The organism is Pseudomonas marginalis (assembly GCF_900105325.1).
Classification (GTDB): Bacteria; Pseudomonadota; Gammaproteobacteria; order Pseudomonadales; family Pseudomonadaceae; genus Aquipseudomonas; species Aquipseudomonas marginalis.
This window is the reverse complement of record NZ_FNSU01000003.1, coordinates 691,067-748,210: the sequence shown is the minus strand read 5'-3', so window position 1 is coordinate 748,210 and position 57,144 is coordinate 691,067. Positions and strand designations below refer to the sequence as shown.

Sequence of the window (57,144 nt, the reverse complement as noted above, 5' to 3'; positions counted from 1 at the left end):
AAGGCCTGGTTCGGCTCGGCGGATTTTCGCGGTTGCGCCTTTATCAACACCAGTGGCGAAACCGGCGACCCGCACGACCCGGTCCGCCTGCTGGCCAAGGCCCATAAACAGAAACTGTTCGAGTACGCATTCGAACTGTGCCAAGCACATGGTACCCCCGCCCCCGAACGGCAGGCCGCGCAACTGCTGATCCTGATCGATGGCGCCATTACCGTTGCCCTGGTCATGGGTGATTCAACAGCTGCCGATAATGCGCAATGCATGGCGCGAACGTTATTGGGACTGTGAACGCACCCGCCTGGCAACTTTCGATAACGCTGTATGGTTTTAAGGAGCCGCCTGATGTCATCTACCGCAGAAACACGTCCGCCCTTGCCGCCGTTTACCCGTGAATCGGCGATTGAAAAAGTGCGCCTGGCCGAAGACGGCTGGAATTCCCGCGACCCGCACCGGGTGTCGCTGGCTTACACCCTGGACACGCAATGGCGTAACCGTGCCGAATTCGCCCATGACCGCGAAGAGGCCAAGGGTTTTCTCACGCGCAAATGGGCCAGGGAGCTGGATTATCGGCTGATCAAGGAGCTATGGGCCTTTACCGACAACCGCATCGCCGTGCGCTATGCCTACGAATGGCACGACGACTCGGGTAACTGGTTCCGCTCCTATGGCAATGAGAACTGGGAATTCGACGAGAACGGCCTGATGGCCAATCGTTTCGCGTGCATCAACGACCTGCCGATCAAGGAGAGCGAACGCAAGTTCCACTGGCCGCTGGGACGGCGCCCGGATGATCATCCGGGGTTGTCCGAACTCGGGCTTTGACTGAAGCCGCAAGCTTGAAACTTCAAGCTTGCGGCTCATTGCTCAATCCTGATTGAGGCCCACCCGATACAGCACGCCATCGTCCTCATCCGTCAGCACATACAGAAAGCCATCCGGCCCCTGCCGCACATCGCGAATGCGTGCCTTCAAGCCGCCCAGCAAGCGCTCCTCATGGATAACCTTGTCGCCATCGAACTGCAGACGAATCAGTTCCTGGCTGGCCAGCGCACCGATGAACACGTTGTGCTGCCACGCCTTGAACCGGTCGGCGTCGTAGAAGGCCATGCCACTGATGGCCGGTGATTTCTCCCACACATGGTGGGGCGCTACGGTGCCTTCTGCGGTCTTGCCCTTGGCCTCGGGAATCGGTGTCAGCGAATAGTTGATGCCGTGAGTCGCCAGCGGCCAGCCGTAGTTCTTGCCGCGCTCGATAATGTTGATTTCATCACCGCCGCGCGGCCCGTGTTCGTTTTCCCAGAGCGTGCCACTCCATGGGTTCAGCGCCAGCCCTTGCGGATTGCGCTGGCCGTAGGACCAGATCTCGGAACGTACCCCGGCTTGACCGACAAACGGGTTGTCATCGGGCACGCGGCCATCCGGGTAGATCCGTACGACTTTGCCCTGCAGCTTGTCCAGGTCCTGGGCGGTCGGGCGGTCGTTGTTTTCCCCCAGGGTCACGAACAGGTAGCCATCGCGGTCGAAGGCCAGGCGCGAACCGAAGTGGTTGCCGGTGGAGAGTTTCGGCTCCTGGCGCAGGATCACGTTGAAATCGGTCAAGCCACTCATGTCCTTAGCCAGGCGCCCGCGCCCCACTGCGGTGCCGGCCGTACCGCCCTTGCCACCGCCTTCGGCGTACGTCAGGTAGACCATGCGGTCCTGCTTGAAGTCCGGCGACAGCACCACATCGAGCAAACCGCCCTGCCCCTTGGCCCACACCTCAGGCACGCCGGTCAACGGCGCAGACAGCTTGCCGTCCGGACTGACAAGGCGCAGGCGCCCCGGACGCTCGGTCACCAGGAACCCTTGCTGGTCGGGTAGAAACGCCACGGCCCACGGGTGATCGAGGCCTTTGGCGATCGGGGTCGCGGTGATGCTGCCTTGTTCACTGGGGAACTGCTGCCCATCGGCGGCATAAACGGCCGTCTGCGCAAGCAGGGTGGTGGCGCACAGGGTGGCGAGCAGGGTTTTGCGTATAAACATAAGACAGCGTCCTTACCGGCGATTGCCGTTGGCATCATAGGTGGGGGCTTTGGAGTCGGTGGCTGGGCGGCTGGGGGCCGCATCGCGTTGCGGGTAGCGATTGCCGATACCACCGTTTTCCAGGGTCGGTGCGCGCGGCGTCGGCACGGTCTGAATACCACGCACCGCCGGCGTATTGGGCTGGGTGCCCTGCATGCTGTTGGGATTGGCCCGGTGGATCGGGCCGGTATTGGAATCGCTTCTGCCGGGCAGGTTTTGCGCGAGGGCAACTGGCCCAAGTGCCAGGCCCAACACCAGCACCGCGAGATGACGCACACAGCTGTTCATGACAAAGCCTCTCTGGGGCGAGGAGTACGTGCTTTCGATACCACGCTACGCCCTGGGTTCGGCTTTCGTAACTAAATAGTTTCTGATCAGGTGTAACGAGATCTGTCCGCGCATCTGCCCGGCGAAACTTTTCACGCAGCCTTCGAGTCACCAGAACACAGCTTCTTGTTAAGGAATCGCACGTATGCCACGGGCAATCTGGAAAGGCGCCATCAGTTTCGGCCTGGTTCATATTCCGGTATCGCTGGTCTCGGCCACGTCCGCCCAGGGCGTGGATTTCGACTGGCTGGACAAGCGCAGCATGGACCCGGTGGGCTACAAACGCATCAACAAGGCCACAGGCAAGGAGGTCTCCAAGGAGAATATCGTCAAGGGCGTGGCGTTTGAGAAGGGTCGCTATGTGGTGCTCAGTGAAGAGGAAATTCGCTCGGCCCACCCTAAATCGACCCAGACCATCGAGATCATCGCCTTCGTCGACAGTGACCAGATCCCGCTGCCGAACATCGACACCCCCTACTTCCTGGCCCCGGACAAACGCGGTGGCAAGGTCTACGCGCTGCTGCGCGAAACCCTGAACAAAACCCGCAAGGTCGCCCTGGCCAACGTGGTGCTGCATACCAAGCAGCACCTGGCGGCAGTGATGCCCCTGGAGTCGGCGCTGGTGCTGGTGATGCTGCGCTGGCCCGCCGAGGTGCGCGGCCTGGATGAACTGGAACTCCCCAACGACGTGACCAAACCGAGCCTGGCCAAGGGCGAGCTGGACATGGCCAAGCGTCTGGTGCAAGACATGAGTGCAGACTGGCAGCCCGAGGACTATCGCGACAGTTTTCAGGAAAAAATCATGGCGCTGGTGGCGAAGAAGGCCAAGGCCGGCAAGATCGAAGACGTCGAATCCCAGGAAGGCAGTGAGGAGCGCAAGTCGGCCGATGTGATCGATTTGACCGAGCTGCTCAAACGCAGCCTGGCCGGCAAACCGACGACGAAAAAACCGGCGGCAAAAAAAGCCGGCAAAAAGGCCTCTTGAGCCTGCCATCTACAGGAGAACCCCATGGCAAAGCCCCTGAGCGAATACAACCGTAAACGCGATTTCGAGGTCACCGCCGAGCCATCAGGCAGCTCACCGGGCCGTAAACGCAAGGCATCGGCACTGAGCTTCGTGATCCAGAAGCACGATGCGCGCAACCTGCATTATGACTTCCGCCTGGAACTGGACGGCGTGCTGCTTAGTTGGGCGGTGCCCAAAGGCCCGAGTCTGGACCCGAGCCAGAAACGCTTGGCTGTCCATGTTGAAGATCATCCCATCAGCTATGGCGGATTCGAGGGCAGTATCCCGGCCGGCCAATACGGCGCCGGCGACGTGATCGTGTGGGACCGCGGTGTGTGGAAGCCCCACGACGACCCGCACAAGGCCTATGCCGCCGGCAAACTCAAATTCACCCTGGTCGGTGAGAAGCTCTCGGGTGACTGGGCGCTGGTGCGTACGCGCCTCAAGGGCAGCGGCGACAAGGAGCAGTGGCTGCTGATCAAGGAAAAAGACCAACAGGCGCGCCCCGCCGCCGACTACGACATTGTCCAGGCCCAACCCAAAAGCGTGCTCAGCGGCGCATCCGTGGGCAAAACCAAGCCCAAACCACGCGCAAAAACACAGAAAGCCACAGCCGCCTTACCCGATCAATTCGCGCCGCAATTGGCAACCCTGGTTGACCGCGCGCCCGAGGGCGATTGGCACTACGAAATCAAGTTCGACGGTTACCGCATGCTCGCCCGCATACGCGACGGCGAGGTTCGCCTGTTCACGCGTAACGGCCACGACTGGACCGAACGCCTGCCACGCCAGGCCAAGGCCTTGCACGCCCTCAAGCTCAAGGACAGCTGGCTCGATGGCGAGGTGGTCAGCCTCAATGGTGATGGCCTGCCGGACTTTCAGGCGCTGCAAAATGCCTTTGATATCGGCCGCAGCCTGGACATTGTCTACTACCTGTTCGACGCGCCGTTTTTAAACGGCAGCGATCAGCGCCAGGCGCCGCTGGAGGAGCGTCGCGCCGCGCTCAAAGACGCCTTGTCCGGCAGCCGCAGCAAACTGCTGCGCTTCTCCGAAGCGTTTGCCGCCAACCAGCAGGATATTTTCGAAAGCGCCTGCGACCTGGCCTTGGAAGGCGTGATCGGCAAGCGCAAGGGCAGCCCCTACGTCTCCACTCGAAATACCGATTGGATCAAGCTCAAATGCCGCCTGCGCCAGGAGTTCGTGATTGTCGGCTACACCCGCCCCCAGGGTTCGCGCAGTGGTTTCGGCGCGCTGCTGCTGGCAGTCAATGACGATGGCGGGCTGGTCTACGCCGGGCGGGTGGGCACCGGGTTCGACCAGGCCTCATTGAAAAACATCTACGCCCAACTCACCCCTCTGGAGCGCAAGGCATCGCCTCTGGAAAAACCCCTCACCGCCGCCCAGGCACGGGGTGTGCACTGGGTGGAACCGCGCCTGGTCGGCGAAGTGCAATTTGCCGAGTGGACCCGCGAAGGCGTGGTGCGCCAGGCGGTCTTCGTGGGGTTGCGCACCGACAAGCCCGCAGGGCAGATCATCCATGAACAGCCGCGCACGGCAAAATCCCTCAAAGCGCTGAAAAGCCAGAAGCCCAGCAGCGGCGTGAACATCACTCACCCCGAGCGCGTCATCGACCCGCAAAGCGGCACACAAAAACAGCAATTGGCGCAGTTCTACGAAGGCATCAGCGAATGGATCCTGCCCTTCCTGCGCCATCGCCCCGTGTCCCTGCTCAGGGCTCCGGAAGGCATCGAGGGCGAGCAGTTCTTCCAGAAGCACGCGGAGCGCCTGGCGATTCCGAACATCAAGCAACTGGACCCGGCACTGGATCCAGGCCATGCGCGCCTGATGGAGATCGACACGACGAAAGCGCTGATTGGGGCCGTGCAAATGGGCACCCTCGAACTGCATACCTGGGGCGCCACCTCGGACAAGATCGAAACCCCGGACCTGTTTGTGCTGGACCTTGACCCGGACCCGGCGCTGCCCTGGAAAACCATGCTGGAAGCCGCTCAGCTCACCTTGTCGGTACTCGACGAGCTGGGGTTGGAAGCCTTCGTCAAGACCAGCGGCGGCAAAGGCTTGCACCTGGTCATACCGTTGGCGCGGCGGGATGGCTGGGACAGCGTAAAGGCCTTTGCCAAGGCCATTGCCCATTTCATGACCGAGCAACTGCCCGAGCGCTTCACCGCCACCTCCGGGCCGAAAAACCGTGTAGGCAAGATCTTTATCGATTACCTGCGCAATGCACGAGGCGCGAGCACCGTGGCGGCTTATTCGGTGCGCGCACGCCCTGGGCTGCCGGTGTCGGTGCCGGTCAGTCGCGAGGAATTGAAGGGCTTGCGCGGCGCTCAGCAATGGACGGTGGCCAACCTGCACCAACGCTTGCACGGGCTGAAGGTTGATCCTTGGGCCGGCTACGCCAATCGGCAGAAGATCAATAAAAAAATGTGGGAAAAGTTGGGCGCAAAGCCACCGGAGTGACTAACGCCCGGGTCGACTTCAAATCAGTATGAAGATGAGTGCCAGTGCCGCGAAGATCGCCCATTTTTCCAGGTAGTAACGTGTGCGGTTGCGTTTTTTCAGCTCTTTACCACGCAAGCGAATCTTGTACAGCCGGTTAAACGCGCGATTGAGCCCGCCGGTCTTGTCGCCTGCATCGTTGGGCGAGCCTGCAGCGGCCATGACGTTACGACTGAACCAACGGTTGAACGTGGCAGCCCAGCGATATTTCATCGGCCGCTCGATATCGCAAAACAGGATGATGCGGTTCTGCTGCGTGGTGTTTTCGGCGTAGTGGATGTAGGTCTCGTCAAACATCACTGCCTCACCGTCACGCCAGTAATAGTTCTCGCCGTCCACATTGATATAGCAGCCCGGATCATTCGGGGTCACCAGACCCAAGTGATAACGGTACGAACCGGCGTAGGGGTCACGGTGGCGCACCAGCTTGGAACCCGGTGGCAACTCGGCGAACATTGCCGCCTTGATCGAGCCGATGCCCTGCAACAGCTCGGTGGTACGCGGGCATAGTTTCATCGCCGAAGGATGGCTTTCGCCGTACCATTTCAGGTAAAAGCGCTTCCAGCCAGACTTGAAGAACGAGTTGAAACCTACATCGTTGTACTGGTCCGAGCGCTTGATTTCACCCATCTGCATGAGGTTCAGGCCCTCCTCGCGAATCTCCTTCCAATGCGCCTCAAGGGGGCTCAAGTCAGGAAAGTCACTGGGTGACAGGTAGGGGCGGCCGGGTAGCCTGGAGCACAGGTACAGCAAGCAGTTGATCGGGGCCAGGAAGGTCGAATGATCACTGAGTTGGCGGCCCAGCTTATGCCGCACCCGACCACGCAGGTGTACATACGCAATGGAGGCAACGTAGAGAACAACAATGATGAGTTTCAAGGAATTTCGTCACATGTCAGAAGAAAACAGGCTGCTCCTGCGCGCCCACAACGGCTGAGGATGGATAGCAGCGTCTGAAATCACAATTCACACAATTGGCACGACCGGCTGAGTAATGTCCCGATACGTGGTCCGTGGCAGTTATTTAGCCACAGTTTGTAACCAAAAGTTAATCAAGAATTGTGAAAACCTGTCTAGTGAATGTGCCAGGCAGACGCCTTGACGGGCAGGCCTTGGGGCACGGCAACCACCGATCATCGAACGGCGAAAGATGGTAAAAGGCTGCACCGCCGGCAACGTCCGGCAATTACCCCTCAGCAAAAAGGAATTTGTATGTCAGCCCTTTCAGATCCGGATAGTCAAGCCCTTCAAGGCGCCTGGGAGCAAACCTCACTCGAAGACAGTGGCGTACTCAATCCCATCGATGCCCACAGCGCTCCGGGTGCTTTAACCACCATCAGCGGCGACCGCTTCGAAGTGAAGACCGTCAGTGGCGAGGTGTTGTTGGCGGGCCGGTTTTTCCTCGACAGCAGCACGGTTCCCAAAAGCATTACCTGGGTGGACGCCCTGGGCGATGACGCCGGTAAGCACCTGCCCGCCAGTTATCGCCTTGAGGGGGATTCATTTGTGTTCATTGCTGCGGATGAAGGTATGCCCAGGCCCATCGTGTTCAGTACCGGCCCAGGCCAAACCATGCGCACTTTCGTGCGCCGCGCTTGATGCTGTGCGCCATCCGAACGCGCGACAGCATTTTCACAAAGCCTTCACTTTCAGCCCTATAGGGTGAAGCCTACCTACTCCAGTAAATCCCTTGGCCCGCCAGTGCGCGGTTTTTTTTTGCCTGGTGCGAATCGGCTCAGGCGGGACGCCTGGTGGCGGCCAGCGTGAAGCACAGGGGCAACTGGGCAGGCTGGTGCTCGTACTGGTCGTAAAGTTCTTCGCGATTGGAGTGGGCATATTCCTGCAGATGGTCGATCTGCAATTGCGCAGCAATCGCCGCGCTCACCACATCCCCCAGGGTGTGCACATACCAATAGGAGGTCGGCCCCGCCACTTCGCCCTGCCCCTCATAGACAATCGACTCCTGCAGCACAAAAGGCTCACGCTGGAAGTAGGAACTGGCCGGCAACAGTGGGTCTGGCGCGCGCGGGTCGAACATTTCCAGAAACGGGTGGGTTTCATACATCACCAGCGTGCCACCGGGTTTCAAGGTCCTCGCAACATGGCGCATGAACAGCGCCACATCCGGCATCCAGCCCAGCACGCCGATGGTCACCAAGGCAATGTCGAAGCGCTCGTGCAAGCGGGATGGCAACTGGTGGATATCGCTTTCGATGAATTCCGGGTTGTGGGGCGAAACGTCGGCAAGCTCACGGGCCTGCTGCAGGAACGCCCGGGATTGATCCACACCGACCACCGAGCACGCGCCCAGGCCAAACAGCGACAGGCTTTCGCGACCGTTATTGCAGCACACCTGCACTACCTCTTTGCCGGCAACGCCGATGTCTTGCAACAGCCCGGTAAGGGTGGGGTCCAGGCACGAAAACCCAGGGTCGCGGACCCCGTTAAGCAGGGCGCTCCAGGTCTCGGTGGTTTTATGCAGGTCGGCGGATTGATCCCAGGCGTCCTTGTTGCAGGCAATCGCCTGTTGAGCTGAGGGCATGTCCATTGCGTCTCCAGATAAGTCATACGGCGAGGCAAAGAAAATAAGCCACAAGCCCGCAGATTAAAACCCCAGCAGCAGGCGAAACTAAATGAACTGCGCGCAGGTCACTAGCGCAATGAGTGTTCAGCCTTTGAACGCCCCCTGCGAAGTCCTGATCGTGGCCAAACACGCCGACCTGCGTAATACCCTGTCCCTGGACAGCCTGAATTTTTTCCTGGCGGATGTGCGCGACGGCCTCGGTCCATACCTGGCCATCTATCTGCTGGCGGTGCACAAGTGGGATCCGGCCAGTATCGGCGTAGTCATGACCCTGGCAGGTATCGCCGCGCTGATCACCCAGGGCCCGGCGGGTGCCCTGATCGACCGCACACGCAGCAAACGCGCTGTGATTGCCGTTGCCGCCCTGCTGGTGACCGGCAGTTGCCTGCTGCTGCCCTTCGTCAGTTCATTCAGCCTGGTTGCCTTGACCCAGGCGGCCAGTGCCATCGCTGCCTCGGTGTTCGCCCCGGCGATCTCCGCAATTTCCCTGGGCATTACCGGGCCACGTGCGTTCACCCGGCGCACCGGGCGCAACGAAACCTTCAACCATGCCGGCAACGCTGTGGCGGCGCTGTTGGCCGGCGGCCTGGCGTACCTGTTCGGACCCGTGGTGGTGTTCTACCTGATGGCCTTTATGGCAGTGGCCAGTGTCGTCGCGGTCAGTTGCGTCTCCGCCAAGGCGATCGACCATGAGGTGGCCCGGGGCTTCGACCCTGCCCACCACAGCGACCATGAGCAGCCGTCCGGCATTGCGGTCTTGCTGGCCAACCGGCCGTTATTGCTGTTTGCCGTCTGCTGCGCCCTCTTCCACCTGGCCAATGCGGCGATGCTGCCACTGGTCAGCCAGAAGCTCTCGCAGATCAACCTGCAGATGGCCACGCCGCTGACCTCGGCCTGTATTGTCGCCGCACAATTGGTGATGGTGCCGATGGCCTGGCTGGTGGGCAGCAAGGCCGACGTGTGGGGGCGCAAGCCGCTGTTGCTGTTCGGCTTCATGATCCTGCCGCTGCGTGGCGTGCTCTATACCCTGTCCAGCGATCCCTACTGGCTGGTGGCCGTGCAGATGCTCGACGGTATCGGCGCGGGGATCTTCGGTGCGCTGTTCCCGGTGATCGTCAAGGACCTGACCCAGGGCACCGGGCGTTTCAACGTCAGCCTGGGGGCGCTGTCCACCGTATTTGGGCTGGGCGCGGCCTTGAGCAGCAGCCTGGCCGGTTTTGTGGTGCAGCAGGCCGGCTACAATGCGGCCTTCCTCACCCTGGCCGGGGTGGCGGGCGTCGCGTTGGCGCTGTTATGGCTGGCGATGCCGGAGCCCCTGGCAAAACCCATCTTCGCGCCTCACGCATCTGCGGCCTGATATAAGCGACACTGTGCGCCGAACCCAAACAGCAAATGGAGTTGCCCCTATGAAGAAATACTTCCTGTATCCGCTACTGCTTCTGCTCGCAGGATGCAGCACGGGGCCCTATCTGCATCCGGAGTCGACGGTGGGCAGCAACGCCCTACTTTCGCGCACCTGCCCCGGCCCGAAAGCGGCGATGAGCTATGCCCCACTGGCAGAAGAACTCAACTGGGTTCATGTGCTGGTCTATGTTGCGCCACCCGGCACATCCAGCTGGCCGGGTAACCAGCGCTCAACCGCTGCTGAACTGCGCCTGTTCGGACGGCTCTACCCATCCAATAACACAGCAGCCGTCAAACAGGCCGACCCGACGCTTTGGGTCAGTGCAGCGTCGCCCGTTGTCACGGTCACCCTGGCGAATGGGCAAAGCTATCCTGTCACCATTGAACAACTCAAAACCGGTTTCGACCCCAGGAAAACATTCCACAGCGGGTTCAAAGGGACAGCGTTGGGCCAAGGCGACATGGATGATTTCACGCTTACCTTCCCGGACATATTCGTCAACGGTGAAAAAGTCCCTATGGCCCCGATTCACTTCAAGAAACGCGAAGAGCGTTATGCGCCTGTGTTTAATTGCTGACGGGCCGGGTTTCTGGCGCTCAGCCGACTCTGTTATCGTGCGTCCTTCGACCGCAATGGAAGCATCGAAGAATGAATTCCTGGAAGACGCTGGCAATCGCCCTCATGGCATCGATCAGCACCAACGCTATGGCATGGTATGTGGAGAACCCGGTCGAGAGAGCGCTGAGCGCCACCACCCTGTTCCCGACCATTGTCCTCGGCGGGACCACGGCATTTACGGTCTACTCGCCCTCAGTAATGAAAAAAGCGAAGGATGATGCCCTTGCATTCATTGGCTCCGAGGGCGAAATTCGCGGCGCTCAGTTTGAGCAGGCATCACTACACTACCGCTCGGCCCCTCACACGCGCCCCATGACCGACATGCAGCTCGCGCAGGCAATCGCAACAACTTACTGAGCGCGGCTTCGTCGAGAATGGCTTGCCACATTCAAAGCGCTGAACATCCGTCGTCGGCCGCCATACAACTGTCGCCTGACATATGCGACAATGCGCGCCAAATTCCAACACACATCCCCCATTTTTTGCTCAGCGACCGGGTTTCGCGCCTTGATGTCGCTGTTGATGCATGCCTGAAGGCTCCTGCCGCCACGCTCGCAACCCATTGATAGGTAAAGTAATTGATCTCCACAGCTAACATCACCATGCAGTTCGGCGCCAAGCCGCTCTTTGAGAACGTCTCGGTCAAGTTCGGCGCCGGCAACCGGTATGGTCTGATCGGTGCCAACGGTTGCGGCAAGTCGACCTTCATGAAAATCCTCGGCGGCGACCTCGATCCGTCCGGCGGACAGGTCATGCTGGAGCCGAATGTGCGCCTGGGCAAGCTGCGCCAGGACCAGTTCGCCTACGAAGAATTCACCGTGCTCGACACCGTGATCATGGGGCACGAGGAGCTGTGGAAGGTCAAGGCCGAGCGCGACCGTATCTACTCGCTGCCGGAAATGAGCGAAGACGACGGCATGGCCGTGGCCGAGCTGGAAACCGAATTCGCCGAGATGGACGGCTACACCGCCGAATCCCGTGCCGGTGAACTGCTGCTGGGCCTGGGTATTCCCCTGGAACAGCATTTCGGCCCGATGAGCGAAGTGTCCCCCGGCTGGAAACTGCGTGTGTTGCTGGCCCAGGCGCTGTTCTCGGACCCGGAAGTGCTGTTGCTCGACGAACCGACCAACCACTTGGACATCAACACCATCCGCTGGCTGGAAAACATCCTGACCCAGCGCTCCAGCCTGATGATCATCATCTCTCACGACCGTCACTTCCTGAACAGCGTGTGCACCCACATGGCTGACCTGGACTACGGCGAGCTGCGCCTGTTCCCGGGCAACTACGACGAGTACATGACCGTGGCGACCCAGTCCCGCGAGCAACTGCTGTCGGACAACGCCAAGAAGAAAGCGCAGATCTCCGAGCTGCAGTCCTTCGTCAGCCGCTTCTCGGCCAACGCCTCGAAAGCCAAGCAGGCGACGTCCCGTGCCAAGGCGATCGACAAGATCCAGCTGGCCGAGGTCAAGCCTTCGAGCCGCGTGAGCCCGTTTATCCGTTTCGAACAAACCAAAAAGCTGCACCGCCAGGCGGTCATCGTCGAGCGCATGGCCAAAGGTTTCGACGGCAAGCCGCTGTTCAAGGACTTCAGCTTCCAGGTTGAAGCCGGCGAGCGCGTGGCGATCATCGGCCCGAACGGTATCGGCAAGACCACCCTGCTGCGCACCCTGGTCAACGAACTGACCCCGGATGCCGGCAGCATCAAGTGGACCGACGCCGCGGAACTGGGCTACTACGCCCAGGACCACGCCAGCGACTTCGAAAACGACATGAGCCTGTTCGACTGGATGGGCCAGTGGACTCAAGGCGAGCAAGTGATCCGTGGCACCCTGGGGCGCATGCTGTTCTCCAACGACGAGATCCTCAAGTCGGTCAAGGTGATCTCCGGTGGTGAGCAAGGCCGCATGCTGTTCGGCAAGCTGATCCTGCAAAAGCCGAACGTGCTGATCATGGACGAACCGACCAACCACTTGGACATGGAATCCATCGAGGCGCTGAACCTGGCGCTCGAGAACTACCCGGGCACGCTGATCTTCGTCAGCCACGACCGTGAGTTCGTATCGTCCCTGGCCACCCGCATCATCGAGTTGAGCGCCAACGGCGTGATCGACTTCAGCGGCACTTACGACGATTACCTGCGCAGCCAAGGCGTGGTGTTCTAACAGTAGCGACCTGAAACCCTGGGAGCATGCTTGTTGTGGCGAGGGAGCTTGTTGTGGTGAGCAGGCTTGCCCCGCTCACCACAACAAGCCCGCTCGCCACAGTAAGCCGGTTTCTCAGCCAAAGTAGTTAGCCTGCTTCCTTTTCCCCCAAGCCCTTGCCATGATGCGTTCACCGCCCGCCCGCGAACGAGTGCCCATGTCCAACGCCTCCTCCTCCCTGTCGATCACCCTGCAGATCGTCTCCATCGTCTTCTACACCTTCATCGCCTTTATCTGCATCGGCCTGCCGATTGCGGTAATCCCGGGCTATGTCCATGAGCAACTGGGCTTCAGCGCGGTGGTGGCCGGGATTACCATCGGCTCGCAGTACCTGGCAACTCTGCTCAGCCGTCCCATGGCCGGGCGCATGTCCGACAACGTCGGCACCAAGCGCGCGATTGTGCTGGGGCTGGCGGGCATCCTGGTCAGCGGTGTGTTGACGTTCTTCGCCACCCTGGTGGACAGCCTGCCCAGCCTGAGCCTGGGGATTCTGATACTCGGCCGGCTGTTGCTGGGCGTGGCCCAAGGCCTGATCGGCGTGGGCACCATCAGTTGGTGCATGGGCCAGGTCGGGGCGGAGCACACGGCGCGGTCGATTTCGTGGAATGGCATTGCCTCCTACGGCGCCATCGCCATCGGCGCGCCACTCGGAGTGGTGATGGTCGCCGAATATGGCTACACCAGCCTGGGTATCGCGCTGTCGGTATTGGCGGCGCTGGGCCTGGTGCTGATCCGCAATAAACCCTCGGTGCCGGTGGTACGCGGCGAGCGCCTGCCGTTCTGGGCGGTGTTCGGGCGCATTGCACCCTTTGGTGCCAGCCTGTGCCTGGCGTCCATCGGCTACGGCACCCTGACCACCTTTATCACCCTGTATTACCTCAATCGCGGCTGGGCCGGCGCGGCGTACTGCCTCACGGTGTTTGGCGTGTGTTTTATCCTCTCGCGGCTGCTGTTCATCTCCGCGATCAGCCGGTTTGGCGGCTTCAGGGCGGCGATTGCCTGCATGATCATCGAGACCCTGGGCCTGACGCTGCTGTGGCTGGCACCCTCCACCGGCGTAGCCTTGATCGGTGCAGGGCTGACCGGCTTTGGCTTGTCGCTGGTGTACCCGGCGCTGGGCGTGGAGGCCATCAAGCAGGTGCCCAACAGCAGCCGCGGTGCGGGCCTGAGTGCTTATGCGGTGTTTTTCGACCTGGCCCTGGCGATTGCCGGGCCGTTGATGGGCGCCGTGGCGTTGAACCTGGGTTACAGCTGGATCTTCTTCTGCGCAGCGCTGTTATCGGTCACGGCGCTGGGCGTGACCTTGCTGCTCAAGCGCCGCGCTTACTGATCGGCGGTCTGCAAACCGGCGCGGGTAGCCTGGCCGAGGGTGTGGGTGAAAAAACGCCCGGCCTCGGAGATCAGGTCGCGGTGGATGCCTTCGCGGTCGACGCCATCGGCATCGGTGCAGATCGCCGGCATCGCGGCCAGTTGGTCGCTGTCACACGGCGCCATGAACACGAAGTGCCCTGCCCCCGCCAGCAGCTTGAAGTCCGGTGGCTCCGGCAGTTTGCGTGCCAGGGCGGCGGCGTTCTTGTCGACCGCCACCAGCTTGTCGCCGTCGCCGCTGTAGAGCAGCACCGGCACATGCACATCGGCCAGGGTGTGGCGGCCGAACATCAGGCTCAACGGCGCCATCAACATCAAGGCATGAATGCGCGGGTCGGATTGCGGTTGCAGGTCGTCACGGTCCACCACCAGTTCGCCCTTGGTGGTACAGGCATCACGATCTTCGGGGCGTTCCTGGCAATAGCGACGCAGGCGGTCGAAGTCCGGCTTGGCCCCCGCCAGGATCAACGCGGTTTCGCCACCGGCCGAATAGCCGATAACGCCCACCTGATCGACGTTGACGAACGGCGACAGCATCGGGTCGCCCAGGGTCGCGGTGATCGCTTCGGAAATCTGGATCGGCCGGCCGTACAGGTTACTCACCGTGCCCAGGCGGCTGTGGTCCTTGTAGTTATCGCCGGGATGCAACACCGCGACCACCACAAAGCCTTTGCGCGCCAGGGAAGTGGCCAGGTCATGCAGGGCCAGCGGCGTACCGGTGTTGCCATGGGACAGCATCAGCATCGGAAAGCGGCCAATGGCGATCTTGGAATCTTCGCTGGCGGCGACGTGATAGGGACCCAGTTGCGTGCTGTGTTCATCGTCGGTGGACGGGTAGAAGGCCACGGCTTTCATCGGCTGCAGGTCCAGCGGGTCGAGAAAGGTCATGCGATGGAAGCCCACACTCCAATGGGGGTGCGGCGCGGGCGCGGCGTGCACTGAAATCAGGCCGCCGAGCAGGGAAAGAACCATAACGGCACAAAGACGCATCATGAGGATGTCCACCTTTGCTGCGTGACCACGTTCAACACCCGCGGCATGTCTATATGAAAAGTCCATGGTTCAAGGCACTCGCATCGGGTGATAAACCCATGCTTGCATAACCTGGGCCAACGTAATGACAGCGGGTAAACGAAAAAACTCCGTATTCCGGTCGTTTCAGGCGACAAGAATACAGAGTTTAGGCGCCCGGCTTCGGATTGAAACCGAGCAGAGGCGAAATTTACACAAGCCTTACGCAGCAGCGAACAATTGTTCGTTGATGAGCACGTTGGCGTCGCTCAAGGCCTTGCTGCGGAACTCATCGCCATAGGCCAGGCCATGGGCGCGGACGAATTCGATGTCGGTAATGCCGAGGAAGCCCAGCATCACTTTGAGGTATTCCTCGTGGGCCACACCGGTTGCCTGGCCAACATGCAGGCCGCCGGAGGTGGACACAATGATGACTTTCTTGTTACCGCACAGGCCTTCAGGGCCTGCTTCGGTGTAACGGAAGGTCTGTCCGGCAACGGCGATGCGGTCGATCCAGGCTTTCAACTGGGTTGGAATGGTGAAGTTGTACATCGGCGCACCGATCACCACGGCGTCGGCGGCAAGGAATTCGGCCAGGCTGTTGGCACTCAGGTCGGCCTCGTGCTGTTGTGCGGCGTCACGCAGCTCGGCGGCGGTGCCCAGGGCGCCCAGGGTCGCGCCGGAGAAGTGGTTGATGCCTTCGCTGGCGAGGTCACGGTAGGTCACTTCCACACCCGGCTCGGCCGCCTGCCAGGCCTTGACCACGCCAGTGCTGAGCTGACGGGAAGCCGAGTTGTCGCCGAGGATGCTGGAATCGATGTGCAACAGTTTCATGGTGGATCTCCGAGTGTGGGATCGACAGTGGCGATCAGATGGAGGGGATGCTACGCATGAAACCAATAGTCGATAAGACGCCTGAAATGCGATAGTTTGTCCCACTGACAGGACAATAGGCTGACCATGCAAGACCTCAACGACCTCTACTATTTTGCCAAAGTCGTCGAAGCCGGTGGCTTTGCGGCGGCCGGGCGGCTGTTGGGCATTCCCAAGTCGCGGCTGTCGCGGCGCATTGCCGAGCTGGAAGAGCGCCTCGGCGCGCGCCTGCTGCAACGCACCACGCGGCAACTGACCCTGACCGCCGTCGGCGAGCGCTACCTGCGCCATTGCCAGGCGATGCTGCTGGAAGCAGAGATGGCCGACGAGGCCGTCGCCAGCATGTCCAGTGAACCGCGCGGGCGGCTGAGGGTGACGTGCCCGGTGGGGCTGGCGCAAAACATAATGCCGGATGTGGTTGCGGGTTTTCTGGCTGCCCACCCCCAGGTGCAGCTGGAGATGACCCTGGTCAACCGCCGTGTCGACCTGGTAGCCGAAGGCATCGATGTGGCGCTGCGCGTGCGCGAACTGGGCGATGAAGACCCGCTGCTGGTCACCAAGCGCCTGCGCCCCGCCCAGACGGCCCTGGTCGCCAGCCCGAACTTTTTGCACGGTCGGCACATCAACACCCTCGACGACCTCAAGCAACTGCCGATACTCGGCGCGCTGGAAGCAGACCGCATGGTGCACCAACGCATCCTCGATCCTGAAGGCACCCCCCACGACCTGGTGATGGAAGCGCGCCTGGGCGTCGATGACTTCAACGTACGCAAGGCCAGCGCCATCATGGGCCTGGGCTTTACCGTGCTGCCGCTGATGTACTGCGAAGAAGAACTGGCCAGCGGCCGGCTCGTACAGTTGCTGCCGGAGTGGTCATTGCCGGGCGGCTGGCTGCAGGCCGTCTACCCGCATCGCCGCGGCGTGCTGCCGGCGATTCGCGCCTGGATCGATTACCTGGAAGAAGGCTTCAAAAGCTGCGGAGACCGCCTGCTATGAAAATGACCGAAGCACAGGTCGCGACGTTCTGCCTGAGCCTGCCCGGCGCGCGGGAAGACTACAAATGGGGCGGCGTGCGGGTGTTCTCGATCGCCGGCAACAAGATGTTCGCCCTGCAGAATCTGCGCGGCGACTCGCTGGCGTTCAAGGTCGACAAGGACTTGTTCCTCGGCCATGTGGACCGTCCCGGCATCCACCCGGCGCCGTACCTGGCACGCGCGCAGTGGATCATCATGAACACGCCCTACCCGCTGGGGGCCGAGGAACTGCGTAGCCTGTTGCAGCGCTCCCACCAGTTGGTGGTGAGCAAACTGCCCAAGCGCACACAGGTGGGGTTGCAGCTAGAGAACGGACAGTAGCGTGCCACCGAGGAACAACTGGTCCAGCCAGAACACCTGGTGCAACAGCACGATCACCCAGAACAGCACCTGGTAAGACACCTTGCGCGTCTTGTGCCGGAACACCTGCTGGGCAATCAGCGCCCCCGGCCAGCCGCCCGCCAGCTCCACGGCGTGGAGGATGTTCTCCGGGGTGCGCCAGCTGTCGGTGCGGGCCTTGCGCTTGTCGCTCCAATACAGGAAAAATGCGATGACGCTGACCACCCCATAGGCCACCAGCGGAATCACGGTTTCGCCGCGTTGCCACACCAATACTGCCCCCACCAGCGGCGCCGCGCACAGCAGCACAAAGATCGCCGCTTTCAGGCGCGGATGCTGAATCATCATGCCTTGGCCGCTGCCCAGTCGATCCAGCCGAATTGCCAGGTCGCCAGGATCAGCAGGCCGAACGCAATGCGGTACCAGGCGAACGCCGCGTAGCTATGGCTGGCGATGAACTTGAGCAGGCCCTTGACCGCGATCATCGCGAAGATGAACGAGGTGACGAAGCCGATGGCGAACACCGGCAGGTCCGCCGGCTGGAACAGGTCGCGGTATTTGTAGCCCGAGTACACCGCCGCACCGACCATGGTCGGCATGGCCAGGAAGAATGAAAACTCGGTGGCGGTCTTGCGCGACAGGCCGAACAGCAGGCCGCCGATGATAGTCGAGCCGGAGCGCGACGTACCCGGGATCATCGCCAGGCACTGGGCAAAACCGACCTTGAGCGCGTCTTTCCAGGTGATGTCGTCGACGCTTTCGGCGTGCACTTCATGCTCGCGGCGCTCGGCCCACAGCATGACGATGCCGCCGATCACCAACGCGGCGGCCACGGTGATCGGGTTGAATAGGTAATGGTGGATCAGGTCGGCAAAGATCACCCCCAGCACCACGGCCGGCAGGAACGCGATCAGCAGGTTGACCGTGAAGCGCTGGGCGTTGCGCTGGGTGGGCAAGCCGGTGACTACATCGAGGATCTTGCGCCGGAATTCCCAGACCACCGCGAGGATCGCACCCAGCTGGATGATGATGTTGAACGCCATGGCGCGTTCGCCGCCGAAGGCGAGCAAATCGGCGACAATAATCTGGTGTCCGGTGCTGGAGATCGGCAGGAACTCGGTAAGCCCCTCCACGACGCCAAGAATCAATGCCTGAATGGCGGTCCAAAAATCCATGCTTCCCCCAAAGGTCATGCGCTGTGGCATGCCTTATCAATCTTTTAATGGTTCACTGACGAGCGCACTCAAGTGCCCGGTGTTGACCATGGTCAATTCCGGCCTGCAAAAATTCTGTGAAAAATCAGGCAGTACTCAGGTTTTGCGATTTCAGGCCGAAAGCCTATCAGACGAGGCGTAAAAGTCGATGCGACGCCCACAATTATAAAAAGCCCGGAGTGACAGGACGATGAACAGTTTGCGCAATATGTCGATCAGCCGACGCCTCTGGATGATCCTGATCGTCGCCGTGCTGATGCTGATGGCCCTGGGTTTGCTGATGCTCAAGCAGATCCACGACGACCTGTACCAGGCTAAGCGCCAGCAGACCCAGCACGTGGTCCAGACCGCCAGCGGGATCCTGACGTTTTATCACAGCCTCGAAACCACCGGGGTGATGACCCGCGAAGCCGCGCAAAAACAAGCCCTGAGCGCGGTGCGCGGCTTGCGCTATGACCACGACGACTACTTCTGGATCAATGACCTCACCCCCGTGATGATCATGCACCCGGCCAACCCCAAGCTGGACGGCCAGAACCTCTCGGCCATCCGCGATCCCGACGGGTTTGCCGTGTTCAACGAGTTCGTGATCCTGGCCAAGGCCAAGGGTGCCGGCATCATCAACTACCGCTGGCCGAAACCGGGTGCGGAGGCGCCAGTGGCGAAAACCTCGTATATCCAGTTGTTCGAGCCGTGGGGCTGGATCATCGGCTCCGGCGTTTACGTGGACGATGTGCAGGCCGAGTTCAACAGCCAAGTGTGGAAGGCCTCGTTTATCGTCCTCGGCATCGCATTGGTGATGGCCCTGCTGGTCTCGCTGATTGCCCGCAGCATCGTGCGCCCCCTGCAGGATGCGGTGAACGCCATGGGCAACATCGCCAGCGGCGAAAGCGACCTGACCCGCAGCCTCGATACCCACGGCCGCGACGAAGTCACCCAACTGTCCCAGCACTTCAACACCTTCACGGCCAAGCTGCGCCAGGTCGTCAGCCAGTTGCAGGTGTGCGCCAACGCCCTGGGCCAGTCCTCCACGGAACTGGGCAACAACGCGACCCAAGCCCATGACCGCAGCCAGCAACAGTCCCAGCAGATGGAACTGGTGGCCACCGCCATCAATGAAGTCACCTACGGCGTGCAGGACGTGGCCAAGAACGCCGAACACGCCGCCAGCGAAATGCGCGATGCCCAGGCGCAGGCGCAGCAAGGCCAGGTCAATATCGACAGCAGCCTGCAGCAGATCGACCAGCTCTCCACCACCATCAGCCAGGCCGTCGAAGTGATCCGCACCTTGTCCAGCGAAAGCACGCAGATCGGTGGTGTGTTGGAAGTGATCCGCTCCATCGCCGACCAGACCAACCTGCTGGCCCTCAACGCCGCCATTGAAGCCGCACGCGCCGGGGAACAAGGCCGTGGTTTTGCCGTAGTGGCCGATGAAGTCCGCCTGCTGGCCCAGCGCACGCAAAAATCCACCGCCGAGATCCAGGCGATGATCGAGCGCCTGCAAGGTCACTCGGAAGCCGCGGTCAAGGTGATCAGCGACAGCCACAGCGCCTCGCAACTGACCATCGAACAAGCCGGCCAGGCCGGTGCCAGCCTCACCGCCATCGGCCAGGCGCTGCACAACCTCAACGGTTTGAATGCCTCGATTGCCAGCGCCACCCTGCAACAGGCCCATGTGGTGGAAGACATCAACCAGAACGTCACCCAGGCTGCAAGCCTGTCCCACAGCACCGCAATGGCGGCCGAGCAGTCCAACGTGGCCAGCGTGCATTTACGCGGGCTGAGCGAACAACTCGACGGCCTGCTGCGCCAATTCAAGGTCTGACGCCGCTCCAGATGTGGGAGGGGGCAAGCCCCTCCCACATTTGCCCTCCGATGTTTTGAAGATCGCTCACCTCTGGTTACAATCCCCGCCCTCTCCCACTCTCCCAAGGAACCGCCATGTCCGGGCTTGAACTGTTCGCCGCCGCCCTGGGGGTGATCGCTGTCTGGCTGACGGTCAAGCAAAACCCCTGGTGCTGGCCCATCGGCCTGGTGATGGTGTTGCTGTACACCTGGGTGTTCTATGACGTGAAACTCTATTCCGACATGCTGCTGCAAGTGGTCTACGCCGCCCTGCAAGTCTACGGCTGGTGGCAGTGGACCCGCGCCGGCGAGGTCAAGCAAGGGCGCCAGGTCACCCGCCTGGGTTGGCCGGCAATCATGATCAGCATGGCCATCGGCGCGGTCGGCAGCCTGCTGCTGGGCGCTGCGATGGCGCACTGGACCGACGCCGCGCAACCCTGGCTGGATGCTGCCCTCACCGGTTTCAGCCTGGTGGCGCAAATGTGGATGGCGCAGAAACGCGTGCAATGCTGGCCGCTGTGGATCGCCGTGGACGTGATTTTTGTCGGGCTGTTCCTCTACAAGGGTTTGTACCTCACCGCTGCGCTCTACGCCCTGTTCACCGTGATCGCCGTGCAAGGCTGGCGTGAATGGCGCGCCGACCCGGCGTTGCAACCATGAAGGTGGTGGTACTGGCCGGCCCCGAATCCAGCGGTAAAAGCTGGCTGGCCGCCGAGTTGCACGCGCATTTCGGCGGGCTGATGGTGCGTGAATACGTGCGCGATTTCATGGACCGCCACCAGCGCGACACCAGCCTGGCGGATATTCCGGCCATCGCCCACGGCCAACTGGCCTGGGAAGATGCCGCCCGCGCCCGGCAGCCGCGCCTGCTGGTCCTCGACACGCACCTGCTGACCAACAAACTCTGGAGCCAGACCTTGTTCGGCGACTACCCGGCGTGGCTCGACGATGAACTGCTGGCGCGGCATTACGACCTGCACCTGCTGCTGTCGCCGGATGATGTGGAATGGACCGCCGACGGTCAACGCTGCCAACCGGAACTGGCCGACCGCCAGGCGTTTTTCCAGGACAGCCTGGCGTGGATGCAGGCGCATCGACAGGCGGTGGTGGTCATCAGGGGGAGTTGGGAGGAGCGCCGCACCGCCGCCTTTGCTGCGGTAGAACAGCTGTTGTAGTGAGCGGGCTTGCCCCGCGCTGGGTGGCGAAGCCGCCCCAATAAAAAACACCGCAGCCTGCCAGACAGGTCGCGGTGTTTGGTTTTAGGGCGGCTTCGCCACCCAGCGCGGGGCAAGCCCGCTCACTACAACACCGGGGTGGTTAGTAGCCCAGCGACAGGCCGGTGTTACGACGCGGGTCATTCGCCCCATAGAAGCGGTTGTTACCCACCGGCTTACCCTCCAGGGACGGTGCCCCCACCAGGATTGCCGCCAAGTGGTTGGCATCCTGCGGCCCGGCAAACTTGTGGCCCCAGCTTTCCAGAATCTTCTGGGTGTCCGGGCTGATCGCGAAGGTCTCCAGGTTGGTGGTTTCCGGCATCCATTGCTGGTGGAAACGCGGCGCGTCCACGGCTTCCTGGATGTTCATCTTATAGTCGATGACATTCAGGATGGTCAGCAGGGTCGCGGTAATGATGCGGCTGCCGCCCGGTGTACCCACCACCATCACGGCCTTGCCGTCCTTGGTCACGATGGTCGGGCTCATCGACGACAGCGGCGCCTTGCCCGGTGCGATGGCGTTGGCTTCACCCTGGACCAGGCCGTACATGTTCGGCACCCCGACCTTGACGGTGAAGTCGTCCATTTCATCGTTGAGGATCACCCCGGTCTTGCTCGCCATCACGCCCGCACCGAACCAGTCGTTGAGGGTGTAGGTCACCGAGACCGCGTTGCCCCACTTGTCGACGATGGAATAGTGGGTGGTGTTGTTGCCTTCATGGGGCGACACACCGGGTTTGATCGCCTGGGAATCCCCGGCCTTCTGCGGCTCAATGGCGTCACGCAGCTTGGCCGCGTAGTTCTTGTCCAGCAGATGCTCGATCGGGTTCTTCACGAAATCCGGATCGCCCAGGTAGCTGTTACGGTCCACGTAGGCGTGGCGCATGGCTTCGATCTGGTAGTGCAGACCCTGGGCCGAGTGATAGCCCAGGTCGGCCATCGGGTAGCCTTCGAGGATGTTCATGATCTGGCAGATCACCACACCGCCCGAGCTTGGCGGCGGTGCCGAGACCACGTGGTAGCCACGGTAGTCACACTCGATGGGCGCCAGTTCGCGGGTCTTGTACTTGTCCAAGTCGGCCTGGGTGATGATGCCCTTGCCGGCCTGGCTGGAATCCACCAGGGCCTTGGCGACCCACCCTTTATAGAAACCGTCGCTGCCCTTGGCGGAGATTTCCTTCAGGGTTTTCGCCAGGTCTTTCTGCACCAGCTTCTGGCCGACCTGCAGCGGCTGGCCGTTGTGCAGGAAAATCCCGCGCATATCCTTGTCTTTTTCGAACTCGCCGGTGGCGGTGTGCAGCAGATCGATATCACCCTGCTCCAGGGCAAAACCGTTTTCCGCCAGCTTGATCGCCGGGGCAATCACCTGGGCGCGCTTGAGGGTGCCGTACTTGCTCAGGGCCAGCTCCATGCCGGAGACGGTGCCGGGCACGCCGACGGCCAGGTGACCCTTGGCACTCAGGCCTTCAACGACATTGCCGGCCTTGTCCAGGTACATATCGGCGGTGGCCGCCAACGGGGCCTTTTCGCGGAAGTCGAGGAAGGTCTTGCGCCCATCCGCCAGTTGCACGGTCATGAACCCGCCGCCGCCCAGGTTACCCGCCGCCGGGTACACCACCGCCAGCGCATAGCCGACCGCCACGGCGGCATCCACCGCGTTACCGCCGGCCTTGAGTACATCCACGCCGACATGCGTGGCCAAATGCTGGGCGGTCACCACCATGCCATTTTCACCGGCCACCGGGGCCTGGGACGCGGCTTGCACGCCGCTGACCGTCAACACCAGGGCGGTGGCAATCAGTGTGCGGCTGAAGGGTTGGTATTTCATCCATGGCTACTCTAGTTATTGAGATGCACCAAAATAGCCCGTCCCGAATTTAATCCCCAGCGCAATGGCGTTTTTATTACAGAACCTGTCGGTCACAGAACGGCACGTACAAAGCCGCGTTGCAGATCCTCAATCAACGCCGCCACATCTTCCAGACCGATATGCAGGCGCACCACCGGGTTCAGCCCACGGTCGGCCGCACTGTCGCGGTCGCCGGTGTCGGCCACGGTGACCAGGCTTTCATAGCCGCCCCACGAAGCGCCCAGGCCGAACAGCTGCAAGCCGTCGATAAACCGCTCGACGTAAGCGGCGTCTGCATTCATCAGTTCAAACGACAACAACCCATTGCTGCCGGTGAAGTCCCGGCGCCACAACCCATGCCCAGGATGCCCGGGCAAGGCCGGATGGAACACGCGCTTGACCTGCGGTTGCGCCTGCAACCACAGGGCGATGTCCACGGCCTGGCGTTCGTGCACATCCAGGCGCGAGGCCAGGGTGCGTGCGCCGCGCAGGATCAGGTAGGCGTCGTCGGCACTCACCGCGTTGCCGAAGGTGTCGCTCATCCTGCCCAGCGCAGGCCAGGCGGCTGGTGTGGTGCACACGCTGCCCATCATCACGTCGCTGTGGCCGCCGAGGTATTTGGTCAGGGCCATGATCGAAATATCCGCGCCCAACGCCAGTGGCCGGTACAGGTAGCCCGAGCCCCAGGTGTTGTCGACGGCGAGCAGGATGTCGCGTGGCTTGCACAACGCGGCAATCGCCGGCAGATCGCACAGCTCATACAACAGTGAGCCCGGCACTTCGGCGTAGACCAGCCGGGTGTTGGCTTGCAGTTGCGCTTCCAGCCCCTTGCCATCGGGTGCGAAGTAGCTGACCTCGATGCCGAACGGCTGGAGGAATTCACGTGCCAGCTTGCGCACCGGGGAATACACCGCGTCGGTGATCAGCACATGATCGCCGGGGCGCAGGTAGGCCAGGAACACCTGGGCCGCCGCCGCCAGGCCCGTGCCGTAGAGCCGCGTGCGAAAGCCGCCCTCCAGCTCGGTGACCAGGTCTTCCAGCGCATGGGAGGTCGGGTTGCCACGCGCGCCGTAGGTCAGCACCCGCTCGCTGTCGCGGCGGGCACGGGCGTCGCGCATCTGCGCCAGGTTGTCGAACAGCACGGTGCTCAGGCGCGTAATCGGCACATTGACTGCGCGGCCGCCATGACCTTTTTCGGTACGCGCGGCATGGATCAAGCGCGTGCGCACCCGCGACACAGGTGCCAACGGCTGAAGGCTGGCGATTTCCGCTTCGCTCATTTGCGCGAGCAGGCCGATTTCCCAGGCCAGGTACTGGCGCGCGGCGTCCTTGTTGCCGTTGTGACGGTCGTGGGTGAAAAACAGGAAGTCGATGCACTCGGCGTCGGGCGGTGTCTGCGGATCCTGGTTGACCGGCAGGCCGGCCGAGGCCCAGGCAGCGAAGCCACCGTCGAGCAACCGGGCCGACAGGCCTTCGGCAGCAAAGGCCGCCAATACCGGGTCATCCGCCACCAGCACCAAGGGACGATGGTCGGTCTTGAGCCGCGCACGAATCGACCAGCGGGACCCGGCAATATGGCCCCTGCGGTAGGCCATGCTCGGGCGCAGGTCGATCAGGTTCACATCGCTCAATTCCAGCGCCAGGGCCTGGGCGCTGATCAGCGGCAACGGCTCATACGCCACCGTCGGCAACACCGGCAGCGCCAGACTGCTGTCGATACCACCGCTGAGCACATAGGCTTGGTGCCCGAGTTGACGCAGCCAACTGGCGACAATCGGCGCACGCACGCCATCGCTGTCCACCAGCACGATGCGCGCCTGGCGCACGCCGATATACAGGTCGGTGGCCTGGATCAACTGCCCGCCCGGCGTATGTTGCGCGCCTGGCAACGAGCCGAGGGCAAATTCCTCAGCAGTGCGCACATCACACAGGAACAGGCTGCGTTGCGCGTCCTCGGCCCACAGCCGGACTTGATCCGCTGACACCTCGACCACCCCTGCCCGCCCCGCCAACTGCCGTGCCGCCAGACGCTGCGAGGCGAGGTCGCCTTTGACCTGATCGGCATAGCGCCGAGTACTGCCATGTTCCAGCTGGAAATCTTCCAGGTACCAGCCCTGGGTACCGTTTTCCAAGGCATAGACAGGGTTTTTAAGGCCCAGGTTGATCAGCGTCTGGGCGCCGATAATGCTGCGGGTGCGTCCTGCACAGTTGATAACGATGGGCGTGCGTTCATCCGGCACCAGATCCTGTACGCGGTAGCCCAGCTCACCGTTGGGGCAGCAGATGGAACCGGGGATGGTCATCTTGCGGTACTCCTCGAACGGTCGCCCGTCCAGCACCACCAGCGGCTCGCCACTGGCTTGCCAATCGGCCAGTTGCCGGGCGGTGACGTGAGGCGTATGGCTGGCCTCTTCGACCAATTCGCCAAAGGCCTTGGACGGCACATGCACACCGGCAAACAGCTGCAACCCCGCCGCCTGCCAACCCTCGGCACCGCCCTCCAGCACATGCGCGCGGCGGTAGCCCAGCGCCTGCAAACGCGCGGCAACCAGCGCCGCCACCTCGCCGCCATCCTGGTCATAGATCACCAGCCTCACCTGCGGGTTGGGCGCCAGGCGGCGTACCTCCAGCTCCAGGCGGCTATAGGGCAGGTTCACCCCATGGAACAGGTGGGCTTCGCCGTATTGCCCGTGTTCGCGCACGTCGAACACGGCGATTTCCTGCCCATCGAACAGCCATTGCTGCAGTTGACGTGGGGTGATGGTCTGGCTCATGGAAGTCCCAACAATTAAGAGAAAAGTGACGGCAACGCGTCAGGCATAGGCCTTGATCGACGGCGCCATCTGCGAGGCGTTGTAGTTGAGGATGCGGCCGTCCGCGTCCACACCGTAGCGGCCGTTCAGGGATTCCAGCGGCAAGCCATACAGGTGGAAATGCAACGTGGCCTGCTCACCTTCAACCTTGATGCCATGCAGGTCTTCACCGAGGAACGAGATCGACGTGCCCGGCTGCACGATCACTTCCTTCTCCAGGCTCAGGGTGGTGAAGCCCGGCTCGTGGCCTTCGTCATTGCGTGCATAGACGTAGTTGATCTCCTGGCCTTCCACCGCGCTGATGATCGCCCAGGTCTCATGGTTGTGCGGGAGCGTGCTTTTGCCCGGCAACAGCGAGTTGAGGTACAGGGTCGGCGTATCGCCGTCGTCGTTGAGGCGATAGCGGAATGCGGTGCTGCCCTGCCCTGGCACAGGCGCGGGGAATTCTTCGAAGTTGAACAGGTCGCGGCGCTCGGCCAATTGTTCCAGCAGGCCGACGATGTCCACCAGGGCTGCGCGGTCTACGCCGCGCTGGTTGATGACGCGGATCTGCTGCAAAAACGCCTCGATCACGGCGGCACGGTTTGCGTTGCTCATCACGGTTTTCCTCTTATCAGACTGACAGGCTGTAACGGCTCAAATGGGTCAACAGGTACGGGTCATGGTTGATGGGGCCACGGCGCCCCGAATCGCCCAAGGCATGGCGCAGGAACGTCCGGGTGCGTTCGTTGCCAGGGTTCTGGAAGATCTGCGTGGCGCTGCCATGCTCGACAATCACGCCGTTTTCGGTGAAGTACACGACGTCGCTGATCTCTTCGGCGAAGCGCATTTCATGGGTGACCAGCACGCAGGTCATGCCCTCTTCGGTCAATTCGCGAATCACCGTCAGCACTTCGCCGACGGTTTCCGGGTCGAGCGCCGAGGTCACTTCGTCAAACAGGATCAGCTCCGGGCGCATCGCCAGGGCGCGGGCAATCGCCACGCGCTGCTGCTGGCCGCCGGACAACTGGCCGGGGTACGCATCGGCCTTGTGCTCCATGCGCACCTTGGCCAGCAGCGCCCGCGCGTCTTTTTCCGCATCGGCACGGCTGCGACCGAGCACCTTGCGCGGGGCGATCACCAGGTTTTCCAGCACCGACAAGTGCGGGAACAGGTTGTATTGCTGGAACACAAAGCCGACGCGCTTGCGCAGTTCGATGCGCTGGGCTTCCTGGACCAGGCTGTCGACCTGGGTCTGGTCCACGCGAATGCTGCCGCGCTGGGGCTGCAACAGCCCGGTGATGCAGCGCAGGATCGTGGATTTGCCCGAGCCGGACGGGCCGATGATCGACACGGCCTGGCCGCGCAGCACGTCGAGGTCGATGCCCTTGAGCACCGGGTTGGCGCCGAACGACAAGTGCACATCCCGCAGGCTCACCAGGGGTTCAGTAGAAGGCATAACGGCGCTCCAGGTGTTGGGTCAGGCGGGAAATCGGGTAGCAATAGGCAAAGAACAGCACCAGCAGGCTCAGGTAGATCACCACGGTAAAGCCGGTCATGTTCACGGTGTTGCTGGCGATCTGCGCGGTGTCGATCACGTCATGCACACCCACCAGCGAGGCCAGCGCGGTGCCCATGGTGACTACCGCGTAGAGGTTCATCCACGGCGGCAACATGCGCTTGAAGCACTGCGGCAGGATGATCGAGCGAAACAGCTGGCCACGGGTGAATGCCAGGGACCGCGCGGCTTCCCATTGGGTGCTGGGGATCGAACCGATGGCGCCCCGGAAGATTTCCGCCACGTTGGCGCTGGCCGGTAACGCCAGGCCGATAGTGACCTTGACCCAATCGGGGAACGACACATAGCTGCTGCCGATACGAATCTCGAACGGGAACACGTAGGTAGTGAAATAGATCAGCACCAGCCACGGCGCATTGCGAAACACCTGCACCCACAGCCGCGCCACAAAGCCCAGGGGCGACAACGCCAACGCACCGATCACCAGGCCCAGCACCGACCCCATGCCGATCGCCAGCAGGCTGATCAGGATATTCTGGCCAAAGCCTGCGACCAGCGCCGGCGACCACTGCCACAACGCCGACAGCACGGGAAATGAATCAATGGCCATAGCCGGGCATCCTCAGGCGCGCTTCAAGCCAGCGCCCCACACAATTGACGATAAAACTCAGCAGGCCGAAAAAGCTCAGGATCAGGAGCATCAGCTCCAGTACGTTGTCACTCTGGGTCCAGATCATGATCGCCGCGTAGGTGATGTCGCCCACCGCAATCGCGGAGGCCACGGCGGTCATCTTCACCAGGTCGATCAGGTTGTTGATCAACGACGGCAAGGCAAAGCGCAGCGCCAGGGGCAACTGCACATTCCACAGCAACTGGCGGCGGCTGAAGGCCAGGGAGCTGGCGGCCTCCAGCGTGACGGCAGGCACCGCTTCGATGCCGGCGCGCAAGGCCTCGGCATGAAACGCGCCCTTGTGCAGCGAGATCACGATCACCACCCAGGCGAACGGCGTCAGCGGGTTGGCCGCGCCGACCGCCTGGGTCAACAGCATGTTCAACACCAGGAACGCGCAGTAGAGCTGCACCAGCGTCGGCGTGTTGCGCGTGACTTCCACAAACACCCGCGCCGGCTTGGCCAGCCACGGGTTGCCTGAAGTCAGCATCGCCGCCAGCGTGATCCCCGCCAGCAGACTGCCGAGGATCGTGAACAGGCACAGCAAGCCGGTGGTCAGCGCGCCCTGGACCAGGCTGCCGCGCTGATAGGCGTCGAGCAGGAAGGTGTAGTTCAGGCCGATACGCGCGGCCCAATCGACGAAAAGCTCAAGCAGATGGCTCATCTCCATTGCCGGCTCAAGCACCCTTGAACTGTTTCTGCAACTCCACCAGGGCCGGTGATGCCGGACTGATGCGGTTGCGGGTCTGGGCCTCGATCAGCCAGCCGCTGCGGTGCAGTTCCTTGACGATCGGGTCGAGTTTGGCCTGGGTGTCACTCTCGCCGCGACGGGTCCAGATCACCGACGGTGCCGGGTTGAGCTCCGGACCAAGGACGCGGTAGTCCTTCCATTCGGCACTGTCGTTGATCAATGGGTTGATCAGGGTAGAGTCGTGCACCGCCGCGACGCAGTTGTTGCCCCGCAGGGCCAGCAGCGATTCGGACGAGCTCTTGAACGCCTTGAGCTGCGCGCCGAACTCGGTCAGCGGCTTGACGTAGCTGCTGCCCTGGGAGGTGCACACGGGTTGGTCCTTGAGGTCTTCCCAGCGGGAGAACTGGCTGTCTTTGAGCACCGCAGCCGCACCGCCGACGCGGTAGAACGGCGTCGGCACGAAGCCGAGGATTTCACCGCGTTCGGCGGTCCATTCCATATTGGCGATGAGCAGGTCGACCTTGCCCTGTTGCAGGAACTGCACGCGATTGGCTGGCAATACCGGCACCAGCTGCACCTCGGCCTTGAGTTGACGGCCCAGCTCATTGGCCAGGTCGACGTTCAAGCCCTTGGGCTGTTGCGTCGCCGGATCGATGCTGCCAAACGGCCCGCCGGACAACAACACGCCCACCACCAGCACATGGCGCTGCTCGATCTTGTCCAGGGTCGCATCGGCCTGCGCCGCCACACTGCCGCCCAGGGCGATCATCGACCCCAGGGCCACCGGCAACCATTTCTTGAACATCATTGGACTTCCCCCTGGCGAATGATCGGCGTACCCCGACCTGATGGAGGGGCATGCTAGGGAGAGTGCGCGGGCAACGGAAATGCAAATATCTCATATCGTTATAACTTGCCGTATCTGCCCCGCCTTCGTTTTTGGCATAACCCTTTATTTATTGGACCACGAAAAAATAATCTTCAGAAAAGCATAAATATCTGTAATGTTTAACTTCACGTCCTTGATATAAAACCGCCCCTGGAAATGGCCATGTCGACCCTCGACCTTGAACTCCTGCGCACCTTTATCGCCGTGGTCGACCACCACAGTTTCGCCGAAGCCGGCACGCACCTGGCGCGCACCCAGTCGTCCGTGACCCAGCATATGCAGCGCCTGGAGCAGCAAGTGGGGGTCAGCCTGTTCGAGAAGCGCGGCCGGCAAAAACAACTGACCGAGCCCGGCCTGCAACTGCTGCGTCATGCGCGGCAGATGCTGGCGCTGAATGACGATGCATTGAATTCCCTGCGCGAGAGCAGCCTGAGCGGTGTGCTGCGCATCGGCTCGCCCCACGATATTGCCGACACCATCCTGCCGCCGATCCTCAGCCATATCGTCCGCTCGGCGCCGCGCCTGCGCCTGGAGATCGACGTGGGCCGCAGTCCGTTCCTGATGGACGACCTGCACCGGGGCAAGGTGGACATGGTGATCTCCACCCGCGCCGACCCGAACCTGGAAGGCTTTGCGCTGCGCACGTCGCCGGTGTGGTGGATCTGTTCGGCGCAGTACATCCACCAGCCGAGCGAGCCGCTGCCGCTGATCCTGGTGGATGAGCCGAGCATCTACCGGCGCTACGCGCTGGAGGCGCTGGAACGGGCGAACATTCCCTGGCGCCAGGCGTACCTGGCGTCGAACCTGATCGGGATTAAAGCGGCCACTCGCGCGGGCCTGGGCGTGACGCCGCGCAGCATGGAAATGCTCGGCCCGGACATGCGCGTGCTGGGCGAAACGGATGGGTTGCCGAGGTTGCCGGAGGTCACGTATTACCTGTGGATTCGGCCGAATACGGCGAACCCCATTGCGCGCAAGGCGTATGACTTGATTCGGGGCAGCCAGGGCCTGTAAAGACGGGGCTGGCATCTGGATTTTATCCCGTTAGAATCATCGCCATTCCCGCCTGCCCTCCCTGACACGAGCCCCTTCATGAGCTTTGATTTCGATACGATCCACCCCCGCCTCGGCACTGGCAGCACCAAATGGAATCGCTACCCGGCCGATGTGTTGCCGATGTGGATCGCCGACATGGACATCGCCGCGCCGCCCGCCGTGCTGCAGGCCCTGCACGCGCGCCTCGACCAGCGGATTCTCGGCTACAGCGTGGCCGGCCCGGATGTACGCGAGGCCATCGTGGCCGACCTGTGGGCCAAGTACGCCTGGCGCGTGCAGCCCGACGACCTGCTGTTCCTGCCTGGCGTTGAGCCTGGCTTCAATATGGCGCTGCACGCCTTCGTCCAACCGGGCCAGCCGGTGGTGCTGCAAACCCCCAACTACCGGCCGATTCGCCTGGCGCCCGGCCACTGGAACCTGCCGCGCATCGAAGTACCGTTCGAGTTGAACAACGCCGAATACATCACCCCCATGCCCGCCCTGCGCAAGGCCCTGACCGGCGCCGGCGCACTGCTGCTGAGCAACCCGCACAACCCCATCGGCAAGGTCTTCCCCCGCGAAGAACTGCTGGCCCTGGCCACTGCCTGCCTGGAAAACGGCGCGCTGATCATCAGCGACGAAATCCACGCCGAACTGTGCTTCGACGGCCACCGCCACATCCCCACCGCCAGCCTTAGCCCTGAGATTGCCCAGCGCACCATCACGCTGATGTCGGCGAGCAAGGCCTACAACGTGGCCGGCCTGAAGACCTGCTTTGCGGTGATCCAGAACGCCGGGATCCGCGAGCGCTTCAACCAGGCCCGCTGCGGCATGGTCGACAGCGTCAGCCCCCTGGGCCTGGAAGCCACCCGCGCCGCCTACAGCCAGTGCGGTGAATGGCTCGACGCGCTGAAGCACTACCTGCAAGCCAACCGCGATTACCTGCTCGACGCCGTGCAAACCCGCTTGCCCGGCGTGGTGATGCATGCGCCGCAAGGCACCTTCCTCGCCTGGCTGGACTGCAGCGCCCTGGGCCTGCACGACCCACAGCAGTTCTTCCTGGAGCAGGCCAAGGTCGGGCTGAGTGCGGGGATCGAATTCGGTGACGACAGCCAGCAGTTCGTGCGCCTGAACTTCGGCTGCCCACGGGCTTTGCTGGAAGAGGGTCTGCAACGTATGGAGCGTGCGCTGCAGCAGCGCTGAGGCAGACTTTATGAATGTGGGAGCAGCGCTCCCACATCCGGTGGGCTTCACAGCTTGGCGATGGACACTTCGGTGGACTTCACGAAGGCAATCACTTCGCTGCCTACCTTCAATTCCAGGTCACGCACCGAGCGGGTGGTGATCACCGAGGTGACGATGCCGGACGCGGTTTGCACGTCGATTTCGGACACCACCTCCCCCAGGAGGATTTCCTTGATCACGCCCTTGAACTGGTTGCGCACGTTGATCGCTTTAATAGTCATGTCGGCTTTCCTTTTGGCTGTTGGGTCAATCCGCACGAATGCGCAGGCCCTCAAAGTGCGCTATCACGTAGAATATTAAAAGGAATATATAACTCTTTATTTATTCCATAAACGCATATGAACACTGTTGCCTTACCAACATCTGATCAACAATTTGCTCCCCTGGTAGCAGCTGCCGAGCCCCGGCGAGGCTGCGTCGGCCGCGACTCGAGCCTGAATCGGCAGCGCGCCTGACGCAGCCTCGCTTGCGCTCGGCAGCTGCTACGGATGTGGATAAGGCGATATTTACGGTTAAGACGTTATCTACGCGGGGGAGCGCTGGCCTTGGCATAGAGACTGCATATTCCTGGAAAGCATGATGGAACATGCCGAATCAGTTTTCTGAATATAAGAAAAGCCTTCTCTCAACGCCTTGTCCGGAGCTGTTCCATGAAACCCTTCACCCAGCGTGTACTCGGCGCCTGCGCCCTCGTCCTGAGCCTGCAGGCGCAGGCATATGCCGCCGAAACCGATCCCGCCGAAGTCAACCTCGACTACGCCTACTACTCGCCGGTCAGCCTGGTGCTCAAGCACTTCGGCTGGCTGGAACAGGCCCTGCCCCACAGCAAGGTCGGCTGGGTCCTGAGCCAGGGCAGCAACCGCTCCCTGGAATACCTCAACAGCGGCGGCGTGGATTTCGCTTCGTCGGCCAGCTTGTCTGCCGTGTTGAGCCGGGCCAATGGCAGCCCGATCAAATCGGTGTACGTCTACAGCCGCGCCGAATGGACGGCCCTGGTGGTACGCAAGGACTCGCCGCTCAACAGCGTCAGCGCCCTGAAGGGCAAGAAAATCGCCGCCACCAAAGGCACCGATCCGTACCTGTTCACCCTGCGCAGCCTGCAACAGGCCGGGCTGAAAAAAGACGACGTGCAGTTGGTGCACCTGCAACATCCCGACGGTCGCACCGCCCTGGAAAAAGGTGACGTGGACGCCTGGGCCGGCCTCGACCCGCACATGGCCGCGAGTGAAATCCAGGCCGGTTCGCGCCTGCTGTACCGCAACAAGGACTTCAACAGCTACGGCGTGGTGAGCGTCACCGAGCAGTTCGCCAAGGCGCACCCACAGACCATCACCAAGGTGCTCGGGGCGTATGAAAAAGCCCGGGATTGGGCGGTGAAGCACCCCGATGAATTCGCCAGGTTGCTGGCGGATGAATCCGGCCTGCCGCTGGAAGTGGCCAAGCTGCAATTGTCGCGTACCGATCTGAGCACGCCGTTGTTGAGCGCCAAGGATGTGCAGTCGTCGAAGGCGGCGGCGCCGATCCTGGTGTCCGAGGAATTGGTGCGTCGTGGGGTGAATGTGGACCAGGTGATCGATCAACTGATCGACCCTTCGTTTGGCCAAACCCTGTCGAAGCAATAAGGGGCGCGCGATGACCAGCAAAAGCCAGGCATTGCCCCTTCCCGTCCCCGCAGTCAGCCAGCGCAGCGCCTGGCCACGACGGTTCAAAGGCCTGGTCTTGCCGGTGCTGATCCTGATGATCCTGGAAGGGGTCGTGCGGGTGGGCTGGCTGCCGTCCTACCAGATGCCGGCGCCCAGCGAGATCGCCGTGACCCTCACCGACCTCGCCGAGGGCGCCTTGTGGAAACACATCAGCGCCAGCCTCGCCCGCGTGCTGCTGGGCTTTGCCATCGGCGCCGGCCTGGCCCTGGTGTTCGCCGCCTGGGTCGGTTTGAGCCGTGAAGCCGAAGCCTATCTGGAGCCGACCTTCGCCGGCCTGCGTTCGATCCCGAGCCTGGCCTGGGTGCCCTTGCTGCTGCTTTGGCTGGGCATCGATGAAACCTCGAAGATTGTGCTGATCGCCATTGGCGCGTTTTTCCCGGTGTACCTCAATGGCGTCGCGGCGATTCGCGATATTGATCGCAAGCTGGTGGAAGTCGGGCAAATGTACGGGTTCAGTCGCCGCCGCCTGGTGCGCCGGATCCTGCTGCCCGCCGCCCTGCCCGGCCTGTTTACCGGGTTGCGCAGTGGCTTGAGCCTGGCGTGGATGTTCCTCGTGGCGGCCGAACTGATCGCGGCGACCAAGGGCCTGGGTTACCTGCTCAGCGATGGGCGGGAAACCTCTCGGCCCGACATCGTGCTGGCCGCCATTATCGTATTGGCGCTACTGGGCAAGGTCAGCGACGGCCTGCTCGCGGCGTTGGAGAAACGCTGCCTGGCCTGGCGCGACACCTTCACCGGCCAAGGAGCGGAACAATGAGTACGCAGCCGTTATTGGACATTCAGGTGGAGCGTAAAAGCTTTGCCAGCACCACCGTATTGAAAGATGTACGCCTGGCCTTGCAGCCGCGCGAAGCGGTCAGCCTGCTGGGCCCCAGCGGCTGTGGCAAAAGTACCCTGCTGCGGATCGTCGCCGGGTTGGAAAAGGACTTCCAGGGCGAACTGCGCAGCCCTGACGGCGACGTGGCGTTCGTGTTCCAGGAACCGCGCCTGATGCCCTGGCTCACGGTGGAGCAGAACATTGGTTTCAGCGATGACAACCGCTACGACAGGGCCTGGGTCACACAATTGATCGAGGAAGTCGGCCTCAAGGGCTTCGCCCAGGCGCTGCCCAAGGCATTGTCCGGCGGCATGGCACAGCGGGTGGCGATCGCACGCGGCCTGTATTCACGTCCGCAGGTGCTGTTGCTGGATGAACCGTTCAGTGCGGTGGATGCCTTCACCCGCATGAAGCTCCAGGACTTGCTGCTGCAACTGGCCGCGCACCACGCCATCGCCCTGTTGCTGGTGACCCATGATGTGGACGAAGCGCTGTACCTGAGTGACCGAGTACTGGTGATGGACAACCGGCCCAGCAGCATTCGCCAGGAGCTGACGGTCGACCTGCCGCATCCGAGGGATCGGCGTGACCCGCTGCTGGCCCGGCTCAAGGCGCTGGCCTTGACCGAGTTGCAGCGTGCCCACGTGATCTGAGGACTACTCCTAACCTGTGGCAAGCCCACTCACCACAATAAGCTTGCGCAGGCTCAACCAATAACGCATTCGAGATTGCACCTCCACGCCCCACGTGATCTGAGGACTACTCCTAACCTGTGGCGAGCGGGCTTGCCCCGCGTTGGGCTGCGCAGCAGACCCAAAACCAGGCGCTGTGGTTTACCTGACAGAACACAGGGAGCCTGATTGGGGCTGCTTCGCAGCCCAGCGCGGGGCAAGCCCGCTCACCACAGCAAGCAGGCTGGCCACAAAACCGCATCATGCCGCCTTGCGCAGGCTCACCCAATAACGGGTCCGAGATTGCATCTCCAACCCCAGGGTCGAGGCCAGCAGGCTGAGGATGCGGTCGGTGTCATCCAGGCGAAAACTGCCGGTCACCCGCAGCGTTTCCAGGCTGGGATCCCAACGCAATACGCCCGGACGATAGCGTTCCAGCTCGCGCAGAAAATCCCCCAGCAACTGGTTCTGTGCGGTCAACACGCCGTCGCGCCAGCCTAATTGCAGCACATCGAAGGGCACTGAGGCGCCAAGCCCGGCGGCTTTCAACGGCGCTTGCTGGCCCCCCTGCAATGTCGCCAGGTTTGCGCGCAAATCACGCACCTGCACCGCGCCCTTGAGCACCGACACCAGGCAGCCGGAAGGCAGTTGCCGCACGCACACCTCGGCCTGGCTGACGAGCAATTGGCCGTAGCGGGTTTGCACCGTCATCGCCGCCTTACCCGGAACGTTCAGCGCCAGCTCACCGTCGACCAGGGTGATGCGCCGTTGTGCCAGGTCCACGTCTACGGCTGTAGCGGTATTGAGTTGCAGGCTGCCCCCTTCGGCCAACGGCAGGCGTTTGCGTTCGCCGGTAGCGGTGTGCAAATCGGCACGCCAGGCTTCGATGGGCAACTGGCGGCTGATCAGCCAGGCCGCCGGCACCAGCGCCGCCACCCCCAGGGCGCGCTTGAGCACGGCACGTCGCCCCGGTTGCGGGCGGTCGAGGCTGGCCATGGCGAGCGCCTGGGGCAAATCGCTGAAACGCTGGCGCAGGGTTTGGGCTCTTTGCCAGGTCTGTTCATGCTGGGGATGGCTGTCGCGCCAGTGCTGCAAGGCGGCGTGATCACGCTCGGTGGCCGCGCCGGATTCGAGCAGCGCCAGCCACTGGGCGGCGGCGCGCGCGACGTCGCGGCTCACAGCTCCACCAGCAGGCAATGCTCGTAGGCCTGGGCCATGTAGCGCTTCACCGTACGTTCGGACACGTCAAGGCGCTCGGCAATCTCGCGGTAACCCAGGCCTTCCAGCTGGCTCCATAGAAACGCACGGCGCACCAGCACGGGCAAGCCGTCGAGCAATTCATCCAGGGCTTGCAGGGTTTCCAGCACCAGCCAGCGCTGTTCGGGCGACGGCACACAGGTGTCGGGCAAGGTAGCCAGGGCATTCAGATACGCCTGTTCGAGGCTGCGGCGCTGATGGAAATTCACCAGCAGGCGCTTGCCCACTGTCACCAGGTACGCCCGGGGTTCCTGCATCTGCGCAATCGGCTGCGCACTGGCAAGCACCCGCAGGAACGTATCCTGGCTCAGGTCGGCCGCATCCCAGGCATTGCCCAGGCGTCGCCGCAGCCAGCTTTCCAGCCAACTGCGATGGTCACGGTACAAGCTCGATAGCGTCAGTTCAGGAGCGTGCGTGGGGACAACAGCATCATTCATGGCAACAACCTGCACGGCGCGATTGAGTCTCAAATGAGATTCATTCTATTTAATATCGTGCCGGGACACCATGATCTTTTCAACTTCGCGTTTATACAGACGCCTCGGCATCAAACACGTGCCCACGCCCCACGACACTGCCTGGCACCAACAGCGCCCCAGGCGCCAGCACCGCGTTAGCGCCGATCCGACATTGATCCCCCAGCAACGCGCCAAACTTGTCGCAGCCGCTGCGCTGCAATACCCCGTCAACCCGTACCAGCACTTCCTTGTCGTCCCGCTCGTTGCGGTAGTTGGCGACGATACTCCCCGCCTCGAGGTTGACCCCATGGCCCAGCACTGAATCACCGACAAAGTTGAAGTGGGCCAGCTTGCTGCCACTGAACATGAAGGTGGTTTTCAGTTCGACGCCGGGGCCGATGATGCAGTGCTCATCCACCCAGCAACCACCGCGCAGCAGCGAGCCGCTGGCGATAAAGCAATGGGCGCCGATGATCAGGGGCGGCTTGAGCAAGGCACCGGGTTCGACGATGGCGGTACGGTGGATGGCGACTTCGTCCTTCACGCTGTACTCGTCGACCGGCAGTTCGGCGAGCATCTGGCGAACAACGGCCGGCGCCTGGGCGACCAGGGCCCAGGGCGCCAGGCCGGCCCACGGGGCCAGGGGGGATTGAGCAAGGTTGGCGATGTAGTCGGTGAGTCGAATCAAGGTCGAGCCCTCACGTGGTCAGAGACAGTCAAGAAAACCCACATTGGCGATCATTCGACCTCGAGTACAGCACTTCCAGGCCCTCGCCTCTCACAGACCGCGCTTGCGCAGCCACTGCAAAAAGCCCTTCTTCACCGGCACCACCGGCGCGTCCTGGGTCAGGACCTGGGCGGCATGCTGGCGGAATTCCAAGAGTGCCTTCATCGCCTCGCTAATGTCGCGGCGCGCGTCCAGGCACGGTTTCAGGTATTCGTTCTCGATGCGGTACAGCGTGCAGAACGTCTTGGCGGAAAAGTCCGCCAGCACGGCCTGGTCGGACAGGATCCCGGCCTCGCCAATCACTTCTCCCGGCCCCATGCGCCCGGCTTCGAATACATGGCCGCCCTTGGTCAACATCACCGAGACCACGCCGGACTCGACGATAAACAAATGATCACTGACCTCCCCCGCCGGCAGGATCATCTCGCCGGCGCGGTAGGTGTGCAGGGTCATGTTCTGGCTGAAGGTGTCTTTCTCTTCCTGGCGCAGGGTGGAGAAAATCGATGAACGCTCCAGCAACGCCCGCGCGGCGGACATGGCCGGCGGCGCGCTGCTTTCGGTGGCGGACAGCACAGCCACGCCCGCCGCTTGCAGGTGCCGGAACGCCAGGTCATAGAGTTGGTTGCGCACCTCGCGCTTGAGGGCCATGGCTGGCACGAAGCCGCTGATTTCATACTCCACGCCGCCACTGGCAGAGGTCTTGAACGCCACGCTCGGCGCCGGCTTGGCCAACAGTGGCCGACACCCCTGCATCGCACGCTCCAGCGCCTCGATCACGGTTTGCGGGCGCGCATGGGGGCTGACCTGCAGGCTGACCGCCAGGCCGAACATATCCGCCGGGCGCGAAAAGTTGATGATCTTGGCCTTGGCCGCCAGGGAGTTGGGAATCACCGCCAGGCTGCCCTGGGAGGTTTGCAGGCGCGTGGCACGCCAGTCGATGTCGGTGACCCGCCCTTCGGTACCGTCGATGGAGATCCAGTCGTCGATCTGATAAGGCTTGGTGGTGTTGAGCACGATCCCGGAAAACACATCGCTCAGGGTACTTTGCAACGCCAGGCCGACGATGATCGCCACCGCACCGGAGGTGGCCAGCACTCCCTTGACCGGCAGGTCGAGCACGTAGGCCATGGCGGCGATGATCGCGATGAGGAAAATCACCGCGCCCATCAGGTCCTGCAACAATCGCCCGGTGTGACCCACCCGCTGCATCATCACCGCGCCCAGCAACACCGTCAGCGTGCGCGCCGCAAACAGCCACCAGCCGATCTGCAAGGCCGTGGCGGCCAGGTGCAAGGCGGTACTGTCGGCATAGGGCGCAAGTTGCATGGGGTTCATGCCGTCGTTGAACAGCACGGCACTGAACACGGCAAAAATCGCCAACCGCGCAGCCAGCTTCCAATTGGCCAGGTCGGCAGAGATCAGGCGCCACACGGCGATGTCGATAAAGATCAGCGCCACGGCGCACAACATCGGGTGATCAGCGATAAATGAGGGCATCCAGGCGACTCCAGGGCGAATGACGGGAAGATCGCATGAAATGGGGGTTGCGCAAACAAAATGTATTGCTGCGCAACGGTGGTGAACGGGCTTGTTGTGGTGAGCGGGCTTGCCCCGCGCTGGGGCGCGAAGCGGCCCTGAAACCATCTGCCTCGGAACGTCTGGAAAACCGCGTCGAGTTTATTGGGGCTGCTGCGCAGCCCAGCGCGGGGCAAGCCCGCTCACCACAACAAGTCGGCTTGCCACCACCACTCAACTCACCCCTGAAAACCTGCATCCACAGGTTTTCAGGTGATCCGTCAGGCCTGCATCCGCCCAAACTTACCCGATTGGAAATCCGCAAACGCCTGGTGAATCTCCTGCTCGGTATTCATCACAAACGGTCCATGCCCAACGATAGGCTCGTCAATCGGTTCGCCGCTGAGCAGCAGGACCTTGGCGTCGTCGTTGGCCTCCAGGATGAGTTGGCGGCCATCGCGGTCGAACAACGCCAGTTGGCCTTGGCGTGCGACGTCTTCGCCATTGACCAGCACCGTGCCGCGCAGGATCACCAGGGCAGTGTTGCGCCCGGCGTGCAGGTCGAGGGTGACGGGCTTGCCGGCGTTGAGGCGCAGGTCCCACACATCGATCGGCGTGAAGGTGCGCGCCGGTCCCTGGGTGCCGGCGAATTCACCGGCGATCAGGCGCAGGTGGCCGGCGTCGTTGGCCAGGGGCAGCACGGGGATATCGCCGTCGACGATGGTCTGGTAGCCCGCGTCGGCCATTTTGTCCTTGGCGGGCAGGTTGACCCACAGTTGCACCATCTCCAACGCACCGCCGCTGCGGGCGAAGGCGGCGGAGTGGAACTCCTCGTGGAGGATGCCCTTGGCGGCGGTCATCCATTGCACATCGCCCGGGCCGATTTTGCCGCCAGCGCCGGTGGAATCGCGGTGTTCGACTTCGCCATCGTAGACGATGGTCACGGTTTCAAAACCGCGATGGGGGTGCTGGCCGACGCCGCGACGCTGGTCTGTCGGGTTGAAATCGGCCGGCCCGGCGTGGTCCAGGAGCAGGAATGGGCTGATGTGCTTGCCCATCGAGTCGTAGGAAAACAGCGTACGCACGGGAAAGCCGTCGCCGACCCAATGGGCGCGAGGGCTGGTGTAGATGCCGATGAGTTTTTTCATGGTAGTCCTCCAAAGTGCATACACCTTAAAACTCGCAGCAATTCGGCGCTAGACGGTAAAAATAACCTTGATCGTCCTACCGGCAGGACGATCTACGACTGCAGCCTCACAAAAACAGCGTTAATGATAATGACTCGTAGTAATATCCGCCCTCTCCCGCTCAACCCTCGAGGGCTGCAATGCCGTTTGCCCCTGCGCCTGCCGCACCGCGCGTACTGGTGGTGGATGACCACCGCAAGATTCGTGAACCCTTGGCCACGTACCTGCGACGTTACACCTTTGAGGTGCGCACCGCTGAAGACGCGGCCGGCATGTGGCAATTGCTCAAGACCCAGGCGTTCGATGTGGTGGTGCTCGACGTGCTGCTGCCGGATGGCGATGGCTTTGAGTTGTGCAACCAGTTGCATCGGCGCAGCAACACCCCGGTGATCCTGCTGACCGCCCGCGACACTGCCGCCGACCGCATACGCGGCCTGGACCTGGGTGCCGACGATTACGTCACCAAGCCGTTCGAGCCCCGGGAGCTGGTGGCGCGTATCAACAGCGTGCTGCGCCGTCAGGGCCGCGCGACCGGCCCCACCGCGCCCGGCACTGGCGCACGGGCCTATGAGTTTGCCGGCTGGCACTTCAGTGTGACCAGCGCCACCTTGCGCCGCGACGGCAGCCCGGCCATCCAGCTCAGCACTGCCGAAAGCCGGCTGTTGCAAGTGTTCCTCGCCCACCCCAACACCCTGTTGCCCCGCGAACGCTTGATCGACCTCACCGCCGCCGCCGACAGCGATGTCAGCGACCGCGCCATCGACCGGCAAGTCAGCCGCCTGCGCCGCAAGCTGGCCCAGGGCGATGCCACCCCGGAACTGTTACGCACCATCTGGGGCGGCGGCTATCTATTGGCGTCCGAGGTCAGCGAATGCACACCTTGAGCCGGCTGTGGCCGCGCACCCTGGCACGGCAGTTGAGCCTGTTGTTGCTGCTGGCACTGCTGGCGTCGAACGCCATTGCGATGTTGTTCCTGCAGCGCACCGGCAGCCTGATCCACCCGCTGTCGCGCAGTTTCAGCCTGGAACGCCTGGGGATTGCCCATCACACGGCAATCGACCTGACCTCGAGTGAAACCGCGCACCTGCTGGCCGGCATGAGCACCGACGACACGCGCTTCTGGATCGGCCCCACGCCGGAAGTGGCGCCGTTTGCGCAACGCCCGGAAGAACAGCGCCTGGCCAACGAGCTGCGCCACCAATTACAGCTGGATAACAGCGCCGCCATCGGCATGCAGTTGGAACGCATCAGCGGCGCCGACGCCCGCACCCATGTGTTCAGCCCCGCCGGCTGGGCGCCGTTGCGCCTGCGCAGCAGCGTGCCGCTGCCCAACGGTACCTATCTGAATGCCGTGCAATACCCCGCCGGCGCCTATGAATGGGGTCGCGTCCTGGCCTACAGCCTGCCGGTGACGACCCTGCCGGTGCTGCTGATCGTGATGTTTTTCATTGCCCGCGTGGTGCGCCCGATCAAGACCCTGGCCAAGGCCACCGAGCGCGTCAGCCGCGGTGAATGGATCGCCCCGCTGCCGGAAACCGGCCCACAGGAAGCCCGCGACCTCACTGCCGCCTTCAACACCATGCAGGCCAACCTCGCACGGCATGTCGAAGGCCGCACGCGGATGCTCGCAGCGGTCAGCCATGACTTGAATACGCCGATCACAGAACTGCGCCTGCAAGTGGAATTGCTGGAGCCCGGCGCAGCCCGCGATGACATGCTCGAAAGCCTCGCGGAATTGAGTGCCATGGTGCGTGAAACCCTGAATTTCGTGCGCGATGACACGGTGCAGGAACCTACCGCTACGACTTCATTGAACGACCTGCTGGATGACCTGGCCATGCGTTACCAACGCCTTCAGCAGCCCGTCACCTGGGCCGGCGCACCGCCCTTGCTGCTGACCTGCCGCCCGCTGGCGCTCAAACGTGCACTGACCAACCTGATTGACAACGCCCTGCGCCATGCCGGCGATGCCGACCTGAGCCTGGTTCGCGAGGACAACGGCTGGCTGCGCATCGAGGTTCTCGACCACGGCCAAGGTCTACCCGAGGCGTGGTTGAGCAAAGTCTTCGAGCCCTTCGTACAACGGGGTGTCAGTGACGGCGGCGTGGGGCTGGGCCTGGCGATTGCACGGTCGTGCATCCAGGCCCATGGCGGTGAACTGGTCTTGGAGAATCGCCCACCGGCCGGCCTGTGCGCGGTGGTGCGATTGCCCACCGCGCTCTAGAAGTTGAGCGTGGCGCCCATCCACAGGGTGCGGCCGTAGTTCACCGTGCCATAGGTTTCATCGTCCAGGCGCTTGTCGGTGAGGTTGTTCAGGGAGGCGTTGAGGGTCAACGAATCGCTCACGTCATAGGAGCCGCCCAGGTCGGCGGTGGTGTAGCCCGGCGCCGGTTCGTCGGTGGTGATGGTGTTGCCGGTTTCCTCGCCGTAGTAGCTCAGCGAAGCCCAGGCCTGGGTGCGATCGTTAATGGTCCACTCGGTACGCACATTGGCTTTTTGCTCAGGGGTGAGGGCCAGGGGCGCGCCTTTGTTGGCGCCGCTTTTCTGCTCGGAGTCAGTGTAGGTGTAGTTGGCTTTGAGCAGCACGCTGGGGTTGATGTCCCATTGGCCGTTGAGCTCAACGCCCTGGATGATCGCCTTGTCGACGTTGACCCGCTCCATGATGGTGTAGCCGTTCCAGCGCCGGTCGGTGGTGACGGTGGAAAGCTTGTCCTGGAAGTCGTTGTAGAACAGCGTCACGCCGCCGGACAGGTTGTCGCGGTTGCTCCACAGCGCCGAGACTTCATAGTTGGTGCTGGTCTCGGGCTTGAGGTCCGGGTTGCCGAACATCACGAAGCGGTTGCGGCGCAGGTAGGCGTAATCCTCGACGACCGCACGCAGCTCGGGGGCCTTAAAGCCACGTGCAACACCGCCCTTGAACGTCCACTGCTCGGTGGCGCGCCACACCCCGTAGACCCGCGGGCTGAGGTGGGCGCCGTACTCTTCGTGCTCATCCAGGCGCAGGCCGGTGGTCAGGGCGAAGCTGTCGGTCATCCACCACTCGTTTTCCGCGAACAGGGCTTTTTGCACCACCGAGAATTTATAGTCGACGCGGTCACCGAGGCCCTGGTTCCAGTCGGTGAGCTCGCTTTTATTCCATTGCACGCCCACGGTGCTGACGTTATGGGCGGTGGGCACCACCAGCTTGGCGTCAAACACGCTGTTCTTGATCTCGGGTTTGCGCCCGTAGATGTCAGTCTGCGCCGGTGTCGCCTTGCCTTCACGGCTGGAGGTTTCCTGGGACAAGGCAATGTCCGAGGTGGCCCAGCCCCAGCGGCCCTGGTGGGACAGCGACCAGTGATCGCGGTTGTTTTCCTGTTCGCGGGTGGCCCAGTTGGCGCTCATGCCGTCGCCATTCTTCAAGCGCGTGGCGCCGGCTTCCAGCAGGATGTCGTGGTCGATAGTGGGGGTGAAGGCCAGGCGCGCGGTGAGGTCGCGGTGGTCAGCCTTGCTGAAGCCATTGGTCTGCTCGATGTCGTCATCGGCCTGGCGATCCAGGTAGCGGCCCCACACCTGCAAACCGAGGAAATCTTCCTTGAGCGGACCACTGAGGTAGAACTGGGTCTGGCGTGCATTACCCTGGTCGCTGTGCTGACGCGCCGAGTAGTCATACCCGATGGAGCCGCCCCAGGTCGGTGAGACCTTGCGCGTAATCACGTTGATCACCCCGCCGATGGCATCCGAGCCGTACAGTGACGACATCGGCCCGCGCACCACTTCAATCCGCTCGATGGCCGCAGCGGGTGGCACGAAGCTCTGTTCATAGCCACTGTTGCCGTTGACCCGCGATTCCCGCGCACTCTGGCGCTTGCCGTCGACCATGATCAGGGTGTAGTCGGCCGGCATGCCACGGATGGAGATGTCGGTTTCATTCGCACCGCCGTTGACGGTGACGCCTTCCACGTCTTTAACCGCGTCGCCGAGGTCGCGGTAAGACTTGCGACGCAGCGCCTCGCCATCGATCACGGTGACCGAGGCCGGCGCGTCTTCCACGCTTTGCGCAAAACCGGATGCAGTCACCACTACATCATTGAGTTCCAGTGCAACAGGCTCATCGGCGTGGGCATGAAGACTGGCGGCAACCAGCAGGGCCAGGGGCGAGAAACGAAAAGCAGGCAGCATGGGCGAAGACCTTCGGATTAGACTCAAAAGAGAATCGTAATCATCCAGCCCCGAATAACTTGGACAAAGTGTGACAGCTCAAGCCGCCGCGACCTCTGCGGTACGGCGCTCACGCAACAGATGGAAGGCCACGAAAGCCGTCACGGCAAAACACGCCTGGATCACGATCATCGGTGTTGCACTGCCGTCACGCAGATGGCTCAGTAACAGGCCGCTGCAGGTCGCGCCGAACATCTGCGCAAAGCCCATCAAGCCCGCCGCCAAGCCGGCGCGGTGAGCGTTGGGCATGACCCCACCGGTCACAGACCCGGGCAATACCAGGCCACCGCCGAGGGTCGCCAGCGCAATGGGAATATCCAGGCCCAGCACCGACAGGCCAAACAGCGCATAAATCACCAGTGCGGCAATCCCGCCCATGGCTACCAGCGTCACGCCCATCGCCACAATCCGTTGCGGCCCCAGGCGCTGGATGTTGCGTCGGGTGTAGGTGGAACCGATGATCAGCATCGACACGATCAGGCCAAAATTGATGCCGTACTCCAGGCTGCTCAAGCCCAACAGATTGATATACACCGCCGAGGAACCGGCGATCACCGCGAACATGGCGCCATAGGTACACGCCAGCGCCACGGCGAACGCGCGGTACTGGCGGCCCTTGAGCAGGTCCAGGTATTGCCCGCCGAGGGTGCGCCAGTGGCCGGCCTTGGGGTCGAGGAAGTGGTTGCTCTCGCGAAAGAACAGCAGCGCCAGCAGCAGCACCCCACTGCCAATCACCAGTGCCAGCAGGATCGGCGCACGCCAGCCCAGCAGCTTGATCAGCAGGCCGCCGACCATCGGTGCGACGACGATGGCGTACAGCATGCCGATCATGGTCAGCGCCAGCGCCGGCCCCGCCTCGGCCTTCCACACGTCACGCACCACGGTACGCGCCAGTACCAGCGCAGCGCAGGCGCCGAGGCCTTGCACGACGCGAGCGGCGATAAATTGCTGGATGTCATTGACCAGCAGCATCGACAAGGTCGCCAGCACATACAGCAGCAGCCCGCCGATCAGCACCGGACGGCGGCCGATACGGTCCGACAGCGGGCCGAACAGCAGCTGCCCCAGGCCAAAGGCGGCGACAAACGCCGACAGTGCCATCAACGCCGAACCAGGCGGCGCCAGCAGCGCCTGCTCGATCACACCCAAGCCTGGGATGATCAATTGGGTCGAGACTTCACCCAGTGCCGTCAGGGCCACCAGTAAAAACAACAAGCTTCGCGAGGGGACCGGGGCGTTCGACATGGGGATTATCCGGGGCTGGATTTATTTATATTTCGACCATAATATGCGTAAAAAATTATGTCCATAATTTTTTGCCCAATGGTAATCCCCGGAGCCCGACATGATCCCTCTCCCCTCGCGCCTTCTCATGCCCCTGGCCGTGTTGATCGTCCTCAGCGGCTGCAACAGCCAGACCGACACCGCCGCCCAAGCGCCGCAACCGCGTCCGGTACTCGCCGCCAAGGTCGAAGCCGCCGGCACTCAGCAAAGCGCCTATACCGGCGTGGTGGCTGCGCGTACGGAAAGCGACCTGGGCTTCCGGGTCAGCGGCAAGGTCATCGAACGCAAGGTCGACCCCGGCCAGCACGTTTCCCGTGGCGACACCCTGCTGGTGCTCGACATCGGCGACTTCGAGCTGGCCCTGCGTTCGGCGAAAAACCGCGTCAACGCCGCCCAGGCACAACTGCGTCAGCGCCGTGACGATGAAAACCGCTACCAGCGCCTGGCCAGTACCGGTGCCGTGTCACGACAGATCTTCGACCAGTCGGCGACTAACTTGCGCGTGGCCGAGGCCGAGTTGGCCGCGGCGCAATCCGACGCCAGTCAGATCGAGAACCGCCGCACTTATTCGGTGCTCAAGGCCGATGGCGACGGCATCATCACCGACGTGCGGGTGGACCGCGGCCAAGTGGTCGCCGAAGGGCAAATCGTCGCGCGCCTGGCCCATGACGGTGCCCGCGAAGCCATCGTCAACCTGCCGGAAAACCAGCGCGACCAGGCCGCGCAAAAAGCCCTGGCCTTCCCCTTCGGCGCCCCGGACCAGGCGGTGACGGCGACCTTGCGCGAACTGTCGGCCAGCGCCGATCCCACCACCCGCACCTACCGCGCCCGTTATGTGCTGCACGGTAACGTCGAGCGCTTCGCCCTCGGCTCGACCATCACCGTGCGCCTGCAAGGCAACGGCCAGGCGCAACAAACCCGCGTGCCCATCGGTGCGTTGCACGATGCCGGACAAGGCACCGGTGTGTGGCTGATCGGCGCGGATGACAAGGTCAGCTTCGCCCAGGTCTCGGTCGCCAGCCTTGGCCAGGAAGACGCCCTGCTCGACAGCGGCGTGAACCCCGGCCAGGTCGTCGTCGCCCTCGGTGCGCACCTGTTGCACGGCGGCGACGCGGTGCGCCTGTTGCCCGCCCAGGTGCTGGCCCTCAACCGCAAACAGGACCAATGAGCATGCGCGGCATCAACCTCTCGGAACTGGCGGTCAAGCACCGCGCAGTCACGCTGTTTTTGATCATTGCGATCCTCGCCGCCGGGATCTTCTCGTTCGGCAAACTGGGACGCGCCGAAGACCCCTCGTTTACCGTCAAGGTCATGACCATTACCGCCGCCTGGCCCGGCGCCACTGCCCAGGAGATGCAGGAGCAGGTGGCCGACCGCCTGGAGAAGCGCCTGCAGGAACTGGACTACTACGACCGCGTCGAGACCATCGCCCAGCCAGGCTTTGTGTCGATGCGCATGACCTACAAGGAGTCCACGCGCCCCAGCGAAATCCAGGAGCTGTTCTACCAGACGCGCAAAAAACTCAGCGATGAAGCCGCGAGGCTGCCCAACGGGGTGATCGGGCCGTTCTTCAACGATGAATATTCCGATGTGTACTTCGCCCTGTACGCCCTGGAGGCCGAGCACTTGCCCCATCGGCAACAGGTGCAGATGGCCGAGGAGTTGCGCCAGGGCCTGCTCAACCTGCCGGGGGTGAAGAAGGTCAATATCCTCGGCGAGCAGGCCCAGCGGATTTTTGTCGAGTTCTCCTATGAGCGCCTGGCGACCCTGGGGATCAAGCCGGAGCAGATCTTCGCTGCCCTCGCCGCGCAGAACGCCGTGGCCCCGTCAGGTTTTGTCGAAACCGCAGGCGCGCGCGCCTATATCCGTATCGATGGTGCCTTCGATAGCCTGGCGCTGATCGAAAACGTGCCCCTGGAAGTCAACGGTCGCGTGCTGCGCATTGCAGATGTAGCCAGCGTCAGCCGCGGTTATGAAGACCCGCCCAGCTACCGCATCCGCCACCAGGGCGACCCGGCGCTGATGCTCGGCGTGATCATGGAAAAACACTGGAACGGTCTGGAGCTGGACAAAAGCCTCAAGGCCGAGGAAGCCCGGATCCAGGCGGACCTGCCGTTGGGCGTGAACTTCGCCAAAGTCTCCGACCAGGCGAAAAACATCAGCCTGGCGGTGAATGAATTCATGCTCAAATTCTTCGTTGCCCTGGCGGTGGTGATGCTCATCAGCCTGCTGGCCCTGGGCTTTCGCGTCGGCCTGGTGGTGGCGGCTGCGGTGCCGCTGACCTTGTCGGTGGTGTTTGTGATCATGCTGCTCACCGGGCGTGAGTTCGACCGCATTACCCTGGGTGCACTGATCATTTCCCTGGGCCTGCTGGTGGATGACGCCATCATCGCCATTGAAATGATGGTGGTAAAACTGGAGGAAGGTTTTGACCGGATTCATGCAGCCACCTTCGCCTGGAGCTCCACGGCGGCCCCGATGCTCACCGGTACGTTGGTGACGATCATCGGCTTTCTGCCGGTGGGATTTGCACGGTCCGGTGCGGGGGAATACGCCGGCAATATCTTCTGGATCGTCGGCTTTGCGCTGATCTCGTCCTGGCTGGTGGCGGTGGTGTTCACGCCGTACCTGGGTGTGAAGTTGCTGCCGCAGATCAAACCGGTGCCCGGTGGCCACGACGCGATTTACGCCGGGCGCTATTACCAGAAACTGCGTGATTTGGTCGAAGCCTGCGTACGCAGGCGTTGGCTGGTGACCGGGTTGGTGATCGCTGCCTTTGTACTGTGCGTACTGGGCATGGCCGTGGTGAAGAAACAGTTCTTCCCCAACTCCGACCGTTCCGAGCTGATTCTTGAGGTGTATATGCCGCCCGGCAGTGCCTTCAAGAGCACCGAGGCGGTGGCGGCGCAGTTGGAAAAGGCGCTGCTGCACGAGCCGCAGACCAGCATGGTCGACACCTATGTGGGCGGTGGTGCACCGCGTTTCTTCCTGTCGCTGAACCCCGAAATGCCGGACCCGGCGTTTGCCAAGCTGATCGTGCAGACGCCGGACTCTCACGCCCGTGACGCCTTGAAGCTGCGCATGCGTGAGCGAATTGCGGCCGGTGAGTTTCCGGCGGCGCGGGTGCGGGTCACCCAGTTGCTGTTCGGCCCGCCGGTGCCCTTCCCCGTGGTGTTCCGCGTGTCCGGCCCCAATGTGGAGGTACTGCGCGGCGTGTCCGAGGACGTGCGCAAGGTCGTTGCCGCCAACGCGCTGACCAAGGACGCCTTTCTCGATTGGGGCGAGCGCACCAGCGGTTATCGCCTGGTGCTGGATCAAGACCGCCTGCGCCTGCTCGGTTTTACCCCCAACGAGGTCAAATCCCAGCTCAATGCCTTGCTCAGCGGCAACCCGATCACCGAAGTGCGTGAGGGCAACCGCACCGTGTCCGTGGTCGCCCGCGCCCAGGGCAACCAGCGCGAGAACCTCGGCAACCTCAACAACATGACCCTGACCAACAGCGCCGGCACGTCGGTGCCCCTGGCCCAGGTCGGGCAGTTCCAGGCGGTGATGGAAGAGCCGATCCTCAAGCGCCGCAACCGCGCGAGCACCGTGGAAGTGCGTGCCGACATCATCGACGGCGTGCAACCGCCCGACGTGGAAATGGCCGTGTACAAAGACCTGCAACCGCTGATCGCCCGGCTGCCGGCCGGTTACCGGATCGACATCGGCGGCCCGGTGGAAGAAAGCGCCAAGGCCAACGTTGCGCTGGCGGCGCTGTTCCCGATCATGATCCTGCTGACCCTCACGGTGATCATGTTCCAGGTGCGTTCCTTCGGCGTGATGTTCATGGTCTTCGCCACCGCGCCGCTGGGCTTGATTGGCGCGGTGCCGACCTTGCTGCTGTTCAACCAGCCGTTCGGGTTCAACGCGATCCTGGGCTTGATCGGGATCGGCGGGATTCTGATGCGCAACACGTTGATCTTTACCGACCAGATCCGCCAGAACCAGGAGCATGGCATGGCGATCCACGCGGCGATTGTCGAGGCCACGGTGCGGCGCGCGCGGCCGGTGATATTGACCGCGCTGGCGGCGGCGCTGGCGTTTATTCCGCTGACGTTGTCGGTGTTCTGGTCGTCCCTGGCATTCGTGCTGATTGGCGGGGTGGTGGTGGGCACGGTGTTGACGCTGTTGTTTCTGCCGGCGCTGTGCAGCCTGGTGCTGGGGCGGGAGAAGACAAAAATTGTCGAAACGCCCCACGTAAGCGCCGGATAAGCGCTACTCCCCTGCCCTGAAAACCGCTGCAAAGTCCCTCGCCTGAATACACAGTGCGAGGGATTGCAGATGGTGGTTTTCGTTAAAGCCCCGTTTGAAGGGGCTGTTTCATGATCGAGGTGACCCGCCAAGCCATTGGCTACCTGGTGCTGGCCGCCATGGATTCAAAGACGCGGGACGTCGAATCCGTTCTCAGCGACTTCGGGCGCTGCCTCAATACCTACGAGACCTGGGCGGAAAGCTTCTTTAGCTTTTCGGCCCTGGATATCGAACAGGTCTTCAAGGTCGGGGATGAAGTGGCGCTCATCGCGCCGATCAACCGCGCCATCCTTCCCAGCAGCACGACCGCAATGTGCCAGGCAAACGGCACGTTGACCCTGGTGCATATGTTCCAGAGCGCTCGGTTCGTGCCCATTGGCAATACGCCCGTGATGGTGCAACGCATCGATCCAGAGGGCGGCCCCCTGGGCGAGCCGATCCACAAGACCATCGGCCCCAGCGGCATCCTCGAAATCACCGAGTGTGATCGCAACCAGCAGTACCGGGTCAGCTTCTACCCCAACGTCTCCAAAGACCATTTCAAGGCGCTGTATGCCTCTTATCAGTCGGTTATCGCCCCGCTGGACAGTTGGTTGCGCAGTGAATGGGAGACCACCTTCGAACCGTTGTGGAAGGGTTACTCCGAAGCCAGCTTCCCCAAGCGCTACCTCGCCCTGCATCAAGCCTATGCCCGCGGCTTCGGCGAAGCGCTTTATTCACTCTGGGACACTGTCAAGCAGCTGTTTCAGTGGCTTGGCGACCCGCTGGCTTATGCCGAACAACTGTTGCACTACCTGTCAGCGGACGAACTTGAAAAGCTGCTGAGCCTCGGCGCCGACGCCCTCGCCAAGGGCTTGTTGGTGCTCAGCGACGAGCCGCTGCTGTTCATCTATCTGTCGGCAATGGTCAGCTGGATGCGTCTGTTGCCACCGCCCTATATGAACGAGTTGCTCGGGGAAATCAGCGCCGACGTATTGATCAACTTGTTGCTGTGTCTCGCCACTGCCGGGATGGGGATGGCGGTTCGAATAAGTACCAACGTGCTGGGCGGCATCAAGTCTCAACGTGCGCGCCGATGGTTGGAACGCATGGCTGGGCAGTTCGGAAAATCGCCCATGGATGAGCATGTCGAGCTCGCCAAACCGGTTCTGCTGGGTGGCCCTGCGACGTCGATCAAGACCATCCCGGTTGCGCCGTTGAAGGCGGGGGAGCATGTGGTTTCGAACCCGGTGCCGGCGGTTCGCGGGAAGACTCAGCAGACGGTGTTGGTCAGGCAGGAGCCTGTCGATGATGTTCCGGTTTCAGGGAAGAATCCGAACGGGGATGCGACGGCATCTTCGGATAAGACCGTCACCAACGGCTGCCCGGTGTCGATGGTTACCGGGGAGGAATTGCTCACCCTCACCGACGGCACGTTGGATGGAATCTTGCCGTTCGAGTGGACACGGTTATATCGCACCAGTGCGGTGGAAGTGGATGTCGGGTTGGGGTTTGGCTGGAGTCATTCGCTGGCGCATCGGCTTGCGGTGTCGGGCGATTCGGTGGTGTGGACGGACCATGAGAACCGCAGTACTTCGTTTCCGATGCCGACCGTTGCTCGGCCTGCAATCACCAACAGCTTGGCCGAAGCAGCGATCTATTTGGGCGCATCGCCGGACGAACTGGTGTTGTCCCAGGCGTCGCGGTTTTATCACTTTCGCGACGGTGTGCTGGTCTCGATCAGTGATGCCTACGACAACCGGTTGCGGATTGCTCGGGATTTTCTGGGGCGTATCGAGCGGCTGGATAACGGTGCGGGGTGTGCGCTGTTCCTGCGCTATGAATCGGACCGCATCGTGGCGGTGGACTACCAGGTGCAGCGGGCCGAAGACCGTGGTCCGTATGTCTGGATTACTGAGCAGAGCATTGTTTCCTACGCCTATGACGATGCTGGCCGACTGGTCTCGGCGACCAATGCGGTAGGTGAAAGCGAGGTTTATCGCTACGACGATCAGCACGTCATTCTTGAGCGGGGCTTGGCCGGTGGGGCGAGTTTCTTCTGGGCGTGGGAACGGGCTGGCAAGGCTGCGCGATGTGTTCGGCATTGGGCCAGTTTTTCCCAGACGGACACGCGGTATGCCTGGGGGGACGACGGCCGGGTCACGCTGCATAACGCCGATGGCAGTCAGGAAGTGTACGCCCATGACGACCGGGCGCGGCTGGTGCAGCGGATTGATCCGGACGGTGCCCAGCATTTCAAATCCTACGATGCCAAAGGCCGGCTGACGGTTGAGCAGGATCCGCTGGGGGCGGTGACGGCGTATCAGTACGACGACGCCGGACACTTGGTGGCGTTGTTTCCCGGGGATGATGAGCCGACGTCCTACGAGCATGACAATGGCTTCGTACGGGTTGTAAGGCGGGGTCTGGCGGTCTGGAAGTACGAGCGCAATGACCAGGGCGACGTCATTCGTAAGATCGATCCCGACGGACATGTCACCGACTACAGCTATGACAAATACGGGCAACTGATTGGGGTTTGGTACCCGGATCACAGTTGTCAGCGGCTGGTGTGGAATGAGCGGGGGCAACTGATTGAGGAGCAGCTGCCCAATGGCGGGATCAAGCGGTATCGCTATGACGATCTTGGCCGTCAGGTGGCGCGCGAGGATGAGCATGGCGCGCTGACCCAGTATCAGTGGGACAGCGTGGGTCGCTTGGTTCGCGTCGTATTACCAGGCGGTGCATGTCGGGAATACAGCTACAACCCCTACGGAAAAATCACCGCCGAACGCGACGAATTGGGCCACGTCACCCGCTACGAATACGCCGACGGGTTGCACCTGATCAGTCGGCGCATCAACGCTGATGGCACTCAGGTCAACTACCGCTACGACAACGTGCGGTTGTTGCTGACCGAGATCGAAAACGAAGTCGGCGAGACCTACCGACTTGCTTATCATCCCAACGGACTGATCCAGCAGGAAACCAGGTTTGATGGGCAGCGTACGGCCTACGTCTACGACCTCAACGGCAACCTGCAGGAAAAGACCGAACACGGTGACGATGGCAGTCAGCTCGTTACTCGCTACGAGCGCGATCACGCCGGACGCCTCGTCAGAAAAACCCTGCCCGACGGTAGCCTTGTTGAATATGCCTACGACCGCCAGGGCAACCTCCTCAGCGTCGATGACGGCCACTGGGCGCTGGCCTACGAATACGACCGCCAAAACCGCCTCACCGCCGAACACCAGGGCTGGGGCACCTCGCGCTACGGCTACGACGCCTGCGGCCAGCTTCAACACCTGCGCCTACCCGATAACAACCGACTGGTTTTTAACCATGCGAAAGGCGGCCACCTCGCCACCATCGAATTAAACGGCGCGCTGCTGACGTCTCATCTGTTCAAGGCCGGCCAGGAACATCAGCGCCGACAAGGCCAACTCCTCAGCCACTACCACTACGACGACCAACACCGCCTGCACGCCCACGCAATCACCCAGCAACAGGACCACCTCTACCAACGCCAATACGACTACGACAAAACCGGCAACCTCACCCGCCTGCTCGACACGCGCAAAGGCGAACACCACTACCACTACGACCCACTAGGCCGCCTCACCCGCGCCGACCACTCCCAAGACCTGCAGGAACGCTTCGGCCACACACGCGCCGACAACCTGCTGATGCAAGACCGCCCCGGCCCCGACATCGTCGCCGGCAACCGCCTGATGATCCAGGGCGACCGCCACTACGACTATGACGCCTTCGGCAACCTCATCCGCGAGCGACGCGGCAAAGGCCATCAACTCGTCACCGAATACCGCTACGACTGCCAGCATCGGCTGATCGGCATCACCCAACCCAACGGCCAAACCGCCAGTTACCGCTACGACCCGTTTGGGCGGCGCATCAGCAAAACCGTTGACGGCCTAACCATGGAGTTTTTCTGGCAAGGCGACAGGCTGATTGCCGAACACCATGCGGATCGCCATCGCAGCTATCTCTATGAACCGGACAGCTTTCGCCCGCTGGCCCTACTGGATGGCTTTGGTCCACAAGACACCAAAGCCTTTCACTACCAACTCGACCACCTCGGCACACCGCAGGAACTCACCGACCCCGACGGCGACATCGTCTGGTCCGCCCACTACCGCGCCTACGGCCAGATCAGCCGACTCGACAAAGGCACAATCGACAACCCGCTACGTTTCCAGGGCCAGTACTTTGATCAGGAAAGCGGGCTGCACTACAACCGCCATCGCTACTACAATCCGGATATTGGGTGTTACCTGACGCCTGATCCGGTGAAGTTGGCGGGTGGGATCAACGCCTATCAGTACGTGCCCAATCCGACGGGGTGGGTGGATCCGTTAGGGTTAAGCTGTAAGATTGGAAATTGCCCGGATTCAAAAAACGATTTAACAAAAAAAGCACCTCCTGGAGTATTAACTACTCACGAGAAGGCTGGAGGACACCTGATTGAAAAACATGTCGGTCGAACAGACGAACAGTTAGCGGCAAGATTTGAATCAGAACCGCACATCCCAGCCTCATCTACCTTCAAAACTCTAGAAGAGGCTGAGGCTATAGTGTCCAAAAGCTTGACTGCACACCAGCAAGAAATAACTACATTTTTAAGTGGAAACAAGGAAAAACTCCTAATTAAAGGCAGCTCAAGTCAACCCGTAGGGGTAAGCATCCTAAATGGAGCAAAAAAATCCGTACCTGTTTATAAGTTCCTATTAGTCATAAAACGAGCTCCTAAAATGCCAGATGGCTATCTATTGCTAACAGGATACCCAGAAAAATGAATGAACCATTAACAGAGCTACAACAATTTTTTGGTGCTTACTTTAATCAGGATTGGGCGGAAGATCATTCATCGGCCGATGATGTCATCGATACATTTCTACTGGACTCGCCTAGAGAAATAATCATGACAGTAAAACAGGAAATTTTAGAGCTGATAAATTCGTATACCAATGAGCCAGATCTTCAAGAAAATTTACTGCATATACAGCATTGCTATTACTACTATCCATACCAATGGGCCTCAGGCCCGTTATGGCTAAATCACATAGTTCGAAAGTTTGATGAATATCTACAAAAAAACCAATACTCAACTTAAAAAGCAGCCGTATAACGATCTTTGCTATTAATATTTTGGCCTGCTGCGCAGTCCACGCAGGGCAAGCCTGCTCACCACAAGGAATGAAGGCTCAGCCAAATTGAATAGGTGAGCCTCCCAGCCTGATCAGCGTTTACTCAGTTCCATAATCATCCGACTCAGCAAGTAGATCCGCGGTGCAACACTCTCCACCTCCGCATACTCCTGCGGCGTATGAATATTCCCCCCTACAATCCCAAACCCATCCAACGTCGGCGTCCCCACCCCGGCGGACAAACTGGCATCCGCCGCCCCGCCGCTGCCTTCAATGGTCAACTTTTTACCCAACTCCCCATAGATCCCCTGGGCAATCGCCACCAGCTTGTCCGACTCCGGCGTCTGCGGCATGGGCGGCAGGCCGCGTTTGAGGGTGGTGGTCACTTCGGTTTCCGGGATCAGCTTGTTGGCGGAGACCCGCACCAGGTCCTTCTCGATCCGGTCGAACTCTTCCGGCAATGCCGCGCGTACGTCGGCCTTGGCGGTGGCTTGGTCGGGGATGACGTTGGTGCGGTCGCCCGCCTTGATGACGGTGAAGTTGATGGTGGTTTTTTTCTCTTCATCACCCAGCTTGCCCAACTGCAGGATCTGATGCGCGGCTTCCATGGCGGCGTTGCGCCCCAGCTCCGGGGCCACGCCGGCGTGGGCAGCTTTGCCTTTGACTTCGACCACGGCGGTGGCACTGCCTTTGCGCCACACCACCAGGCCGTCGGCTGGGCGGCCGGGTTCCAGGTTCAGCGTGACGTCGTGGGCCTTGGCGGTGTTGCGGATCAGTTCAGAGGCGATGTCGGAACCGGTTTCTTCGCTGGCATCGAGCAGGAAGGTAATCTGTGCATAGTCCTTGAAGCCCTGGTTTTTCAGGACTTTGAGTGCGTAGATACCGGCGACGATGCCGCCCTTGTCATCCATCACCCCGGGACCATAGGCGCGGCCGTCCTTGATGTGAAACGGCCGTTCGGCCGCCGAGCCTTCCTTGAACACGGTGTCCATGTGGGCCATCAGCAGGATTTTGGCCTTGCCGTTGCCCTTGAGGGTGGCGATCACATGGCTGCTGTTGGCGGCGGCATCCGGCACCCGTTCAATGGTGAAGCCCAGCTGTTTGAGTTCATCGACGGCGATGTCACTCACCTGGGTCAGGCCTGGCCCGTAGCCGGAACCCGAATCGATATTCACCAGGCGCTCCAGCAGTTTCAGGGCCGGGGCCTTGTACTGTTCGGCGTCCGCCTGGATCTGCCGGTGGGGTTCGGCGCTGTAGGCCGGGAGTGCGAAGGACAAGGCCAGCGTGGCGGCCAGGAGAGTACGCGGGAAGGTGAAGGGCATGAACCGGTCCTTGTTTTTTGTTGGGGTGCCGCCTCACCCTACCCCACTAGACCGACCGCAACCAAGCGCCGTGCACCGAACTGACCCGGTTGCGCCCGCTGCTCTTGGCTTCATACAGCGCCAGGTCTGCGTCGTTGAGCCACGTGGTGGAATCGGCGTGCCCCGGTTGATACGGCGCCAGGCCGATACTCAAGCTGGCGCGCAATGAAGGGTTCTGGGCGTACGCCAACGCGTTGAAGCGATCGCGCAAGGC

General features: G+C 62.0%; 51 protein-coding genes (2 of these 51 only partly in view). 26 read left to right on the top strand and 25 right to left on the bottom strand.

Annotated features, from left to right (window positions below; genetic code table 11):
* Together BLW22_RS12625 and BLW22_RS12620 are read left to right on the top strand one after the other, a co-directional pair.
* Positions 1-288, top strand: the 3' portion of a protein-coding gene (locus BLW22_RS12625) for a TetR/AcrR family transcriptional regulator (protein WP_074846584.1). Its footprint begins 276 nt before the window's first position; only the last 288 of its 564 coding nucleotides appear in the window; its start codon lies beyond the left edge, outside the window; its stop codon occupies positions 286-288.
* Positions 289-342: 54 nt separating this feature from the next.
* Entirely contained in the window at positions 343-822 is a 480-nt protein-coding gene (locus tag BLW22_RS12620; protein ID WP_065948682.1) for a nuclear transport factor 2 family protein, read from the top strand.
* Between the two features lie 42 nt (positions 823-864).
* On the opposite strand, the gene BLW22_RS12615 is transcribed toward BLW22_RS12620, so the two are convergent.
* Both BLW22_RS12615 and BLW22_RS12610 read right to left on the bottom strand, forming a co-directional pair.
* Positions 865-2,022 (bottom strand): PQQ-dependent sugar dehydrogenase, encoded by a 1,158-nt coding sequence (locus BLW22_RS12615; protein WP_065927746.1) that lies wholly within the window; start codon positions 2,020-2,022, stop codon positions 865-867.
* 12 nt (positions 2,023-2,034) lie between these two features.
* Positions 2,035-2,349, bottom strand: coding sequence for a hypothetical protein (locus BLW22_RS12610; RefSeq protein WP_065927747.1), 315 nt, complete (start codon positions 2,347-2,349; stop codon positions 2,035-2,037).
* A 184-nt stretch (positions 2,350-2,533) separates the two neighbouring features.
* On the opposite strand from BLW22_RS12610, the gene ku reads away from it, so the two are divergent.
* A complete protein-coding gene (gene ku, locus BLW22_RS12605; RefSeq protein WP_074846581.1) occupies positions 2,534-3,373 on the top strand; it encodes a non-homologous end joining protein Ku in 840 nt (279 codons plus the stop codon).
* A 24-nt stretch (positions 3,374-3,397) separates the two neighbouring features.
* Entirely contained in the window at positions 3,398-5,875 is a 2,478-nt protein-coding gene (gene ligD / locus BLW22_RS12600) for a DNA ligase D (RefSeq protein ID WP_074846578.1), read from the top strand.
* 18 nt (positions 5,876-5,893) lie between these two features.
* On the opposite strand, the gene lpxO is transcribed toward ligD, so the two are convergent.
* Entirely contained in the window at positions 5,894-6,793 is a 900-nt protein-coding gene (gene lpxO / locus BLW22_RS12595) for a lipid A hydroxylase LpxO (protein ID WP_065927750.1), read from the bottom strand.
* A 333-nt stretch (positions 6,794-7,126) separates the two neighbouring features.
* Here lpxO and BLW22_RS12590 point away from each other — a divergent pair, with 333 nt between their 5' ends.
* Positions 7,127-7,513, top strand: coding sequence for a TIGR03067 domain-containing protein (locus tag BLW22_RS12590; protein WP_065927751.1), 387 nt, complete (start codon positions 7,127-7,129; stop codon positions 7,511-7,513).
* Between the two features lie 136 nt (positions 7,514-7,649).
* Here the strand turns inward: BLW22_RS12590 and BLW22_RS12585 are convergent, their stop codons facing one another.
* A complete protein-coding gene (locus BLW22_RS12585; RefSeq protein WP_065927752.1) occupies positions 7,650-8,462 on the bottom strand; it encodes a class I SAM-dependent methyltransferase in 813 nt (270 codons plus the stop codon).
* A 154-nt stretch (positions 8,463-8,616) separates the two neighbouring features.
* Between BLW22_RS12585 and BLW22_RS12580 the strand changes: the two genes are divergently transcribed.
* From BLW22_RS12580 to BLW22_RS12555, 5 genes are all read left to right on the top strand, one after another.
* Complete coding sequence (locus BLW22_RS12580) at positions 8,617-9,855, top strand: MFS transporter (protein WP_074848146.1); 1,239 nt, start codon at positions 8,617-8,619, stop codon at positions 9,853-9,855.
* A gap of 49 nt (positions 9,856-9,904) precedes the next feature.
* The gene (locus BLW22_RS12575; RefSeq protein ID WP_065927754.1) at positions 9,905-10,480 is read left to right on the top strand and encodes a hypothetical protein; all 576 of its coding nucleotides are present in this window, start codon (positions 9,905-9,907) and stop codon (positions 10,478-10,480) included.
* A 71-nt stretch (positions 10,481-10,551) separates the two neighbouring features.
* Positions 10,552-10,878 carry a DUF2388 domain-containing protein gene (locus tag BLW22_RS12570; protein WP_027607902.1) on the top strand — a complete coding sequence of 109 codons (327 nt, stop codon included), beginning with the start codon at positions 10,552-10,554 and terminating at the stop codon, positions 10,876-10,878.
* Between the two features lie 221 nt (positions 10,879-11,099).
* On the top strand, positions 11,100-12,686 hold the full coding sequence (locus tag BLW22_RS12560; RefSeq protein WP_074846575.1) for an ABC-F family ATPase: 1,587 nt from the start codon (positions 11,100-11,102) through the stop codon (positions 12,684-12,686).
* 196 nt (positions 12,687-12,882) lie between these two features.
* Positions 12,883-14,055: an MFS transporter gene (locus tag BLW22_RS12555; protein ID WP_065927756.1), complete on the top strand. Its 1,173-nt coding sequence runs from the start codon at positions 12,883-12,885 to the stop codon at positions 14,053-14,055.
* Here the strand turns inward: BLW22_RS12555 and BLW22_RS12550 are convergent.
* Positions 14,049-15,086 carry an alpha/beta hydrolase family protein gene (locus BLW22_RS12550; RefSeq protein WP_065927757.1) on the bottom strand — a complete coding sequence of 346 codons (1,038 nt, stop codon included), beginning with the start codon at positions 15,084-15,086 and terminating at the stop codon, positions 14,049-14,051. The genes BLW22_RS12555 and BLW22_RS12550 overlap by 7 nt on opposite strands.
* 240 nt (positions 15,087-15,326) lie before the next feature.
* Positions 15,327-15,938: an FMN-dependent NADH-azoreductase gene (locus BLW22_RS12545; protein ID WP_065927758.1), complete on the bottom strand. Its 612-nt coding sequence runs from the start codon at positions 15,936-15,938 to the stop codon at positions 15,327-15,329.
* A 126-nt stretch (positions 15,939-16,064) separates the two neighbouring features.
* On the opposite strand from BLW22_RS12545, the gene BLW22_RS12540 reads away from it, so the two are divergent.
* Positions 16,065-16,973, top strand: a complete 909-nt coding sequence (locus BLW22_RS12540; protein ID WP_074846572.1) for a LysR substrate-binding domain-containing protein — start codon at positions 16,065-16,067, stop codon at positions 16,971-16,973.
* A complete protein-coding gene (locus tag BLW22_RS12535; protein ID WP_074846569.1) occupies positions 16,970-17,332 on the top strand; it encodes an MmcQ/YjbR family DNA-binding protein in 363 nt (120 codons plus the stop codon). Before BLW22_RS12540 ends, BLW22_RS12535 begins: the two co-directional genes overlap by 4 nt.
* Here BLW22_RS12535 and BLW22_RS12530 read toward each other — a convergent pair.
* Positions 17,315-17,698: a DUF1294 domain-containing protein gene (locus BLW22_RS12530; RefSeq protein WP_065927760.1), complete on the bottom strand. Its 384-nt coding sequence runs from the start codon at positions 17,696-17,698 to the stop codon at positions 17,315-17,317. The genes BLW22_RS12535 and BLW22_RS12530 overlap by 18 nt on opposite strands.
* Entirely contained in the window at positions 17,695-18,525 is an 831-nt protein-coding gene (locus BLW22_RS12525) for an undecaprenyl-diphosphate phosphatase (RefSeq protein ID WP_074848144.1), read from the bottom strand. The genes BLW22_RS12530 and BLW22_RS12525 overlap by 4 nt, the downstream gene beginning before the upstream one ends.
* A gap of 229 nt (positions 18,526-18,754) precedes the next feature.
* Here BLW22_RS12525 and BLW22_RS12520 point away from each other — a divergent pair, with 229 nt between their 5' ends.
* The 3 genes from BLW22_RS12520 (at position 18,755) to BLW22_RS12510 (ending at position 21,584) form a co-directional block, all read left to right on the top strand.
* On the top strand, positions 18,755-20,389 hold the full coding sequence (locus BLW22_RS12520) for a methyl-accepting chemotaxis protein (protein WP_065927761.1): 1,635 nt from the start codon (positions 18,755-18,757) through the stop codon (positions 20,387-20,389).
* A gap of 116 nt (positions 20,390-20,505) precedes the next feature.
* Positions 20,506-21,069 (top strand): nicotinamide riboside transporter PnuC, encoded by a 564-nt coding sequence (gene pnuC, locus BLW22_RS12515; protein WP_065927762.1) that lies wholly within the window; start codon positions 20,506-20,508, stop codon positions 21,067-21,069.
* Positions 21,066-21,584, top strand: coding sequence for an AAA family ATPase (locus tag BLW22_RS12510; protein ID WP_065927763.1), 519 nt, complete (start codon positions 21,066-21,068; stop codon positions 21,582-21,584). Before pnuC ends, BLW22_RS12510 begins: the two co-directional genes overlap by 4 nt.
* A 142-nt stretch (positions 21,585-21,726) precedes the next feature.
* On the opposite strand, the gene ggt is transcribed toward BLW22_RS12510, so the two are convergent.
* From ggt to BLW22_RS12475, 7 genes are all read right to left on the bottom strand, one after another.
* On the bottom strand, positions 21,727-23,451 hold the full coding sequence (gene ggt / locus BLW22_RS12505; RefSeq protein WP_074846565.1) for a gamma-glutamyltransferase: 1,725 nt from the start codon (positions 23,449-23,451) through the stop codon (positions 21,727-21,729).
* A 92-nt stretch (positions 23,452-23,543) separates the two neighbouring features.
* Entirely contained in the window at positions 23,544-26,246 is a 2,703-nt protein-coding gene (gene metC, locus BLW22_RS12500) for a cystathionine beta-lyase (protein ID WP_074846561.1), read from the bottom strand.
* Between the two features lie 39 nt (positions 26,247-26,285).
* The gene (locus tag BLW22_RS12495; RefSeq protein WP_074846557.1) at positions 26,286-26,882 is read right to left on the bottom strand and encodes a cysteine dioxygenase family protein; all 597 of its coding nucleotides are present in this window, start codon (positions 26,880-26,882) and stop codon (positions 26,286-26,288) included.
* 16 nt (positions 26,883-26,898) lie between these two features.
* Positions 26,899-27,723: an amino acid ABC transporter ATP-binding protein gene (locus BLW22_RS12490; RefSeq protein ID WP_074846554.1), complete on the bottom strand. Its 825-nt coding sequence runs from the start codon at positions 27,721-27,723 to the stop codon at positions 26,899-26,901.
* Complete coding sequence (locus BLW22_RS12485; protein ID WP_065927768.1) at positions 27,710-28,393, bottom strand: amino acid ABC transporter permease; 684 nt, start codon at positions 28,391-28,393, stop codon at positions 27,710-27,712. Before BLW22_RS12485 ends, BLW22_RS12490 begins: the two co-directional genes overlap by 14 nt.
* Positions 28,383-29,117 (bottom strand): amino acid ABC transporter permease, encoded by a 735-nt coding sequence (locus BLW22_RS12480; RefSeq protein WP_074848142.1) that lies wholly within the window; start codon positions 29,115-29,117, stop codon positions 28,383-28,385. The genes BLW22_RS12485 and BLW22_RS12480 overlap by 11 nt, the downstream gene beginning before the upstream one ends.
* A 13-nt stretch (positions 29,118-29,130) precedes the next feature.
* Positions 29,131-29,952, bottom strand: a complete 822-nt coding sequence (locus tag BLW22_RS12475) for a transporter substrate-binding domain-containing protein (RefSeq protein ID WP_065927769.1) — start codon at positions 29,950-29,952, stop codon at positions 29,131-29,133.
* A 243-nt stretch (positions 29,953-30,195) separates the two neighbouring features.
* On the opposite strand from BLW22_RS12475, the gene BLW22_RS12470 reads away from it, so the two are divergent.
* The gene (locus BLW22_RS12470; protein WP_413038069.1) at positions 30,196-31,047 is read left to right on the top strand and encodes a LysR substrate-binding domain-containing protein; all 852 of its coding nucleotides are present in this window, start codon (positions 30,196-30,198) and stop codon (positions 31,045-31,047) included.
* A gap of 78 nt (positions 31,048-31,125) precedes the next feature.
* Complete coding sequence (locus BLW22_RS12465; protein WP_074846547.1) at positions 31,126-32,271, top strand: MalY/PatB family protein; 1,146 nt, start codon at positions 31,126-31,128, stop codon at positions 32,269-32,271.
* Between the two features lie 47 nt (positions 32,272-32,318).
* Here the strand turns inward: BLW22_RS12465 and BLW22_RS12460 are convergent, their stop codons facing one another.
* Positions 32,319-32,534 carry a TOBE domain-containing protein gene (locus BLW22_RS12460; protein WP_003173733.1) on the bottom strand — a complete coding sequence of 72 codons (216 nt, stop codon included), beginning with the start codon at positions 32,532-32,534 and terminating at the stop codon, positions 32,319-32,321.
* Between the two features lie 429 nt (positions 32,535-32,963).
* Between BLW22_RS12460 and BLW22_RS12455 the strand changes: the two genes are divergently transcribed.
* From BLW22_RS12455 to BLW22_RS12445, 3 genes are read left to right on the top strand one after another with little or no spacing between them, the layout of a single operon-like run.
* Positions 32,964-33,935: an aliphatic sulfonate ABC transporter substrate-binding protein gene (locus BLW22_RS12455; protein ID WP_074846544.1), complete on the top strand. Its 972-nt coding sequence runs from the start codon at positions 32,964-32,966 to the stop codon at positions 33,933-33,935.
* 10 nt (positions 33,936-33,945) lie between these two features.
* Complete coding sequence (locus tag BLW22_RS12450) at positions 33,946-34,773, top strand: ABC transporter permease (protein ID WP_065927772.1); 828 nt, start codon at positions 33,946-33,948, stop codon at positions 34,771-34,773.
* Complete coding sequence (locus BLW22_RS12445; protein ID WP_065927773.1) at positions 34,770-35,486, top strand: ABC transporter ATP-binding protein; 717 nt, start codon at positions 34,770-34,772, stop codon at positions 35,484-35,486. The genes BLW22_RS12450 and BLW22_RS12445 overlap by 4 nt, the downstream gene beginning before the upstream one ends.
* A 279-nt stretch (positions 35,487-35,765) precedes the next feature.
* Here the strand turns inward: BLW22_RS12445 and BLW22_RS12440 are convergent, their stop codons facing one another.
* From BLW22_RS12440 to BLW22_RS12420, 5 genes are all read right to left on the bottom strand, one after another.
* Complete coding sequence (locus BLW22_RS12440; protein WP_065927774.1) at positions 35,766-36,683, bottom strand: DUF4880 domain-containing protein; 918 nt, start codon at positions 36,681-36,683, stop codon at positions 35,766-35,768.
* On the bottom strand, positions 36,680-37,198 hold the full coding sequence (locus BLW22_RS12435; protein ID WP_027607930.1) for a sigma-70 family RNA polymerase sigma factor: 519 nt from the start codon (positions 37,196-37,198) through the stop codon (positions 36,680-36,682). The genes BLW22_RS12440 and BLW22_RS12435 overlap by 4 nt, the downstream gene beginning before the upstream one ends.
* Positions 37,199-37,289: 91 nt before the next feature.
* A complete protein-coding gene (locus tag BLW22_RS12430; RefSeq protein ID WP_074846541.1) occupies positions 37,290-37,907 on the bottom strand; it encodes an LbetaH domain-containing protein in 618 nt (205 codons plus the stop codon).
* A gap of 90 nt (positions 37,908-37,997) precedes the next feature.
* On the bottom strand, positions 37,998-39,443 hold the full coding sequence (locus BLW22_RS12425; RefSeq protein WP_074846538.1) for a mechanosensitive ion channel family protein: 1,446 nt from the start codon (positions 39,441-39,443) through the stop codon (positions 37,998-38,000).
* A 299-nt stretch (positions 39,444-39,742) separates the two neighbouring features.
* Entirely contained in the window at positions 39,743-40,609 is an 867-nt protein-coding gene (locus BLW22_RS12420; RefSeq protein WP_065947522.1) for a pirin family protein, read from the bottom strand.
* Between the two features lie 179 nt (positions 40,610-40,788).
* On the opposite strand from BLW22_RS12420, the gene BLW22_RS12415 reads away from it, so the two are divergent.
* Entirely contained in the window at positions 40,789-41,532 is a 744-nt protein-coding gene (locus BLW22_RS12415) for a response regulator (RefSeq protein ID WP_074846535.1), read from the top strand.
* 20 nt (positions 41,533-41,552) lie between these two features.
* Complete coding sequence (locus BLW22_RS12410) at positions 41,553-42,872, top strand: ATP-binding protein (RefSeq protein WP_074848141.1); 1,320 nt, start codon at positions 41,553-41,555, stop codon at positions 42,870-42,872.
* Here BLW22_RS12410 and BLW22_RS12405 read toward each other — a convergent pair.
* Entirely contained in the window at positions 42,869-44,809 is a 1,941-nt protein-coding gene (locus BLW22_RS12405; protein WP_074846532.1) for a TonB-dependent receptor domain-containing protein, read from the bottom strand. The genes BLW22_RS12410 and BLW22_RS12405 overlap by 4 nt on opposite strands.
* 78 nt (positions 44,810-44,887) lie before the next feature.
* Positions 44,888-46,093, bottom strand: a complete 1,206-nt coding sequence (locus BLW22_RS12400; protein WP_074846529.1) for a multidrug effflux MFS transporter — start codon at positions 46,091-46,093, stop codon at positions 44,888-44,890.
* Positions 46,094-46,193: 100 nt separating this feature from the next.
* Between BLW22_RS12400 and BLW22_RS12395 the strand changes: the two genes are divergently transcribed.
* The 4 genes from BLW22_RS12395 (at position 46,194) to BLW22_RS12380 (ending at position 55,535) form a co-directional block, all read left to right on the top strand.
* Complete coding sequence (locus BLW22_RS12395) at positions 46,194-47,300, top strand: efflux RND transporter periplasmic adaptor subunit (protein ID WP_074846526.1); 1,107 nt, start codon at positions 46,194-46,196, stop codon at positions 47,298-47,300.
* Between the two features lie 2 nt (positions 47,301-47,302).
* Positions 47,303-50,386 (top strand): efflux RND transporter permease subunit, encoded by a 3,084-nt coding sequence (locus tag BLW22_RS12390; RefSeq protein ID WP_074846523.1) that lies wholly within the window; start codon positions 47,303-47,305, stop codon positions 50,384-50,386.
* 110 nt (positions 50,387-50,496) lie between these two features.
* Positions 50,497-55,218 (top strand): RHS repeat-associated core domain-containing protein, encoded by a 4,722-nt coding sequence (locus BLW22_RS12385; protein ID WP_074846521.1) that lies wholly within the window; start codon positions 50,497-50,499, stop codon positions 55,216-55,218.
* Positions 55,215-55,535, top strand: coding sequence for a contact-dependent growth inhibition system immunity protein (locus tag BLW22_RS12380; RefSeq protein ID WP_074846518.1), 321 nt, complete (start codon positions 55,215-55,217; stop codon positions 55,533-55,535). Before BLW22_RS12385 ends, BLW22_RS12380 begins: the two co-directional genes overlap by 4 nt.
* Positions 55,536-55,661: 126 nt before the next feature.
* Here the strand turns inward: BLW22_RS12380 and BLW22_RS12375 are convergent, their stop codons facing one another.
* Both BLW22_RS12375 and BLW22_RS12370 read right to left on the bottom strand, forming a co-directional pair.
* On the bottom strand, positions 55,662-56,891 hold the full coding sequence (locus BLW22_RS12375) for a M20/M25/M40 family metallo-hydrolase (RefSeq protein WP_065923927.1): 1,230 nt from the start codon (positions 56,889-56,891) through the stop codon (positions 55,662-55,664).
* 46 nt (positions 56,892-56,937) lie between these two features.
* A protein-coding gene (locus tag BLW22_RS12370; RefSeq protein ID WP_065948789.1) for a diguanylate cyclase crosses the window boundary here: on the bottom strand, positions 56,938-57,144 show its 3' end. The gene runs 852 nt beyond the window's last position; only the last 207 of its 1,059 coding nucleotides appear in the window; its start codon lies off the right edge, out of view; it ends in the stop codon at positions 56,938-56,940.

Excerpts from the sequence above, each read along its gene's own strand:
- BLW22_RS12615 (WP_065927746.1), bottom strand. The coding sequence starts at position 2,022 with ATGTTTATACGCAAAACCCTGCTCGCCACCCTGTGCGCCACCACCCTG.
- metC (WP_074846561.1), bottom strand. The coding sequence starts at position 26,246 with ATGAGCCAGACCATCACCCCACGTCAACTGCAGCAATGGCTGTTCGAT.
- BLW22_RS12465 (WP_074846547.1), top strand. The coding sequence starts at position 31,126 with ATGAGCTTTGATTTCGATACGATCCACCCCCGCCTCGGCACTGGCAGC.
- BLW22_RS12555 (WP_065927756.1), top strand. The coding sequence starts at position 12,883 with ATGTCCAACGCCTCCTCCTCCCTGTCGATCACCCTGCAGATCGTCTCC.
- BLW22_RS12520 (WP_065927761.1), top strand. The coding sequence starts at position 18,755 with ATGAACAGTTTGCGCAATATGTCGATCAGCCGACGCCTCTGGATGATC.
- BLW22_RS12470 (WP_413038069.1), top strand. The coding sequence starts at position 30,196 with ATGTCGACCCTCGACCTTGAACTCCTGCGCACCTTTATCGCCGTGGTC.
- BLW22_RS12620 (WP_065948682.1), top strand. The coding sequence starts at position 343 with ATGTCATCTACCGCAGAAACACGTCCGCCCTTGCCGCCGTTTACCCGT.
- ligD (WP_074846578.1), top strand. The coding sequence starts at position 3,398 with ATGGCAAAGCCCCTGAGCGAATACAACCGTAAACGCGATTTCGAGGTC.
- BLW22_RS12590 (WP_065927751.1), top strand. The coding sequence starts at position 7,127 with ATGTCAGCCCTTTCAGATCCGGATAGTCAAGCCCTTCAAGGCGCCTGG.
- BLW22_RS12475 (WP_065927769.1), bottom strand. The coding sequence starts at position 29,952 with ATGATGTTCAAGAAATGGTTGCCGGTGGCCCTGGGGTCGATGATCGCC.
- BLW22_RS12570 (WP_027607902.1), top strand. The coding sequence starts at position 10,552 with ATGAATTCCTGGAAGACGCTGGCAATCGCCCTCATGGCATCGATCAGC.
- BLW22_RS12455 (WP_074846544.1), top strand. The coding sequence starts at position 32,964 with ATGAAACCCTTCACCCAGCGTGTACTCGGCGCCTGCGCCCTCGTCCTG.
- BLW22_RS12460 (WP_003173733.1), bottom strand. The coding sequence starts at position 32,534 with ATGACTATTAAAGCGATCAACGTGCGCAACCAGTTCAAGGGCGTGATC.
- BLW22_RS12400 (WP_074846529.1), bottom strand. The coding sequence starts at position 46,093 with ATGTCGAACGCCCCGGTCCCCTCGCGAAGCTTGTTGTTTTTACTGGTG.
- BLW22_RS12480 (WP_074848142.1), bottom strand. The coding sequence starts at position 29,117 with ATGAGCCATCTGCTTGAGCTTTTCGTCGATTGGGCCGCGCGTATCGGC.
- pnuC (WP_065927762.1), top strand. The coding sequence starts at position 20,506 with ATGTCCGGGCTTGAACTGTTCGCCGCCGCCCTGGGGGTGATCGCTGTC.
- BLW22_RS12535 (WP_074846569.1), top strand. The coding sequence starts at position 16,970 with ATGAAAATGACCGAAGCACAGGTCGCGACGTTCTGCCTGAGCCTGCCC.
- BLW22_RS12385 (WP_074846521.1), top strand. The coding sequence starts at position 50,497 with ATGATCGAGGTGACCCGCCAAGCCATTGGCTACCTGGTGCTGGCCGCC.
- ggt (WP_074846565.1), bottom strand. The coding sequence starts at position 23,451 with ATGAAATACCAACCCTTCAGCCGCACACTGATTGCCACCGCCCTGGTG.
- BLW22_RS12540 (WP_074846572.1), top strand. The coding sequence starts at position 16,065 with ATGCAAGACCTCAACGACCTCTACTATTTTGCCAAAGTCGTCGAAGCC.
- BLW22_RS12390 (WP_074846523.1), top strand. The coding sequence starts at position 47,303 with ATGCGCGGCATCAACCTCTCGGAACTGGCGGTCAAGCACCGCGCAGTC.
- BLW22_RS12575 (WP_065927754.1), top strand. The coding sequence starts at position 9,905 with ATGAAGAAATACTTCCTGTATCCGCTACTGCTTCTGCTCGCAGGATGC.
- BLW22_RS12490 (WP_074846554.1), bottom strand. The coding sequence starts at position 27,723 with ATGCCTTCTACTGAACCCCTGGTGAGCCTGCGGGATGTGCACTTGTCG.
- BLW22_RS12420 (WP_065947522.1), bottom strand. The coding sequence starts at position 40,609 with ATGAAAAAACTCATCGGCATCTACACCAGCCCTCGCGCCCATTGGGTC.
- BLW22_RS12530 (WP_065927760.1), bottom strand. The coding sequence starts at position 17,698 with ATGATGATTCAGCATCCGCGCCTGAAAGCGGCGATCTTTGTGCTGCTG.
- BLW22_RS12450 (WP_065927772.1), top strand. The coding sequence starts at position 33,946 with ATGACCAGCAAAAGCCAGGCATTGCCCCTTCCCGTCCCCGCAGTCAGC.
- BLW22_RS12485 (WP_065927768.1), bottom strand. The coding sequence starts at position 28,393 with ATGGCCATTGATTCATTTCCCGTGCTGTCGGCGTTGTGGCAGTGGTCG.
- BLW22_RS12375 (WP_065923927.1), bottom strand. The coding sequence starts at position 56,891 with ATGCCCTTCACCTTCCCGCGTACTCTCCTGGCCGCCACGCTGGCCTTG.
- BLW22_RS12380 (WP_074846518.1), top strand. The coding sequence starts at position 55,215 with ATGAATGAACCATTAACAGAGCTACAACAATTTTTTGGTGCTTACTTT.
- BLW22_RS12405 (WP_074846532.1), bottom strand. The coding sequence starts at position 44,809 with ATGCTGCCTGCTTTTCGTTTCTCGCCCCTGGCCCTGCTGGTTGCCGCC.
- BLW22_RS12610 (WP_065927747.1), bottom strand. The coding sequence starts at position 2,349 with ATGAACAGCTGTGTGCGTCATCTCGCGGTGCTGGTGTTGGGCCTGGCA.
- BLW22_RS12585 (WP_065927752.1), bottom strand. The coding sequence starts at position 8,462 with ATGGACATGCCCTCAGCTCAACAGGCGATTGCCTGCAACAAGGACGCC.
- BLW22_RS12415 (WP_074846535.1), top strand. The coding sequence starts at position 40,789 with ATGCCGTTTGCCCCTGCGCCTGCCGCACCGCGCGTACTGGTGGTGGAT.
- BLW22_RS12510 (WP_065927763.1), top strand. The coding sequence starts at position 21,066 with ATGAAGGTGGTGGTACTGGCCGGCCCCGAATCCAGCGGTAAAAGCTGG.
- BLW22_RS12550 (WP_065927757.1), bottom strand. The coding sequence starts at position 15,086 with ATGATGCGTCTTTGTGCCGTTATGGTTCTTTCCCTGCTCGGCGGCCTG.
- ku (WP_074846581.1), top strand. The coding sequence starts at position 2,534 with ATGCCACGGGCAATCTGGAAAGGCGCCATCAGTTTCGGCCTGGTTCAT.
- BLW22_RS12435 (WP_027607930.1), bottom strand. The coding sequence starts at position 37,198 with ATGAATGATGCTGTTGTCCCCACGCACGCTCCTGAACTGACGCTATCG.
- BLW22_RS12425 (WP_074846538.1), bottom strand. The coding sequence starts at position 39,443 with ATGCCCTCATTTATCGCTGATCACCCGATGTTGTGCGCCGTGGCGCTG.
- BLW22_RS12525 (WP_074848144.1), bottom strand. The coding sequence starts at position 18,525 with ATGGATTTTTGGACCGCCATTCAGGCATTGATTCTTGGCGTCGTGGAG.
- BLW22_RS12545 (WP_065927758.1), bottom strand. The coding sequence starts at position 15,938 with ATGAAACTGTTGCACATCGATTCCAGCATCCTCGGCGACAACTCGGCT.
- BLW22_RS12495 (WP_074846557.1), bottom strand. The coding sequence starts at position 26,882 with ATGAGCAACGCAAACCGTGCCGCCGTGATCGAGGCGTTTTTGCAGCAG.
- BLW22_RS12395 (WP_074846526.1), top strand. The coding sequence starts at position 46,194 with ATGATCCCTCTCCCCTCGCGCCTTCTCATGCCCCTGGCCGTGTTGATC.
- BLW22_RS12445 (WP_065927773.1), top strand. The coding sequence starts at position 34,770 with ATGAGTACGCAGCCGTTATTGGACATTCAGGTGGAGCGTAAAAGCTTT.